Source organism: Planotetraspora phitsanulokensis (assembly GCF_016863295.1).
GTDB lineage: Bacteria > Actinomycetota > Actinomycetes > Streptosporangiales > Streptosporangiaceae > Planotetraspora > Planotetraspora phitsanulokensis.
Genome location: NZ_BOOP01000008.1, coordinates 1 through 57,671, shown reverse-complemented (window position 1 = coordinate 57,671; position 57,671 = coordinate 1). Strand labels below are relative to the sequence as shown.

Below are 57,671 nucleotides of genomic sequence, written 5' to 3'. Positions count from 1 at the left end.
TCCCTGCGGCAGCTGGTCGAGCCGGCCGTCAACGAACTCTGCGTGCTCGCCAACGGCGCCTACCGAAAGACACCTCGCAAGGCCGGGAACGAGCGTTTGGCAGGCCTGGCGATGCCACGCGAGGAACAGATGGTCGCTAATGCGGCGGGAACGGCCGGGTTGGCGCTGCGTGCAGCCGCCATGGTGGCCGGCGAATACGCGGCGCTCACCCGCATCATCGACCAGTTGCGGCTGACTGACCCAGAGTCGGCGCGGCTGCTGGGGCTCCACCGTTAACCGCGTTCAAAACAGGACGTTCGCTGGCTCGACAGCGGCGCGGCACATCTTGTGCAGCGGACAGTCCATGCAGGCCGGCCCTTCGGGCCTGCACAAACTGTTGGCCAGCTCGATCAGGCCACGGTGGGCGTCGCGGGCGTCATCGTCATCCCCGATCATCCGCGCAACCGCGAGGCGACCATCGGTCATCCTGTTCTTGTCCTCCACCGGTTCGCCGGAGAATCGTCCGGCTACACGGAGCACGCCCTTCGTGACAAGCACCGGCTCCTCATTTCCGGGCGCCTCCGCATCTGGCAACTCCTCGCCTTCTGCCGCGAGAGAAGTCTCGGCGGAAAGTGGAGCCGCGAGCACCGCCAGAGCGGCGATGGCGTCAGTCAGGCCGGGGACGTCTCGGAGACGGTCGTCACCGAGGTTTCCAGGGTTGTCCACGAGATGACGCGCAATCCCCAAGATCCGGTCAGCGCGGTCCTCCCGGCCGATCCACCGGGCGACCTCGCGAAACTGCTCCTCATTGCCGAGTATTTTCGAAGGCCCATCCCAGCGGGCGACCAGCGGCCAGATGAGACGCACGGTGTTGGCATGGGCTCGGTCGAGAAGTGTCTCGCCGATGATGACCTGCCAGCGGTTCACACCAGCGAGCCACGGGAACGTTCGACGCTGTCGGGCGACATACCAGTGGGCGAGCGCGCGGGCAACGTCCTGCGTCGCGAACGGTGCCTTCACCGGAGCGTCAAGCGCGGCAATGATGGCCCGCCCCAGTTCCTCACCCAGCATCGGCGGAACGGCGTTGCCGATCTGCCGGAATGCCGCCGAGGGCGGACCTGCAAACCTGTACGTGTCCGGAAACGTCTGGAGACGTGCCGCCTCACGGACCGTCAGAGTACGGTTCTGATAGGGGTGAATGTACCAGTAGCCGTCCTTGGCGATGTGCGCCGTGATCGTGCGAGACAGCCCATCGGCGTCGAGTCGCTTGTACTTGTCGTCGAAGATGTCGTCCCGATAGCGCTTCACCTCGGCTGGCAGCTCCGAGTAACGGGTGTTGGAGCTCATCAACTCGAAGGCCGCCAAGTCGTCCTCTCGGACCGGTCGAGTGACATGGTCGAACACCTTGTGGCGGTCGGCCAAGTTCACCCTGGCCCGCATCCTCTGCTGGAACGACGTCAATGGCCTCTCATAATCGGCCCAGCCATCCGCACCGCCTTCCGGACGCCACCCACCCTCCACCGAAGGCAGATCGCCGATGGCGTTCATGACGGTTGTCCGTTCCGGCACCTCCCCCGGCCAGTGAAAGGCGGTGCGGTTGCGCAACGCCACAAGGATGAGCCGCTGCCGCCATTGCGGAACTCCGTACCGGTAGGTGTCCACAGCCCGTTCCTCTACGGCATAGCCCATGAGCTCCAGCTCGTGGACCATGGTGCGCAAAATGAACATCTCCCGGTCGAGCACCATGTCCGGCACGTTCTCCATGAGGACCGCAGCGGGCCGAGCCAGCCGGATGATCTCCAAGTACGATTGCCACAGGTTCCGACGCCGGTCACGCGCATCACGCAAACCATGTCTGACCTGATAGCGGATCTTGGAGCGGCCGGCCTTGGAAAACGGCTGGCATGGCGGTCCGCCCGCCAAGAGCTCGATCCCTGCCATTCTGATCAGATCGGCGACCTGCTGGATGATCGCCGGGTCACCAAGATCCCAGTCAACGGTCAGCCCGCCGTGGTGATGACGGTGGGTCTCGGTCGCCTCCCGATCGTGGTCAACCGCCAGCACCACCTTGTAGCCGCTGTCCTCCAAACCGAGACTGAGGCCGCCAGCGCCACAGAACAGGTCCGCGGCCAGGCGAGCACCGCTCCTCCGTAGAGTCGCCGCATACGAAAGAAATGAGGCGGTGTCGGGGGTCGACTCTGGATGCGGCACAAGCCGGACAAAAGGACCTCGCACGAGCTTCACACCATAGGTTTTCTTGCGGTGCGGTCGTGGATTTGTCTCGTCATGAGCTGGCACGGTAACGGACCATACTCGCTCGGTCCGTCATAACCGAGTCCCGTCGCCAAATGATCGCGGGACAGGGCTCGCCAGCGGAATGACTTCACCGGTCTTGCACTCTTGGCGACCGGCGCAGGGCCGGACTCGAGGACCCTGCCTCCGCTGCTCGCGCGAACACAACACGGAACCATGCATCGGTGGTGATTCACGCAGGCGTCTGCGGCATACACGCGGCCACTCGGTCTCGCACCACGGGAACGCCTAGCTCCGGTAGCCGGAATGGCCGATTGTCACGCGTCCACGTCGTATGTTCTCGCCTCGCCGCGCTCACGATCGCTGCCAACAAGCCCGCCAGACCGCTGGTGATCTGCGGAATCGGACAACCCTTGCGTGTCATGCGCAGACTCGAAACGGTGTCGATACGCCTCTTGCACAAGCCTTGCCGCTTCCCCCGGATCCTCGTGTTCCCAGATGCGCAGAACGCCCCAACCAGCCTCTTGGAGAAGACGATTGGTCTTTTGGTCGTTCTCGCGATTGATCCGAAGCTTGCGGGCCCAGAAGTCAGAGTTGGTCTTAGCCACCGTATGGTGCGTCGGACAACCGTGCCAGAAGCATCCATCCAGGAAGACCGCCAGCCGAGCTCTGGTAAAGACGAGGTCCGCTGTACCCACCCCAGGAAGCGGTCGCGTGCAGACCCTGTATCGCAGGCCCAATGCGTGGACTGCTCGCCGCAGAGCCAACTCTGGTCGGGTGTCGCGTCCCTTGTTGGACTGCATGGCTCGTCGCACACCTGCGCTGGATGCCCAGGAGACGGATCGACGTGAACCTTCCACCACAGCAGCTCACCCCTGCCTTCCCAGCCTCGGATAGTACCCGAGCCGAGCATTCTGTTCCGGGCAAAGATTGTCGATGCTCGTCGGGATCATCAAGAACGAGCTGCCACAAGGGGCACACTCACGCCTGTCCTCCCACCGGGCCGGGCTCAGGGACACTCTCGAACGGCGAGGCTTGCGGTTCACGATGCCGCAACGGCAGGCCCAGTTCCGTGTAAACGTGGCCATACCCACCGGAGCGACTACGATCCGTACCGAGCTCCGACTGTCGTCAGACCATCGGTCGGAAGCACGACGACCTCAATGACTCCCGTTGATCGGAACGGAGCGTGCCGTGCTGGACGGTGTCACGTTGGCCGATCGGTATCGCCTGGACGAGAAGCTTGGCTCAGGGGCGATGGGCGAGGTCTGGAAGGGCTTCGACCTGCGGCTGAACCGCGAGGTGGCGGTCAAGATCTTTCCCGATCATCTCGATCCGGACCCGCATCGGGTTGAGCGTTTCCGAGCGGAGGCGCAGATCTGTGGAGTGCTTCAGCACGCCGGGATTGTAGTGATCCACGACGCGGACGAAGACCAGGGCCAGCTGTTCTTCGTCATGGAGTTGCTGCCCGGTGAGGACCTGGCAAAGGTCATGTCCAGGGCTCGGAACGGCCTGCCGATCGAGCGCGTGATAACCATCGGAGCGCGCCTGGCGGACGCGCTGGCCGCCGCGCATTCCAAGAGAGTCATCCACCGGGACATCAAGCCCGCCAACATCATGCTTCTGCCCGGCGATCGACCGAAGCTCTGCGACTTCGGGATTGCCAGGGTCCTCGAGCCCGACCAGAGCAAGGCGACCGCACAGGTGGGCACTGCCGCTTACATGGCTCCGGAGCAGTTCGACGGCCAACCGGACGAGCGGAGCGACCTCTACTCTCTGGGCTGCGTCCTGTACGAGATGCTGACCGGTGATCGCCCCTTCCTCGGCCACGGTTGGCAACTGATCTTCCAGCACAACTCCAAAACTCCGGAGGCACCGAGCGCGACCCGCGCCGAAGTCCCGGCCGAGTTGGACGAACTGGTCCTCCAGATGCTGGCCAAGAAACCGGAGAACCGCCCGGAGACGGCGGCGGAGGTCGCCGCCCGGTTGAAGGCCATGCGGACTCGCTCGACGCCCAGACCCAAGCCGTCCGCCGGCGCCAGAACGGTCCGACAGCCTCCGTCCGAAAGACTTCTGAAGTCTGGCGTTCCGGAGCGGAAACACACCGACGTCGACGACGCCGCGGCGAAGAAGATCGAGACCGTTCTACGGAAGACAAGCGTCGACGCCAAGCTGGCTGGATACACCCGCGTCCCCGGTCTTACTCGGTTCGAGATCAGGCTGGGACCGACAACGCCCGCCGGTGAGGTGCTCGCATTGGCAGCCGCCTTTGCCGCTGCCCTGAACAACACCGCAGTTCGACTTGTCGAACTGGAACATTCGAGTTCGCCTCTACCGGGTGTCGCTGCCGTGATCGTCGAGGTGCCACACAGCACGCCCGACCTGATCAGCCTCGGCGATCTGCTGCGCGAAACGCCCACGGGAGACGCGCTGATCATTGGGCGCGACCGAGATGGCAATCCAGCCATCCTGGACCTGACGCAATCACCGCATGTATTGATCGGTGGTGACGCCGAGGACATTGATCCACTCCGCACTCTCATCGCCTCGGCTCTGATGCGACAGAGCCCACGTCACCTCCGCTTGGTGCTACTCGACTCCCGGAGGGGCGGCCTGAACCCCTTCACAGAGCTGCCGCACGTAGTGCAACAGGAGGATCCGCTGACGTGGGCGGTCGCCGAGGTTGAACGACGCTATGCAGATCTGTCCGCGATGCGCTGCCGTACTGCCGACGACTTCAACCGGGAGGTGCGCGAAGGGCGGACGCCTGTCCCGCTCGAGGCCCTGGGCGATGCCGAGCAGGTCCATCCGCACGTGCTTGTGGTCGTCGACGAGCTGGCCGAAACCATGCGGCTGCCCTCCGCAGAAAAGGCCATCAGGGAGCTGACCAGGGAAGGCCGCGCGGTCGGCGTTCATGTCATTGTTCGGACGACCTCCTCAGACGAACGTGTGATCACCGGTCAGGTCAAGGCCTACATCACGGCCCGGCTGGCCCTGAAGGTGCCGACGGCGGAACAGAGCATGCGAGTGCTCGACCAGGTGGGTGCCGAGTCGCTGCGCCCCGGGGAGGGGTTGCTCATTACTGGCCGGAAGAGCATGCCGTACCCGCTGAGACTTGCCGCGATCTCCAACGAGGAGATCGCGGCGATCGTCAACCACTGGCGAGGTTGAGAAACGGGCTTGGTTCACCGTGCCATGACACCTGCAGGCGTTCCCGCGCCCGGGTACAGGCGACGAAGAGAAGGCATCGTTCCCGCTGCAGGTCGTTCGAGTGGGTCGGGGCGTCCTGTTCCACTGGTGTGATCGAACCTGCGGCGGGCACCTGGTTCCCTCCCACCCCGATCACCGCCACGCAGCGGAACTCTAGGCCCTTCATCCGGTGCATGGTGGTGGCCCGCACGTGCCCCTCGGCGCCATCTTTGTCGCGCGTCAGGTGGCTGGCAGGGATGTTGGCACGCGTGAGCGCGGCTGCCGCGTCCTGGGCCAGGGGGCCCGAACGTGCGGCGATACCGATCTCCTCAGGCTGGACTCCCGCGTCCAGCCAGGACTGCACGGTCTCCACCAGGTGAGCGAGCTCCGCACTCTTGGTCGAGCCCCCGAACAACTCGGGTCTGGCACCGTGGACCTCGGAGCGGCAGCCGCTCAGGCTGACCCGCTGCCCATCAAGGTCGTCAATCTTGTCGGCGGCCAGCATGGCGCAGCTCCACGCGAGGATCTCCGCGGTGGTGCGGTAGTTGATCTTCAACCGCGTGGACCGACCGGCCAGGTGGATACCGACCGAACCGAGGCTGACCCGATTGTCGTAGATCCGCTGGTGTGTGTCGCTGGCGATGAACAGGTCGTCGGGCCCCTCGGCCACCGCTGCCCGCAGCACCCGCCAGCGGACCGGATGCAGATCCTGCGCCTCGTCCACGATCACGTGGTCGTACGCATTGCCGTCCCGTTCGGTCAACAGACGGGCCGCCTCTACGCAGACCGTCTCGAACGTGCGGAAGTTGCGGTCGTTCAACTCCTGGTCGAACTCTGCGATCGCGCGCCAGATCTGCGCCCGCTGCAGGGGGCCGAGTCGACGGCCGCGCCCGATCCGATGGGCCGAAAGGTACCCGTCGGAGGTGGTGATCTGCTGGGAAAGAACCACCTGCCGCCACTCCTCGCGGAGGAACGTCTCGCCGAAGTCCAGGTCACGGCGACGGATGATCCGCCGCCAGATTTCCATCTCCTCATCGTCGCGAAGCAGCGCGAACTTCCCGGAGTCCCCATCCACCACTCGGCGGGCGACCTGGTCCACGGTGAGCACGTCGATTCGAGAAAGGATCTCATCGTCGGTCTCCAGCAGCCGAAGCGACTCTGCCAACGATCGGGTGAGCGTCGCGGTGAACGTGGTGAGCAGCACCCGACCACCCCCTCGAGCGAGGTGTCGGGCACGGTGCAGGGCTGCCACGGTCTTGCCCGTGCCGGGACCACCGGTCACCTGGGCCGCACCCGAGTAGGACCGAAACGCCGCCTCCCGCTGCAGAGGATGCAGGTAGACGCGCCACCGCGCGAACGGCTTGTCGAACAGCTCCATGAGCTCGTCAGGCCCCCGAACCAGCGCCACCTTGTCAGGCATGCGCCGGGTGGCGGCAGCGAGGTCCTCCGGGTCGATTCTCTCCGGTGCGGCAGAGCCGACCACGTCGTTCCAGACCTCCTCGGGGGACATCCCGGCGGCCAGTCCGAAGAGCACGTCGTACTGGATCTGGGGAAGTCTGCCCTCCAGTGCCTCCAGCATGGCCGCATCGGTCAACATCCGCGCGAACTTGCGGATCTGGTCGTCGATACCCAGCCGGCTCAGGTCGGCATCGGAGATGTGCTCGAACAGAGGCCTCACTCGCTCCGTGGGGACCTGCGTCAGTGCCTCAATCGTCGTGTCGATGATTGCTTCGTCACGAATCTCCATGTGGCCGGTGGCCACGTTGACCGACACCCGGCGGTTCTGAGCCCACGCATAGGCCTCATCATGAGTGTCGACGCGAAGCAGGGTGAGCTGATCGCCCTTGTCGGGGACCAGGACGATGCCCCGGTATTTCCGGTCAATCCGGATGCTTTTCAGCCGCTCGTCACGGATGTTGTTGAGCTTCTCCAGGTGCGCTCCGGCATGAGCGGTCTGTTCGAACTTGAGAATGGTGTCGACGACCTTCTGCTGGACTGGGCGCTCCAAGCGGATCAGATCCTGCAGGAAGTCCTGGTGGATGCCCAGACGTGCCATGTCGTCTCCTCCCTAGCCGCGTCAGGCCCGACCTGCCGTGATCGGGCCTGAAGATCACGCTACTCACATGCCCTTGTAGAAGAAACCGGTCGACTGGTCCTCCGGGGTACCGATCAGCATGGCCCGGTCCAGGAAGACGTTGTTGGTCTCGCAGCTGGTCTCGGGCAGAAGCACGCAGGCATAGCAGGCAGCCAGGTTGAGGCTGTCGATGCCGCTGGCCTCGGACTCCATGCAGGGAGGGTCCTGGGAGCACCATTCGGTGCGCGCGAGAGCTGATTCCAGCGTCTCGTGGAGCTTGCGGTGCTCCCCTTGGGCCACGACGCCGCCCAGGCTGCCGGCCGAATCGCTTGTGGCCGTGTAAATGAGCACGCCGGCCATCTTGTCGGAGATGTACAGCCGCTCGCGAAGCGCCGCTGCGGGATAGCCACAGTCCAGGCTCCACTCATTGATGAGAACGTGCGCCAGCGTGTGCAAAAGCACATAGCGAGGCGTCACCGGAGATGTGATGTCGCCGGGTGGCTTCGTGCTTCCCGTTCGCTCAGCCCGCTCGCGCAGGATCGCGGTGTGGTTGCCCCAGATCTGGTGCGCCCGTCGCATCGGTCCCGGCCGCTGCTCCCACTCCCGAAGAAGCTGTTCGTCGATGGCGAGGAAAACGCCTTCGCCGCTGACCTCGACCGCCGGCAGCCAGTCCACCGGCCCCTTTGCCAGCGAAGCCTTCCGCGTGTCCCCCCCGGTCGGATCCGGCATGGCGACCCTGGTGAACGACTGGAGGGCTCGGACCTCGCGGAGCCGCTTCACCAGCATGGAGCGCTTGAGGCCGTAGGGCAGCGCTCTGCCGTCGCCGGGCGCCTGTACGCACTCGAAATTCTCGTCGCGGCCAACGCCTCCGGTGCCGTCGTAGAGCTGGTTGTACTCCTCCTCACGCAGCTCGTTCGCGGATTCGAACATGACCGTCTCGTCGGAATCCGGCAGGGCACTTGCCTCCAGCTCCCGACGCCGACGGACAGCCGACAAAACCTCCTCCGCGGTGAACCGGCCGTCATCCATGATGTCGGTCTTTTTGATCGTCTCGAGGATGACCGTATCCGGCAGGTCGTTATCCAGCAGAACGCCGAACATCGCGTAGTGCGGGTTCAGCCGTTGCTGCAGCGTCTCCGACCATGGAGGGATCGACAGCGCCGATCTGTTGATCGGGAACCAGGCCGCAGAGGCGCCTCGTTGCAACGTTCGCGGCGCGGCGGTGCACCCGGGTTGCTTGGCATCGCGCCCGAGCCAGGGCCGCTGCCCGGTGCACTTGATCCCCAAGGCGGACATGGCGCCGCCGCCAAAGGCTCCTTCGAGCGATGCCGGTCGCACTCCGCACGAGCACTTGATCACGACGGAGCGGAGCGAGGCTGTCTGACCGGTGCTTTCCAGCGTGAGTTCATGCTTGGTCTGCCCGCTCTCCCCGCGGGTCTGGTCGCTCTTCTTGTGCACCCACTCGAAGTACGGGAAGTCGTCCAGATGCCCGTTCTCACAGGCAACGACGAACCGTGACGGCGTTAGCGGCTTCTCGCAGGCCCCGCAGACGCTCTTACCTGGCGGCGAACCGAACCGGCGGAACTCCTGGAGCTTCATGCACGAGGCGCAGGAGTACATCTCCGGGAACAGGCGAACCCTGATCCCATCCCCGGAGGGGGGCTCATCCGCGGGAGGAAGCTGAAACTTTGCGACCCGAAGCCAGTGCTGAAGCCGCGGCTCATAGATCATGTCAGACGGCCACACACGCCAGCTGTCGAGCCCGCTGACGATGTACGACTGATCCTCGATGGCGAGGATCGCTCCCACACCGTACGTGGTGATGGCCTGGGCGCGCCGCACCGCGCCGAGCGGCTTTCGGGTGACGTCGCCATCGCCGTTCTGGCCGGCCTGTCGCGTTCGGCCGTTACGCAGTGCCATCTCATCGCTCCAGGTAAAGGTCGGACTCGGCGTCCACGTCACGGAGGCTCCACAGCGTGGGAGTCGCCTTCGTGAGATCGGTGTCTGTGTGGCTGCGCAGCAGCGCCTCGTCGGGATTGCGCCGCTCGCTTGGCTTGTGCCGGGGCTTGGCCTCATAAACCAGGTCTGGATTATCGTCGGCGAGCTGCAGCCATTTGGCGATGAGATCGTTGAGGTCCTTCTCGACCCCACTCAGCTCCTCCTCATCGACCGCCTTGACCCTGGCGAGAATCAGATCCTGCAGCTCCTCGACTCGGTTCATGTGCTTGTGTACGGCCGCCGCCGCCCCGTTCAGCCTGAGCTCGGGGTAGATGAGCCGAGCCATGCCCACCAGGACGGCATGCAGCGCCCGGTCACGAGCTCGGGGCGAGAACGGCGTGACGCTGGTGGACTCCACCTGCCGGTATAGCGCCGAGTGATAGGGCACGAAGCTCTCGTAGTGTGAGCGGTCCCGCGATCGGTTGGCGTTGTACAGCGTGACGACCAGGCCGGGGTGCTGACGTCCGACACGGCTGCTCGACTGGATGTATTCGGCGGTGGTCTGCGGCTGGCCTGTGATGGCCATGAGGCCCAGCCGGTCGACGTCCACACCGACCGAGATCATGTTCGTTGCGAGCACCGTGTCGAAAACGTTCTCGTCTGGAAGCATGCGCTCCAGGTCCTTGAGCCGCTTCGGGATCTCACTTGACTTCACCCGACTGGTCAGCTCGGTGAGCTGGTCCGCGCGTCGGGCTTGGGTTTCATGCCGCTCGGCCAGCAACTTGAGCCGATCCTGGACGTCATCCAGAACCTGGAGTTCGGCCGCGGCGAGGATGCGCAAGCTGCCGAAGTAGCCCACCAAGGTCCAGTAGGCATCCCGAACCGAGTCGCGACCCTCGATCTGGGCCGCGTGATGCAACAACGCCGCGTACGAGCGGACCAGGAGGGTCGCCTGACTGGTGTTGGGCGCGAGTAACCCGACATAGAGCCGTGACGCCTTGTCCGCAGCCGGCGTTTCCACTGCGAACCAGGAGTCGCGGGCGTCCAGGCCGGCGGGCGGAAACTGTGCCACCTCCCGGCTGAACAGCTGATTGACCTGCTTCTTCGCGCGGCGGATGGTGGCAGTCGAGGCGATCACCTTGGGCTGCTCGGCGGCAACGTCGATCGCGGTCTCATAGAGGCCGGTTAGGCTGCCCAGCGGCCCGGAGATCAGATGCAGCTCGTCCTGAACGATCAGCTCCGGTGGAGCCGTGCCCTCGCGATCCCGATTGAAGAGTGCCGCAACCTCGGGCCGCCAGGTGATCTGCGCGAACTTGTCCACAGTGGCGATGATCAGTGTCGGGCGAATCGCATAGATCTTCTCGTCCACCACGTGGACTGGAAGGGCGTCGTGGAAGTCACATTCCTCGGAGGCACAGAAGATGCGCATGTTGGAGCTGGTGAGGTCGACTTCATACTCGTCCGGTCCCATGGGGGTGCCGCACCATGGGCAGAAGCGGAGCTGAACCGGATTCTCCTTGTGCAGCTCGCCACCGTCTCGCAGCTTCTTGAGGCTTTCGGCGGCGTCCTTCAGCTTGTTCGGCGTGGCTGCTGCGCCGACCCACATGCCGATGGAGATGGTCTCGTTGCCCAGCTCGTTCGACAGTGCGCTCCGGATGTTCTCCATGGCGCAGATGAGGGTGGCGGCGCGCTCGAACTGCTGCAGAGTGAGCAGTCTGAGCGTGTACCGCATGATCGCGGTGACGCCTCCGCCGGCCGCCCCCCTGCTCAGCCGGCGTAGGAAGACGGTGAAGGCGATGATGCCCAGGTATGCCTCGGTCTTACCACCGCCGGTGGGAAACCAGAGGAGGTCGGCGCGCCGCCGGTCGAGGTGATCGGGGTCTACGATGCCGTCGAGGCACAGCAGCAGGAAGGCGATCTGGAACGGGCGCCACTTGCCCAGTTCCAGCTGCACCTCGCTCCTCTTCTGGCCCTTGATCCAGCTCGTGCGGGCCCGTTGAACGGCCATTGCCTCATTGGCGTACCGGAAGGCGGCCATGACTTGGGGGTCGCGCTGGAGCGTCTCAATGCCCGAGACCATTCGGTCGCAGGCGGCTTCGCACAGTCTGATCTGGTCTCGTGCGGCCTGCCCGTACTCCGTGGTACCCAGCAGGCGGGACTCCTCAGCGCGTTCCGCGATCCAGGCGCGGTATCCCTCCACCAGCCCGCGCACGGCCGAGAAGATCTCCTCATCGGGCTTCCGAGCCAGATCGATCATGCGGAGCGCCGAGTCGTCGATCTCCGGATTGGAGTCGGTGAGCAGCACTTCCTTGGTCGGGACAAACTCAGTCCAGATCTCAGCAACCGCAGCCGCGGCGCCCTTCAACATCGCCTCATCACGGGGGGCGGAAGGCGTCCAGTCCCAGTCGGCCGCGCAGCCGTGGCCGACCGCGAAGTTCGGCGCGTACCGGTAGAGCAGTCTGTTCGTCTTGATCTCGTCCTCGTCTGCGCCGACGGGCACGGGGCGCTCTACGAACGGCTTCGTCCCCTCCGCACCGGACACATTGATCCTGGGCTGGAAAAGGCAGTAGGCGTCGCGGATGCCGAACTGCTCGACCTCGTGCACGTTGAGCAGGGCCACCGTGATGGAGACGGCGCCCTCCTTCGGCTTCCGTACCCGGACTCGCAGCTCGACACCTGCAGCAAGAGTCTGGGTGAGCTGGCCAACGATGTTCGCATCAACGAGTACCGGGTCGATCTCCAACTGGCGACGACGCCAGCGCAGCTCCTGCTCCTCCGTGGTCCGACGCTCGGCGCGCTGGGCCTTCACCGGGCGACCGCTGCTGTCCACCGACTCATAAATCGCTGCCGTCACGGTCACCGTGATGATCGACGAAATCGTCGGGTCTACCCCGAAGGTCAGCCCCATGGAAGAGGGTGCCTGATCGTTCGCCAGGGAGACACCGGTATCCGGCGCATCGTCCTTGACCCGCGTCTCGGGCGAGAGATCGACATCGCGCTCCCCCATCTCCGCCTGGACCTCTTCGCGATCGCGCCGCTGAGGGTAAAGCACACCGGCCGCGTAGGTCGTCACCGGTGAGTCCGTGAGAATCTCGTCGTCCCCGCCCACCGGGCCGATCGTGTCAAGCCGTAAGCGTTTGACCAGATCTCTCCGGAAGGCGTAGTGCTCACTGTGCCTGGACATCGGGTTCCGTTTCCTGGGTCTTCTTATCCCATGTGAAGGTGGATAGGCCGACGAGGCGTGGCGCCAGCCAGATCCCGTGGTGGTTGAGTCCGGCGCGGATGGCAGCCGCCTCGTTGCCAGCGACCGTCTCCACCGCATCGATGCGGACATTAGAGACCGCTGCCGGAAAGTTCTGCGGGGTGTAGGTCCTGCTGGTCTTCAAGTACTGACACAGATCGCCGCGGAACCGCTCGGAGACCGTTCCAATCGGACGCCCCCGGTGCTTGATGACGTACGGCGGACTCTCCGCGATCGCGATCGGGTTCGGATACAGACGCTCCAGCTCCACGGCGTCGCCTGGTTGTACGGCCGTGGCCAGGTAGTGCTGCACCTCGGTCGCGTCGGCGTCGAAGTCCACGGTTCCGGCGGGGTAGTCGGTGACCACGTCGCCGCCTCCAAGCTCCAGTCCGTCACGACGCCAGTACTGGTAGAAATAGCGCCCCCATCGGCCGGTTCGATCGTCGACACGGATGTTGAGGTTCTCCATGGGCGCGAGCCGGTAGAGCTCCTCTCGCGGCCTGGTCATGGCCACGTAGAGCAGCCGGGCCTCATCCGCCGCATCCTTCTCGATGCTCCTGCGCCTCTTGGCCTGGGCGATCTGCAGCGGGCCGGGATCCACGACGAGGACCCGATCGAACTCAAGCCCCTTGGCTCGGTGGAAGGAAGAGACCACCAACCGTGCGGGCGGTTGCGCGGTCAACTCGTCGGGCAGCCATCCGGATGCGAGTGTCGTCCGCAATCGGGAAAGATCGAGAATTCGATCCGATCCGCGCCCCGAACCGGTGCGTTGCAGCGACCGCCATAGAAGGTCAATGTCTGAGCCGTCCGGCAGCGGAAGGTCGACAATCAGCTCGTCGAACTTCTCCCGGCTCAGTGACAGCGACCCGCTCCGAGCCATCAGCAGACCGATCCAGGCGGGAACGGCCCGGTCGCGGGCCGACCGCTGGAGGCGATGCGGCACGCCGACGGAGTGGAGCCGCTCGGAGACGATCAGCGCCTGGCCGTTGGTCCGGCAGAGAATCGCGGTGGTTCCGCCGTAACTGGTCAACGCATCGCCGGCAAGCTCGTCGAAGCCGCCGAAGTCCATGACGCCGGTGAGGGCAACGCGAAGGTCTGCGTAGTGTGGCTCGCCATCCACGTTGCCCGACTCCGAGAGGAGTCGGAGCGTGGGGCCAAAACCGAGTGCCACCTTGGCCTCTCCGGTCCTGGCCCGAAAATTCTTCGTCAGGCTGAGCTCCGTCAGATCCTCACCGAACGTGATCCGAAGCCACTCGAAGAACCGATTGGTCTCGAGCTTGCGCTCCTCGGGATCCTTGACGGTGAAGCCGTAGATCGACTGAGCCGGATCACCCACCACGGTGAATCCACAGTCGAACCGGTCCAGCAGAGCCTCCACCAGATCCCGCCGAACCCCGACCAGGTCCTGAACCTCGTCAATGACGACGTGGTGGAGGTCATGCTCGTACAGCTCGTCGGCTAGGCCCTCGTCGATCGCCTTACGCGCGCCTTCGATTCGGGCGTCGAACGACCTGCCGGCCCAGTCGCCCTGGGCGTCAACCTGCGTGAGAAGGCTGAGGGCCCAGGAGTCAAAGGTCTGCGCCCGCACGTGTCGGGCGGCTTCGCCGTGCCCCGACAGGCGGCTCCTGAGCTCGCGAACGGCGGCGCGGGAGAAGGTGAGCACCAGGATCTCCCCGGCGCTCAGGTCTTCCTCGGCAACCAGCCGGTCGAGCCGACGCACGAGAGTGTGCGTCTTGCCTGCACCCGCCTGGGCGGTCACAAGGGTCAGGGCGTCAGCGGGCTGCTCGACGACGGCCCGCTGCTCGGCGGTGAGCGCGGGGGTGGCGCTGTAGGCGCCGTTCACTTGTTGCCCCAGAGGTGCTCGAACTGGGTGAAGGCCAGCTGACGGTCGTAGTTGATGATGTTGTCGGCCACGTCGAGGATCAGGCAGGTCTCCTTGCCGCCGTTCTTGGGGCCACGGAGACCACGCCCGATCATCTGCTGGTAGACGTTCGGACTGTAGGTCGGCCGGGCGACGATCACCACCTCGGTGGCCGGGGCGTCGAAGCCCTGGGCGAGTACGCCGTAGTTGGCCAGCACGCGGATCTGCCTTCGCCGGAACTTCTCGATCAGGGTGCGTCGATCGGCGTCCGGAGTGCCGGAGTCGATCGCCGCGGACCTGATGCCCAGGTCGTTGAGCTGCGCGGCCATGAGCTTGGCATGGTTGACCGAAGCGGCGAAGAGCAGGACCGGGCTGTCCTCAGGCAGCGCCCTGATCTCCCTAATGAGCATCTGGTTGCGCTCAATGTCGCGCCCGAGCTTCTCCTCCACAGAAGCGGGCAGCCTCGCGCCTTCGAAGGCGGTCGCCTGCCTCAGGTCCTCCTCCGAGAGGGCCAGCGTCATGCCCTCGAGCTGCTGGTGGTCCACCCGCGCGAGCACGCCCAACTCCTGCAGTTCGGCGTAGGGATCTCCACTCGCGAAGATGCCGTCGTCAAGGCGATTCCCCCCATAACGATCGACCAGACGATTGGTCTCGGTCTCGTTGAAGCCGCGGAACGGCGTGGCCGTCAGACCAAGCAAGGGACGAGACGTCTCCCTGAACGTCAAGCCCATCGACGTCAGGATGCGGGTGTACCGCGGCGTGATTGAGGCGTGCGCCTCGTCAATGATCACCAGCGCGGGGTCGCGAAGCCAGGCGTACTCGGGCGTGGACAGGCAAACATCGAGCTTGGCGTCGGTGGCGACCACCAGCTGAGCCGTGTCGTTGCTGGGAGCGGCTTCGCGGGTGGACCAGAGCCGGTTGATGACGAGTTGCTCGGCCGGCCCGACCTTGGACCAGACGAACGACCAGCTCTGGACCGCCTGCTCGCAGAGTTCCTCACTCTGGGCGATCCAGAGCACTGGGCGGCCACCCAACCCGCGTTCCTTGATCACCCGAATGACGGCTTCGGCCGCCACACGGGTCTTACCGGCGCCGGTCGGCAGGCACAGCATGGCGCGCGGCGCATCATACTTGGCCAGCAGCTCGACCGCCTTTTGCGCCAGCCTCTCCTGGTAGTCGTGGAGTCGCGGAAAGGCGGTCGGCCCGGACACCTTCTCCAGCGGCGGCAGCGTCTCTCCCCTGGTTCCCGCATATTCACCAGGGAAGCGAAGGTCGTTGACGATGCGCACCGACGTGGCGTCGCCACGGAAGCTCGCGGAGAGCTGGGGGAACGCCACCTCGATGTCCTTGCGGTAGATCCGCAGAACTTCGGTCCCATACGCGTTGTGGGCCAGCTCGGCGACACGCCGCTCGCCCTGGGCAACACCCTTTTCGGCCTGGTCGCTCTCCACCAAGCCCTCTGGGAGCCCCTTCCTCAAGGCCTCAGCCCCCACGAGTAGCAGCAGCTTCTCGACCAGGCTCTCGGTCTTGCGTATCCGCTGGATTCGCTCGTTGTTGCGTTCCGCCTCACGCCGGTCGAGAACGCTCTTGCAGTGCGCCGGACCGAGCGAAAGCTTCAGGACCCGGTCCACCGCGTTGAGCACCTGCAGATCGTCTGCAGGCATCCGGACGAGAACCTTGCGTTCCTGTGGCATCACAGCCGCGGGGATCGGCTGAGTCCGCATGCCGTTAGGAGTCCGGATGATCTCTTCCAGTTCGTCGCACCGAACCGTGGACCATCCCTCAACCTGCGAACGTCGAAGCGTCTTCAGGTACGGGAACTCCTCCATGAGCAGTACGGCGTCCGCCTGACCGACATACCTGATCTCCTTCTGGATCGCGTCCGAGGGGGCGAGCATGCCCCACTCTTCCCGCATCGTCTCCGCGAGCGAGTCGGTCGGGACCAGCAGGGCCGGCACCCTCTCACGTATCAGTGCCTCGTATTCGGAACGAACCGCGGTCACCGCGATGTCTTTGTCCTCGACGTCGCTACGCCACCCGTCGCCCACGCGACACCGCTTCGTGGCTCCCTCGGGGAAGCTCACAACGACCTCAAACAGCAGGGCGTAGACCTTGCCGGGGAAGGTGTCATCGGTCGACGAGGACGCCTCCTCGACCAGTTCCGCCCACAGCGACTCCCGTAGATCGCCCAGCGTGTGCGGCAACGCCAACATCGAGGCGACGCTGGCGGACACGTCAGCAACCGGAAGGACGTCCTTGTGAGCGATCAGCTCGGGGCCGACGCAACGCGCGATCGTACGCAGTCCCCGCGTTGTCTGCAGATAGCCATACCTACGTGCCAGCCACCGCATCGGGGATGGGATCGACCTTCGACTCGACACACCCTTGTTGCCTGGCTGCATGGTCCAGTTCGCCACCGCCGCACCCGATGGGATCGCCTTGAGGAAAGCCGCACGTCCCTCATGCGACAGCGACATGAACAGATGCAGCGGCCCCGCGGGCTTGGTCCCCTCGAACTGCATCTTGGCCAGGGTGGGCCGAGGCTCATTGGCCGGAAGCTTGGCCACATACTGCTTCCAGTAGACCTCCTTGTAGTCCTCGAACCAGTCCTCCCCGTCGGGCTCCACGTTGGCGATGGGGCCGTCGAGCAGACCGAGTTGGGGGAGGAATGCTCGATCCTCCCGGTGGAACGTCATGTCCACCGTGACCTGACTGTCGCGGGAACCGTCGCCGGGAACCACGCGGCCGGGGAGCAGACTGTCCCTGATCCTTCGGAAGTCACCCATCAGGGTCTTGACCTTGAGTTCCTTCGCGGTGTCGATGTCACGGCCGTCGAACGCGGCCCGTACGCCGGCGGGACCCGCCAGCCGCGCCAGCTCCCAGAACGCGACCCAGTCGCGGTCGACGTAGCCGTAGAAACCGCGCTCCACCACGGAGGCGAATCGACCGACGTGGTCGGCCTCGTGAATGCCGAGCGAGTCCAGTGCCCGCGCGATTACCTCGTCGCCCCCGTAGACGCGCTCGTCCACGTAAACCGTGTTGTCGGCCAGACCGTCCGCGGCGGATCGACGAAAGACCCGGGTGGACGGGGCGACCATGCCAAGCGTCTCGGTGAGAACGATCTTTGCCCGCAAGGCGTCATCAGCCTGCGGATGCGTGTGCCGCTTCATGTCCGCGGCGATGAGCACCGCCCGTGCCGACGCTTCAGCCGAGCCGTCGGCGACGAGTGCCTCCAGCCACTCCTTGACGGTGGCGACCGGGGTGGCCGTGTGGGACAGAATCCGGTTGGCGCTGTCTCGGCGGTGCTTGTTCTTGGCCTTCTCAACGGAGTGGTGGACCCAGTTCACCGGCCGGCCGCTGTATTCACCCCACCACTGCAGCCACTCCGGCCGCAGGTCATCGGGATGCAGGCGCACGTCGGCCGGGGTACCGAACTTGCCGCTCTGGTCCGGGAAAACAGGCCGGTTGGCGGCAATCTCCCAGGTCTTCGCGACAAGTGCCTTGGCTGCCCACTGCGGTTCCTCGAAACCACGGGCCGGCACGAAATCCAGGTACGCCCCGGGGTCGTCAGTGCGCGCCAACAGCGGGAAGGACGAGACCACCAGGTCGGCGACCTCGGCGATCAACTCTTCATTGAACTGGTTGCCCGCGTACAGGTTCTGGCGGTCCTCGCTCGTCTTCCACGGCGCATTGACGATGCCGCGGAGCGTCGTGGTGTAGTTCGTCGGAAAGTAGGCCCAGAACTGTCCGCGCCCGGCGGCACGGCCCTCCACATCGGGAACCGCCCACGCGACGTCGATCTCGGGACGGTCGTGAAGCTCACCGGCCTCCTCCAGAGCCTTGGAGGAGGGACGGTAGACGCGAGTGAAGACCCGCCACTCGTCGGTCTCCTCCCGCTCTTCCCTTCCTCCGACGGACAGGAGCTTCTGCAGGGCGCGGCGGTCGCCGTTGGTCTGCTGGAAGATCTGTCGCTTGGAGACCTGCCCGGACAGCCGCTTCTCCAAGGTGACCGTCCCGACGTGCGGAGAGAACAGGGAGAACTCCGCAGGAAAGTCGTCAATGTCCTTGGCCAACCGAGCCACGGCGGCGGGCTTCAGAGGCAACCGCACGACCGTCGTCGCCCAAGAAAGCAGTTCCTTGAGGATCGCGTCAGTGGCAGCAGCCCGATTCCTATCGAGTGGGCGGGCGATCCGGAGTACGGGCGTCTCCGGGGCTGCAGGCTGGATCTGCCTGATCTCCAGCTCGGCCCACTCCCTGTCAAATCCGAAGCTCTTGTCGTCCTCTCTGCTGAAAAATTCGGGGACGTCCGTCACACTCAGCACGGACTTCACGCCAACACCGAACCGGCCGATCTGGCCGCCTCGCTTGCGCGAAACTCCCATGCGCAGAATGGTGTCCGCGCCCTCGGGAGTCATGGCGGTTCCCTGGTTCGCGCAGTACAAGTGAGTGCCGGTGAGGACCACGGCAATTTCGCCGCCTGGATCGTTCCTAAGCTCGTCGGCGCCATTCTGGACAAGCTCATAGATCTGCCGATCGCCGTAGCCGCCCTCCTTGATACGACGCTCGCCGTTAGCGTGTTCTTGGATCAGGCCGGGATCGATTTTGTAGGTCTCAAGCACGCGCACGGTCTGTTGGAGGATGACCGCGAGAACGGAGGGTTCTTCGCTGCTCACAGCAGTTGTCTCCCAACGCTGGAATGCCAATTGAGGGGGTTGGGCAAGAGCGAGAGACCAAATCGGGCACGCCGACGAAGGCCTCGGCGGCGCATTGATGCCGCTCTATTCGGGCACACTCAGATACGGCTCGATGCCGGTGAGAAAGCGAGAGGGACGGTCGGACGGATTCGAATAGACTTTACCCCTTGGAAGAGCCTTCGTCCGACTCCTCCTGAGAGTGGGCCCATCTTTACATGAGTGACACTTTGCTCGCAAGAGAAGAAAACAGATGGGCTTTTCACCTGAAATGCCGCCCATTTGGCCGAATTGTCCTTTTCGGATCCTCGAAGCATCGGACTCCTCATAGAGCCAACGGCAGCCAGGTGGTGTCAAGTTTGGTTTGACGCTAGCATGGGCTGTCAATCGAACCCCCGTCTCACCTGGAGAAACCTCGCGATGACGCAGGACGGTGAAGACATCGCCCGGGACCCGGAGGCCTTCGGGGCTTGGCTGGGCAGACAGTTACGCCGCAAGGGCATGAGCCAGTCGGAACTTGCCACCGCCCTGGACGTGACCCGCGCGGCGGTCTCCGCCTGGATCACCGGCCGCGCCACGCCCCGGATCGACAAGGTTCAAGCGATTGAAGAGATCCTCGACCTGGCCGCCGGCTCCTCGACTACACGGGACGAGGTTCCTGAGTCCAGTGGCTACGTCAGTTGGCATCACCGTCTGGCCCACTCCGATGGTGGCCGAGAGCTGGGAAACGCGGCGGCCTTCGCCTTCGACTCTTCGCTAGCGATCACCGCCAGGGAGGCGACGCAAAACAGCCTGGACGAGCGGCATGACGAGCAGCGTCCCGTCCGAATGCGCTTCACCCTGCACGAGATCACCGGCGAGCGTCTGCGCCGGCTGCAGGAGGCCATCCGCTGGGACGACCTCGTTCCCCACGTCGAGGCAGCCGGCGACTCGAAGCAGAAGGTCGGCCGCATGCTGGCCGACGGTCTCCACGAACTACGGGAAACCGGCAAGCTGCTTCTCCTCCGCATCGACGACTACAACGCCAACGGCCTGACCGGTCCGGAGTATGACGACGGGCGATTCGCCGCAGTCGTACGCAGGCAACTCGACAGCCACAAGAAGGGCCCCGCCGGCGGCTCATTCGGTCTGGGCAAGGCCACGATCTGGGGCGCCAGCCGATTCGGCCTGGTAATTGTCAACAGCACGCTCTCTGATCCTCACGAGAACCTGCGCGAGCGGCGAATGATCGGCCGCATTGATCTCCCCTGGCACGAGCTGAACGGCGTCCAATACGCAGGACCGGCCTGGCTCGGCAGCAGCGACCCCACGCGAGAGTCTGCCGCCCGCTCCTGGTGGGCCGGTGAGCGCACGGTCGAAGAGCTGTATCTCACCCGGGGCAGTTCCGACCCGGGTACAAGCTTCCTGATCGTCGGCGCGCACGATCCTTCCGGCGAGGCAATCACTCTCGAAGAGATGCACACAGTCCTGGTCCATGGCCTGGCCACGGACTTCTGGGCATCCATGATCGCCGGTCGCGGCCAGGCACCCATGTTGGAGGCCTCGGTGGCGGCGCTGCGCGACGGCCAGGTCGTCGTGGCCGAGGAGCGAGTGGACCCATACCGCTACGAGCCCGCCCGAGCGCGTGCCGTACGGGCGTTCCTGGATCGGACCACGGCGCCACGACTCACCAAGTCCGATGATGTTGTCGAGCTGTCCGTGCCTTTGACCGTGCCGCCGCGTAAGACCGAGACCGGCGCCGTTCCGATCGAACACCGCGCGGTGCTGCTGGTGACCCCGGCGGCCGAGGACGACCAGAAACCCAATCGGCTGGTCGGCATGCGCGGCACCCGGATGACCGTGTTGGATCGACCCGTCACCGGTACGCCCCTCGGCTCGACCCGGTTCCAGGCAGTGCTGCTTGCCGGGATCGCAACGAAGGCCGAGCTGCCGGCCGACGAGGCTGCCGAGGCATTTCTGCGGGCCGCCGAACCGCCCGAGCACAACGACTGGAAGCCCACCGAGGACCTGACCTCGACCTACGCGCGGGGCGCCACAACCAGGCTGAAGGAGTTTCGGAAGGCGATCCTCGCCATGGTTCGAGGTGCCGTGAAACCCGCCGAACCCGTCGAGCAGGAGGGCGCTCCCTCCGTCCTGCGAGATTTGACCAGCCTCGAACCCCTACCGTTGCCTCGCACCAAGGGGTATCCGACCGTCAAGAGCGCAACCGGCGAAGTCGACGAAATGGGCGCGTGGCGGATTAGGGTCGAGATCAAGCTTCCGGAGCGTGAAGATGCCTGGGTGCTCCGACCGTTGCTCCGATTCGCCACCCGTTCGGGCCCCAAGCCCGAAGCACGGTGGGCCGAGCTCTCCGCCGAGTCGAACTGCGAGGTTAGTGGCGACGTGCTGCTCTGTGCCGCCCGGGAGCGGTCCGCGGTCTTCACGGGCGTGAGCGATGTGGCCAGCCACCCCGTGGCCGGTCGAATGGCGATCGCCGAGGTCGACCTGGTCCAAGCCAAGGACACCGGCCGATGAAGCAGATCATGCCCTACCCGGTATTGGCGGGCGAGGTCACCATGAGCGTGCGCGAGGTTCGGCTCGACGATGTGGCGTTGCCGTACGGAATGATCTCGGAACCGGACCACACGGTTGCGCTGCATCTCCTTGAGCGCGAGGACTGGAATGTCGTACGACTGATGCTCCAGGTGAGCGCACCGCGACACGAACTGGACACGGGTCCCTGGTTCAGCCTCGCCTTTCTGGTCACGGCGTCCGAACGGCGGACCAACACACATTCGGCCGTGAAGCTCATGATGAGGCAGCCCGGCGAGTGGACCGGCGAGGTGGAACTCCATCGCGACGACCACTTCGGCCGGGTCCAGATCGCCGGACAACTCGTGGCTACGGTGGCTGATGTGCCCGGTCGCGTGATCGCGACCGTCGCACAGCCGTGGACTGTGGATCTCCGGGCTCGTGTGGCAACACAGCGGGAGTCAATCCAGACACGCTGGATCAACTTCGCCGAGGATCCGGAACTGATTTGGTGCAAGAGCGACCCCTGGGCGGTGACCACCACAGACGAGGCGGCCGTGCTCAATCTGAACAGCGGATTTGACGGCCTGCGCGCCGTACTGGAAAGCCCCAGGGCCGCGGAGCGGCCGATGCGCGATGCCCTGGCGGCACAGATCGCGGTGGACATGTGGACCGCGCTCTTCAATGAAGCGGCTCACCAAGTCGACAACCATGAGTGGCCGAAAGGTTGGCGTGGTCTGGTGCTTCAACGCATGCTGCCCGATCTCTTCCCTGACCATTCGCCGGACGATGCGCTCCGGGAGATCGTCAACCGGGGTGTGGGTCGGATCCAGACGCGGGTGCTACATGCAGCGGCCAAACAGGCGCGCATGCCGCGTAGCCTGGGCGGCTTCATTCGATCCCTGGAGAAGACCTTGCCGGAGGACGAGTGAACACGACGGTGCGCCTGCTGCCTGACGAGGCCGCCGCAAGGCTCCTCACCACCGGCGTGCTGGAGAACAGCGAGCCGCTGCCACTCGCCGCAATCGATCAGATGTCGGAGCCGACCGCTTGGGAGGCTGAGCCGCTACGACAGCTTTTCGACGAGGCGATGAAGCGATTCACGCCGTCCGAGCGGACCTCGGCCGATGCCTGGTTGGCTCCGGTACTACACGCGACGTTGCGATTGACCCGCCGTCAGGCTTCGGGCTCCCGGATCTGGAACTATGTGGCCCTACGGTTGGCACCCGATTATGTCTACTGGCGGCACTTAAGTCGTGGGAATCCTCCAAGCGTGTCCCGTGCGCGGTTTTCTGGGCCGTTCCATTCCCAGGCGTTCGCCCGATTGTGGTGGGCTGCCGAACTGTTCCGGGATGGACCGGATTATGGGCCGGTCGTGGTGGCCTGCAGTAACCAGGATGTCTTAAACACTGTGTTAAGGCTCGACGTCATCCTCCACCGGCCGACCGCCCAGGCAATCATCAAACTGCTCACCACTGACGTGATCCGTACCGGGCGGCAGGTCAACGCCCTTGCACAAGCGGTGAATACCGCTGGAAGCACACTGTCCTATGAGGCGCATGCGCCCGACGGCCTAAGAGACGTGGACGCCTTCCGCGACTGGATCGAGGAGTTGACGGGCGTATTGGTGCCTTATGACTCGCTGCCGATCGGTCCTTCCGATGGGCGGACACGCTCCAGCTCGGTGGACATCCTCGCCACCCTCTTCACGCAACTCTTTGCCGATAGTCCCAGTGTCAGAGAAATGTCCGAGTAGTTCTGGGACGCTTGATAGACGGGATCACATATTCTCGGCGAGCTGGATCAAGGAGGAGTACGCATGGGCGGGCGGTTCACCAGCCTGGAGATCGGCGCCGGGACCGGTGGACAAGCGCTCGGCCTGGAGCGGGCGGGGTTCAATCCAGTTGTCGTGATCGACAATGATCCGCACGCCTGTCGAACGCTGCGCGCCAACCGGCCGCATTGGAACGTCTTGGAGATGGACTTCAAGGACTTCGTCGGAGCCGACCATGGGATCTCAACCGTCGACCTCTTATCCGGCGGCGTGCCGTCCACTCCTTATTCCATTGCCGGCAAGCAGGAGGGCACCAACGACAAGCGGGACCTGCTGGCCGCGGCGGTCTACCTCGCGATCGAGTTGCAGCCTCGCACGATCCTGCTGGAGACGACGCCGTCGCTGCTGTCCCCGAAGTTCGCACAGGTCCGCAAGGAGGTCGAGGCAGAGCTGAAGCACCTCGGCTATTGCTGGGAATGGAACGTCCTGGATGCCCAACACTTCGGCGTGCCGCAGACCAGGCGCAGCTGTCTGCTGGTCGCCATGCACCCGGACGACTTCGCCCGCTTCACATGGCCTCCGACGACTCATCAAGCCAGCGCAACGGTCGGCGAGGCGCTCCGAGACTCGATGGCCAGCAGGGGCTGGCCCTTCGCGGACGCCTGGGCGATGCTGGCCGACCGTGTCGCACCGACGATCGTCGGCGGATCGAAGAACCACGGCGGCGCCGACCTCGGCCCCACCCGAACCAAGCGGCAGTGGATGGACCTGGCCGTGAACGCCCACAGCCTCGGCAACGACGCACCCGACGACGACTTCGGCTTCGACCCGGAGCTCGGCCGGGACGGAGTGCCCAAGTTGACCGTCGATCAGGTGATGAAGCTGCAGGGATTGCCTGACGATTGGATCGTCACCGGGGGCAAGACCGCACGCTACAAACAGGTCGCTCAGGTGTTCCCACCCCCGCTCGCCGAGGCCGTAGGCCACCACATCGCGGCAGCACTGGCCCCTTGCCCTCGATAAGGTGACGCCCATGACCGCCCCCGCCACCAACCCCATAAACATCGTCGACCTCTTCGCGGGGTGTGGGGGTCTGACCCAGGGATTCCACACGTTCAAGCCCGGCGCCTTCCGCACCGTAGGTGCGGTTGAGTGGGACATCGCGGCGGCTTCGACCTATGCCGCGAACTTCGCCGAGGAGGCCGGTGGAACCGACCACATTCACGCCGGCGACATTGCCAAGTGGGACCCCAAGGACGTGGCCTCCACCGTGGACGTGATCCTCGGCGGCCCACCCTGCCAGGGCTTCTCCGGACTGGGCAAGGAGGACCCGAACGACCCCCGGAACAAGCTCTGGAAGGAGTACGTCCGTGTGGTCCTCACCCTCAAGCCCAAGATATTCGTCATCGAGAACGTGGACCGGTTCCTGCGGTCGCGCGAGTTCGAGTTGCTCACCGCCTCCACCCGCCCTGACGGCGAACTAAGCGACTACGTCTTGCAGACGAAGCTCCTCAACGCGGCTGACTATGGCGTCCCCCAAACCCGCAGGCGCGTAATCGTCCTGGCCACTCACCGGGATCTCGTCGCCTCCCATCCATCACGCAAGCCTCTTGAGCACCCTCACCCCACCCATCGGAAGCCGGACAAGAAGGGCAGCGAGGGCACACTCTTCACACCTCTCGAGGACTGGATCCCATCCAGCGTGGTCTTCAGCACGACCCCCCCAGAGACTGAGACCACCCAACTCCCCGAACGGAGCTGTGATCTGCTCGGAGCAACGCTGCCAGGAACATTCCTGACCACCGACCTTCACATCGGCCGCAACCCAACAGAACTCTCGCTCAGGCGCTACCGAGCGATCCCTGAGGGCGGAAACCGCCACTCCCTGCCGGAAGAGCTGTCCACCGAGAACTGGATCAACCACCGGAACGGCTCCGGCGACGTGATGGGCCGCCTCTGGTGGGATCGCCCCTCGGTGACGATCCGCACCGAGTTCTACAAGCCCGAGAAGGGGCGATACCTCCACCCCAAGGCCGACCGCCCGATCACCCACCTGGAAGCCGCCCTCCTTCAAGGCTTCCCACCCAACTACAAGTGGGTCGGCAGCAAGATCCAGATCGCCCGCCAAATCGGCAACGCCGTCCCCGCCGGCCTCGCCCAGGCGATCGCTCGCGAGTTGTATCGCTATCTGTGTGCCACCGCTCCGCGGTAGATGTTGGCTCACTTCTCTGTAGACCAAGACGCCCGGCGGCCGGCAGTTTCGGTCTTCATATGAATTGAATGGCCGCCGCGGGTCCTCGCCCAAAGATGGGCCAAGCGCGTCGATGAACAGCTCTCAGAATTGGCCCAGTTACGACCGGGCCCAGTCGTGATGGCGATACCCATCCCCCACAGCTGCGCACCGTTCCGTCCGACGCCATGGTCGACATCGCGACCACCCGGCGCACCGTTTGCCGCCGCGGATGCGGCGCACCGACCGTCTGACGCAACCTGCTGACCCCTCATGGACTGCGAAGAAGGACATTGTCTGGGATCTGCGCCACGATCGGAGGCTCAGCAGAACCGCGGTACATCAGATGTAGCCGCTCGCGGGCACGGGTGGCGAGGACGTACATCTGCATGCGCGTGGCGTGGTCGGTCGCGTCCGTCGAGTACGTCTCAAGGTCAGTGACGAACACCGCGTCGAATTCGAGTCCCTTCATGGACCTAGCCGTGAGGATCTTGGTGCCCCGCTTACCGAAGTCGATATCTCTGCGGATGGTGCCGCGACGAACATAGATCTGCGCCGACGACACCCGCTGCCTGTCCAGCTCTGTCCACAGGCTGAGGATGGTTTGTTGGTGCTGCGCGGTGATCGCCACTTCGTGGCCAGGGTTCTCCTTGGTGTACCGGACGATCCGATCGATGACTTCCCTCATCCTTGAATACCAGTGCAGCTCAGGAGGCTGTCCCCGCCGCGTGGGCACAGGAAGGGCTTCATCTGCAAACAGGCCGGCGAATCGCGCGATCTCGACGGTGTTCCGCGCATTCAGACCAACGGCGCGGTGGAGGGTACCTGGGCCGAGAAAGGATCTGATCTCTTCAAGGGTGCTCTGGGTGTCCGTGATCCGCTGGTTCTCGTCAGCGAACACCGTAACGTTCTCGGCGATCAGTGTTGAGACCAGATAGAACTCACGCGGGAGATCCTGCCCTTCGTCAACGACGAGGTCCTCGATCTCGATCTCGGTGCGGTCCGCCTGCCCCAGTCGAAGAAGGATCGCATTCCAGTTGAAGCTGTACCTGTCATCCTGGACTGGTGGATTTTGGTTGAATCTCCTCTTCCAGTAGTTCGAAAACCACTCGTGGAATGTCATCACCGTTGATTCAAGACCAAGGCGTCGTGCGGCTTGTGCGCAGTAACCTTTCAGCGGGCGTGAATATGTCATGAGAACAGGCCTTCGCCCTTGCATGACCAGGGACCATGTGCGGTAGAGGGCCATGATGGTCTTTCCGGAACCAGCCGGGCCGCTGATCAGAAATCTCCCGACGGCGGGCAGGTTCGTTACGAACTCCTGCTCCTCGGATAGGTCCAGAATCGAGGGCAGTCTCAACTGCCTGCCTCCGTTGCTGAATCGGCGCGTGCAGCGTTGAGAACTGGTTCGAAGAATCCTTGAACGATCCCGTTGCCAGTGACAAGAGTCCTGTCCAACAGCGCGTTGCCAGCCTCGCAGCTCGTTTCTGGCAGGAGGGCGCAGGCGTGGCAGGCGGCTCGGTTGAGGTTCCCAAGTCCCTGACCGGAGTTCTCCGAACAGAGCGGATCGTTCGAGCACCAGGCACTGGCTTCGAGGGCACGGACGAGCGTCTCGGTCAGGAAGGAAGGTGTTCCCTGACGGACGAGGCCGCCCAGCGTACCCTCCGCGTCTCCGGCTGCGGTGTAGATGAGAATTCCGCCCATTGGCGCGGCCGTCACTCCCATGGGAACACGTGCGTAGACGCGTTCTCGGAGAGAGGCGGTGTTGTAGCCCGACTCGAAGGACAACTGCCTGATCAGCAGGTGGGCGAAGGTATGGAGAAGGGGATACCTCGGCAGCATGGGCGTACCTGATCGATCGCGAAGTAGGTCCTGCTGAAAGGACCTGGAAAGATCCGCCTCATGCGCCTCTACGTGGTTTTTCACCTGGTATGACGCTTCCCACTCACTGAGTTGCTGCTCGTCGAAGGCTAGGAAGATCCCTTCGCCGAAAGTCTCGACACCCGGGAACCATTTGGGCCGGGTGGACTTCATGTGGGCCGGGATGACGTTGATACCAGGGGAGTGGCGGGAGAAGCCAGTCAGTGCTCGGACTTCTCGGATCCGGTCAGCGAGGACGATGCCCGTAATTCTCGAACTCAGGCCGAAGGAGCCGACTGCCTGAGAAATTCCCGCGGACAGTGTGGTGTCTCGTGTGACAAAGTTCTTGGTCGTCGGTCGCTCGTCGGCGGGCGTGGTAAAGACTCGCCATTCGTCGAAATCGAGATCGATGCTCTGGGCGACCGCGGATTCGGAGCCGGCCTCATCTGCATCTCCCGGGAAGGTAGCCAGGTGCTCTACGAACTCCTCGGGGACTCCACAGTCTACGGAAATGATCTGTCTGAACAGGTGCCTGGTCGCGGCTGGTGCAGTAAGGAAGAGCGTCCAAGTGTTGTGTGACTTGACCCGAACAGACTCCTCACCCTCTTCCACGTCAGAAGGTACGGCCAAGGCAGGAATGTCAATTGCGCCGTAGATCACGGGGAAGTAGACGTTCGCAGCCCCTCGCTGAACGATCTGGGGCTGTTCCTGACACTCGTCAGCCTCACTGATGGGCTGCCAGGGCTGGCGACCACGACAGGTCAGTCCCAGCTTCTTGACGATCTCGTCGCCGCCAACTCCGTGCAGACTCCGGCTTGCTGGACAGTTGATGCACGACACCCGGAGAGAATCGAGCCCGCTCGTCTCCTTTGAGGTGGTGAACTTGAGCCGCATATTGTCAGGACACTGGTCGCGATCATCGACCGACAGGGTGGAATGCGCCCACCACGACCAGTCAACATCCGACATGTGACTGCGAGAGCAGATCTGGATGAATCGCATCGGAACCAGCTTCGAGACCGGAGCACAGCGCGGGCAGATCGGCGCTTGGTCCTGCTCTTCCTTCTCAGGACTCCATCGGTACATGCGGCGGCAGTGATCGCAAAAGAGCCATGCGGGGAACCGGAAGTAGGGCACCCTCGGCCAGTCGCTCGGCGGATCAGCGCGGCCGGAAGGTGCTACCGGGGCCCCGCGGAAATGATCTACGTTGAGCTTCTTCGCGAGCCTCGGAAAAAGGATCTTCTTGGCTTGCTGAGGCCAGTGTCGGATGTCGACAGCGGTGAACGACTCACCTCGCTGGTCGAAGATCCCGCCAACTCCAAACGGGAAGATTGTCTGGGACTGCCGGACCCGTCGACGAAGGGCCATCACTCTTCTCCTCTGACCTTGACCAGCGCCTCGTTGTCCACATTTCTCATGGAATTGAGCGTTTCCCAGAGGCCGTCGCCCCTTCCGAACTGCTTGATCAAGTTCTTCTGAGCCCTGCCTTGGAACGTGTATCTAAGTTTTTTGTTCGATCTCTCAGCGATCTGAGCCAAGTCGATCCACTCAGTGATCAGCCGATTCAGGTCGCGCTCGGTGGCCGCCAGCTCATGAGGATCTGCGGTTCCCACGTGGGCAAGGAGTTGCTTCTTGATCCTTTCGAGGTCGTCGCTGCGATGCAGGACCTCCCCAGCCTGGTCGTCGGCGGACAGGCCAAGGCCGTGCCTGAACAGGATCACGAGGCAGCCGTGGAGGGCCCGTTGTCTGGATGCCAGCGACCAGGGCGTGACACTGGTCGGCTCGACGTGCCGGTACAGCGACTGGTGGTATACGCCGAAGGCCTCGTAGTGCGACCGGTCCCTGGGCTTGGTGGGACGGAGCATCGTCACCACGAGCCCGGGAACCCTGTGACGGCCGACGCGGCTTGTGGCCTGGATGTATTCGGAGGTGGTCTTCGGCTGACCCATCATCAGCATCAACGAGAGCCGCCTCACATCGATGCCCACGGACAACATGTTCGTCGAGGCCAGGAACGAGACCGCCCCTTCCTCCGGATGTGAAATCTCCAGGCGTTCGAGAAGTCGGGGTTGTTCAGCACGGGACAAGTTGGCAGTAAGCTCCTCCACCTTCTCCTCGCTCCAGGAACGCACCTTGTCATTGAGCGCGCCCAGGTACTTCAGGCGGGCACCGACGTCGTCACGAGCAAGTGTTACGGTCCGGCCCAGCTCACGGAGGCTGTGGTGGTAGGCGACCAGGGTCCAGTAGGCATCCTGAAACAGGGGGTCGTCGGAGGTCTCGACGGGGGCCTGCGCCATCGCTGCCGTGGTGTGAACTATGGCGGTGGAGTTGGTGTGTCCCTGAGCCATGACCCCGAGATACAGGCGTCCGGCTCGAGTTGGATCAGGTTCCGAGAAATAGGAATACCTCGCGTCTAGGCCGGCAGGCGGGAAGAGCTGAACCGGCCGCCCGTACAGACCGCGAACCTGATCGCCGGCCCGTCGGATGGTGGCGGTAGAAGCAATGATCTTCGGCCGGATGCCGTCCCATGCGCAAAGTTCCGATATGGCAGCTTCGTAGAGACCGACTGTGGTACCTAGCGGGCCCGAGAGCAGATGCAACTCGTCCTGGATAATCAACGAGGGTCGGCGTCGTCCATTACTGCTGAACAACGCTCCGGCTCGGCGCTCCCAGGCAAGGCGGGCAAACTTGTCGACGGTTCCGAGCAAGAAGGTTGGCGGGAACTCGTACAGGTGGTCGTCGACGACCGAGACTGGAAGTACCTCCGAGAACGCGCAGCCATCATTCGTACAGTGGAACCTGAACGATGACGATGTCGCCTTGATGCCGTAGTCGCTCCTCTGGGACTTGCTGCGCGGCACAATTTCGGTTCCGCACCATGGGCAGCGTTCCAGCAGGAAACGGTCATCGGGTTTGCTCATGCCGAGAAGCTGCTGGAGGGCTTCCTCGGCGCCCGAGTCGCCCGAGTACTTGTTCGGAGTCGTAGCCTCACCGACCCACAGACCTATCGTGATCGGTTCTTCGCCGAGCGCAGGTGAGAAGGCGGTATCCAAGCCGCGGCGCAGGTACTCCAAGGCGCAGATGATGCTGGCCGCCCGCTGGAACTGCTGAGTGGTCAGGAGGCTCAGCGTGTACCTACTGATGACGGTGGTCCCACCACCTGCTTCACCATGGCTGAGCCGTCGCAGGATGATCTCGAAAGCAGCCACGAACAGGTACGCCTCAGTTTTGCCGCCGCCGGTCGGAAACCAGATGAGATCGACTACCTCACGGTCAGGATGGTCCTCTCTCACCAGGCCTTCCACGACCATGAGGAAGTAGGCGAGCTGAAACGGACGCCATCTGTAGTCGCGAAGATTCGGCTCGGCCACCTGCGCCACCGCTTCACCCCGCCTGCGCCTTGCACCACCGAGGTCGGCTTCGGATCTGCGCATCTGGAGAGCCATTGCACGGTTGGCCAAGCGGAAGGCTTCGAAGGCCTTCGACTCCTGGTCATCGACGAGGCAAACGATGCCCCTCTCCATGCGCCGAATCGCCCGGTCGATACGTTCCAAAATCCGCTGCGCGGGAGCTCGCCCCCAGGATTCCAGTCCGGCTGCCGCGGCAACCTGGCCTTCGAACCAGGAACGATAACCCCGCACGAAGTCACTGAGCGAGTCCGCCAACTCCGTCGGCCCGAGCGCGGGGTCGGAGAGCTTGGCGAGAGACAGAACTGCAAGATCTTGTGGTCCTGAAGCTCGTACTGAAGCCACGGATTCCTCGGGCATCACCTCAGTCGCGATCGCGGTGACGCTACCGCTCTCGTCCCCCGAGACAATCTTTGTGGCGCAGCCGTGCCCGATCGAGTACGTCTTCGCGTGCCTGTACTGGAGACGTAGCTCCTGCTCCTCCTCGTCCTGGCTGCTCAGACGAACACTCGGGTACTCGAGAACCTGCCCGTCCTCAGCGCGGACCTCCAAGCCAACCTGGAACAACATGTGGGCCCAGTCCCGACTGTTATTCGACGAAACATGTGAGTTGACCAAGGCGACGGTGATGAGGTGACCACGCCCGTATGGACGTCGCCGAACGCGGACCTCGCCACGACCGGAGAACACGGACAAGGAATCGTCCGGGAGCCTGTGCTCCTCCACTCTGAGCGGGTCGCGCGTCCACTGACGCCGATCGTTTAGCCTGGCCATGCTGTAAGTGCCGCCCCAACAGCGGATCCTGATGTCCGTAGCGTCGGTGAAGAACGACAGCCCGAGGGATGAAGGCAGCCAAGCGCCGGCATCCGACACCGGATCCTGCGCGGCCTGTCCCTCATCTCCGCCGTCGTCAGAGTCGGTCTGTTCGTCCGGGGACTCGCCGTCCAAAGTGGCGACATCCTGGAAGGCCGCTTCGCGTGGATAGAGCGTTCCCATCAGATAGCGCCGGTCGGGTGGGTCGGTGAGCACCTCACGATCTCCACCTACGGGACCGACCAGTTGCTGCCTCAGGTAATCGACGAACGACGCCCGTAGAGCCGTCGGGTCGCCGGCTGCCCCCACCGTCATTGCTCTCACGCTCAATCCAGGTCGAAGGCGGCGCAGTCGCGCCCGGAATCGCCAGATATACCAGAGATGGCAGCGATCGCAACGTATTCCACATTTGGCAATGTCGGCTAGTGATTCTGTCGGTGCAGAGTGACAAAGTACGTTCCATGTTCATCCCGTCCTTTGATGCGACCGACGCTGACTCTGTTGCACCCCTGCGCAGCACCGGCAACATGCGCGTCGACGGCGCTTTGCGTCTTGCACTGCGATTCGCACACGGTGCGGTAATGAGCGAGGCCGGGTGGAAGCGGGTCATTGACGCGGCCCAACTGAGCGAGCCCGAGGCCAGGCTACTTCTGGAATTCGCTCCTTCGTTCGGATTGGCGATACCTGGCGGACTTGAATCGGAGCGGCGGCATGAGCCGAGTGCCGGCAACGCCCGGGTGGCCAACCATCGGCCGACCACCGCGGGTACGCGGGCGGCGACCGCCAGGCAGGAGGGTGCCCCGAAGGCAACTGATCGTCTTGAGGGCAAAGCTCGGACCGTCACCTCAGTTGAGCTCTCCGACGCCGTCGCCGCCGCCGTCAGAGTGATCGAGGATGATCGGTACACGGATCGGCCGTGGAAGCGGATCTTAACCGCGGAAGAAGAATTGGGACTTGCTCATCTGATCAGGGACGGGCGAGCACTCGATGTGGATCTGCCGGAGGACTTTCCGAACACGCTGGAACCTGGATCGCCATCCAAAATGGCCTGGGAGTGCATGGTTGTTCACAATCTCGGCTTGGTTCACAGCATAGCTACCAAGCTGCCGCTCCCCGAAGGGATGGAATATGAGGACCTCGTTCAGTACGGGGTTCTGGGGATCATGCGTGCAGTCCGAAAGTTCGACGCGTCGAAGGGTTACAAGTTCTCCACCTATGCCACATGGTGGGTGAGGCAGTCCCTATCCAGAAGCATCGCAGATTTCGGTTCACTGATCAGAATTCCTGTGCATATGCACGAAACCTGCAACAGCGTGAGGCAGGCGCAACGGTCGCTTTTCGAGCGCGGACTTCCCTCTGGCCCTGCAGAGATAGCGCTCGTTTTGGACCTGTCCCCGTCGAAGGTGATGGAGGCGCTGAAGCTCAGTAAGGTGACCGCTTCCCTCGACGTAATTGTGGGAGAGGATGCATCGCTTGGTGATTTTCTTGCGCCGACCGACCATCTTCCCCCCTTCGAGGACCAGGTGCACAGGGAGATGGACGCGCGTGAGCTTTATCGGCTACTCAAGCTGCTTCCAGAGAAAAGATCAATTGAGGTCTTGGCTCTCCGCTTCGGGCTGCTCGACGGTGAAGAGTGGACCTTGGAGCAGATCGGCAATCGCGTCGGCGTCACGAGAGAGCGGATCCGTCAGCTCGAGGGAAAGGCCTTGACTCAACTCCGCCAGATTGCTGGTCGGCAAGCTGCCCGGAGGACGCCGCAACCTGAGGCAACGCCAAAGGTGAAACCCCTAGGCAAGCCTACGGCGAGAAAGAAGATGGTCGCATCCAAGGCAAGAGTCGCGCGGACCAATTCCTCTATCCCGACTACCACCGACGGCAAGCTCGTCCGAGGGAGTGGCCGACAGCAGGAAGCTCGCTCGTATCTACAGGCGCTGGCGGCTGCTCTCACTAGGCGCGGCGTTTCAACATCCTTAACGTCCAGCATTGACGAACCGGCCTTGACAGTCAGCAAACCCTCTAAGGCCATCATTGCGACCGCAGGTCGGATCGAGGCTTCGGTCGCGAACGGCCGCTTCGTATGGGGCGCAGGTCGATTCCGTTCCACTCATCCCATCAAGGACACCGAAGGAGCCGCCTATGCGATAGCTCGATCAGGCCGTGGGTCTAACCCTGTCCAGCCTCGTGGGGTCCATCGATCTTCTACGCCCACGACCCCTGCCGGCAGTGCCACTTCCCGACACGTGCATACAGACAGTGAAGCCCTCGCTCGCCTGGTCGAACTGGCCGGCGCACTCAGTCAACTGGGCATCGATGTAGCTCTGGAACCCGAGAACCTGGTTCTGGCTGTCAATGGACCGGCAGCCGTCGTCGAGCGCACAGCTGGTCAGGTAAGAGTATTGACCAGCAGCGCCAGATACGTGTGGGGCGTTCGTATCTCACGGGACTCGCACCCCGTTGCAGACCACTACGGCGCAGCCAAGAAGATCAGCGAGGAAAGCCTCATCTCTCTTCGCAGCGAATCCGAACGACTCCTTCCAAAGGAAGCTACAAGGACTGACGCTGCGGCATCACGCGCTACCGCACAAGACGATAGAGCTACCCAAAAGACGGCTCCAGACAGTGGCGCAAACTCACTGTCCCGGAACACTGGGCAAGCGACCCCCAATGAATCCGCACAGACCACTCGCGCGGATCCTACACTCGGCCTGCGCGTGCACGAAAGACAAGCGTCTACTCCCGAACCGCCGCGAATCGCCATAAGCACTGATGGGTGGATAGAAGCCTCGATCAACAGCAGCATGTCCGCCTGGGACGGCGGTGACACGCATACGATCAAAGACCCTGAAGGCGGGGCATTCAGGAGAAGTAACGACAACTCCTCTGAGTCAGGTCATTATGCGACGAACGGCACGGCGGCCGTTTCTCATTCATCCGGAAATCATAAAAAGGACTCCCGGGGCGTCTGCCCCATCCCCCTGGGTCGCGCGATCGCCACTTACACCGATAACGAACTCATTGCTTTAGCCCTGTGGATCAAAAGCGACGGACGGAGACGGTCGGAGAACGATCTCGTCAGGGACATAACCAGTGAATTAAAGCTTTCTGCACACGCATCCACATGGGCCATACACCGTGTCAAGGACATCGTGCGAGCAGCACAGCAGCGTGACGGTGGCTCCACAGACCTGCCGTCCAACACTGGAACACATGGCAGGCGTACCTCGGATGACAGGGCTCGTTCTTACCTCAGGAGTCTTGCTGACGCGCTTGCACGACGCGGTGTTCGGGCAAGTCTGGCTTCTGACGAAGCAACGCTCATGGTCGAAGCTCCCGGGGACGTGGTTTCCCGGACCGCTGGACGCGTTGATGTATCGATGGCCGATCTCCAGTTCGCCTGGGGCTCCAACGTCTTTCGCATGACGCACTCGATTCAAGATCATGATGGCGCGGCACGGATGATCTCGGGGCGAGGAATTCGCAGCTCTCCCCAAGGAGACGCACGGCGGGAATTGCCAACAGCGAAGGCCAGCCCCACGAAGAAGCCTGAGCGCCCACTTTTCCTCCGATCGGGTAGCCGGCCGATCACCGCATATGAGTCAGATGAGCTCATGGCGGTGATCCGCTGGCTTTGGGGAGACGGACGCGCCTTGACGTACGACGACCTCATCGACAACGTCCTGAGCGAGCTAGGCCTCCCGGGCAGGACACGGAGGCGGGTACAGCTCATCGAGGAAGCAGCGACTTTAGCGGGATGGAGGGCGTCGGCCACGGACGCCGCAGATGGCTCCTTCCGATCCGGCGGTCCTCAGTACAAGGATGTTGTGCAGTGGGCACGCAAGCAACGGTACGAGTTCGGACCTGGCAAGGCGATCCCTGAGCACGTGGTGTATCAATACAACCTCGCCCATCCTGCTCAGCCGTACACACCAAGGCAGCAGAGCTCTCGGTAGGTCGCGTCCCACTGAGTGGTGTAACTCCAGCCGATCATGTGGGGTCGGCGAGTGTTGTCACTATGACGAGGCCGGGGCGGTCGGCGCCAAGGCTTCGGCCAGCTGGTCTGTCGTGGTGGCGAGTGGGGTCATGGAGCCCTCCGGCAGTAGCGGCCGTCGCTGACTTGCCATTCGCCGTAGCGTTGGCCAACACAGCCGCCGGCCATGACTGGACCGTCTCTTCACGCACAGCGGAGCCGGGATGCGGCAGCCGTGACAAACATGTCCAGAGCCTCCTGTGCACGATCGAGCGCTTCCCGGGTCGTCGCTCAACAGGCGCAGATATACCGGATTTCCATCAAGCCCTCAAAGCTATGGTTGCGAAGATGACGACCGAGCTGGATCAGCTAGCCATGCGGCTGCAAGGCTTCGCACGTGCCCGTGACTGGGAACAGTTCCATACGCCCAAGAACCTGGCGATGGCCCTCGCCGGCGAGGTCGGCGAACTAGTGGCAGAGTTCCAGTGGCTGACGCCGGAAGAGTCCCGCACTCTGGACGCAGAAACCTTGGGGGGCGTACGGGCCGAGCTTGCGATACCACTCGTATAGCGCTGCGGCGACGGGGTGAGTAGCCATGCCGGGAATCCCGGCATGCAGGGTCAGCACTCGGGCGATCCGTATCAGTTCACACATGGCGCTTACCGACCTTCAGGCCGACTGGCCAAACTCCAACGCTGTTTGGACTTCTTAGCGGTGTGACGAGGCACGGTCAACGTTCGACTCAATGCGCACTTCGTCGGTAGCGATCGAGTAGATCGATAAGTTCTTGCTTGAGATTGCCCACGAAACTCTGCGAAGGCATGGTTCTAAATTCACTCTCCTGCACCCAGATCAGCGAGGAGTGATTCGATGAGTAAGGAGAGTTATCTCCGACTTTCTTACACAGAAACCGAATCCCAGGTATTATGGGTGAACCCGGTTCTCTGATCTCATATAGACAATGAAGATCTTCGAGTACCTCCACATCTATGTTCATTTCCGATCTAAAATGCCGCTTGAGGCCGTCAGCGAACGTTTCGGAATAGCGTAGCTGTCCGCCGCAGCCTTCGAGCTTCCCTGGGAATAGCTCACGATCCAAGGATCGCCTAGCCAATAGCAGCCTAATTTTTTGATCTTTGTCTTCCGTAAAACAAGTCCCCGCGATATGAACTTCGGGGGTCTCTCGAAGCCTCTCCCGCGGCACGAATTGCGAGGCTATTTCGGCGGTAACCCAGACCGGAGTATCTCCGATTCCCCGAAGCTTCCTCACCTGTTCAACTAAACCGCGCGCATCTCGCGGAAGTTCAGGGAAGTCATCGCGATCAATGACTATCCCGAAGGGCCTGGCCTCGCCGCAAAGGCGCGAGCACTTGTTTAGATTATGCCCCGCCCAATCATCGCCCACGCGCAGAACCTTTCCTCTCACGATGCCCCAGCCAAGCCGCAATTCAGAGGAATGTCCAACACGATTGGCAAAGTCGGTACAGTGTCTGTTGAATTCTTTTTCCACGCGAGCTATTGTCAGAAGGATCCTCGCCAAGAGGGCGGTCATCTCTCGATTGCTCTGAGCTACCGGGAGCTCTCGAAGCAATAGAGCACCGTCACCCAATGGCTTTAAGTGATACGACTCTTCGGCGAACCGGCGTCTCAATATCCCGAGGAATCCGCCGATGAAGTTATCGAGGTTTATGAAGACCTCATTCGCCTCTGCCCACTTGGTGAAACCTCTAACATCCACAAATATGACGACAGCGCTCGCGTCCTCCGCCATCTGATACTCATCTCCAAAATCGTACATTTGCTTGCAATCCCCCCGACGCGGCACTGTTGACCTATCATGAGATACCCAAATGCGCGGCCTCTCGTCAAGGGGATTGCCCTACTATTTATCAGGGGAGGCTGGCGATACCCAGCAGTAGTAGCAGCGCGGCAATTAGCCACCATATGAATGCCACTCTGAGTCGACGAAACTTAATCTCGGCAATCGACGCTAGTGTATGTGCTGTTTTCCACGCTTCCTCCCGATCTGTATCAGTCCCACGCGACACGAGTTGCGATATAGTGGATTTAGATACAGAAGGCCATGAATAGCGACTGAACTCATCCTGCCTGATCTTTGGTCGCACCGCCAAAATAAGATGCATGCTCGCAGCAATGATGCAGATCGCCGAACCTGTCAATGCAGTTAACGGCAGCCATGCCGCCACATTCCTTGGTGGCAACAGCGCGGTTATGGCAATCTTTTGACCGAGAAGCCCGTTGATCAATATGGCGAGTGCGGCTGCGAGTACGCCTGCTTTTGTGTCGGCGTTCATTATCCATGCACTGAATTGCGAAATTGCGAAGTGGGCGTCAGCGCTGTCGGGTTCTGGGACTTTCTTTCGCTCCAGCCACATACTCAAAGCCGTCTCGCCAGCAACATCGGGAAGTTCAGGACATGATCGAGTATGACATCACTGTGCAGAATGTCTATACCAATGGCAGCGAAGAGGTATCGGGGCATGCCTTGGATCTTGATCGCTCGGTATCGGACCTCAGCGCTCACTGGGTTCGGTCAGTGAGCCAGCATGGTGTCTGCAGCATCGTGCATGAATCGCATGACTCTGGCCGGCCTGTCACTTGTCACTGACCATGGCCGTCCATAGGTCCACGGAGACTACAGCCGTCGTCAGGCTTGGGTCCTCGCCGATCGGTTCACCACCACTGGTGTGTTTTATCCAGAGCCTGACATCGAGGGTTAGGAAGATCCTCTATTTTGTCCAGCGATCTGATCAGGGCATCGTGAGGCAGGTTCGCAACGCCATCGGTTGGTTATGCCAGGTCGAGGGCGATTCATCCAAACTGGAAGCAATCGCCTTCTGGCCTCAAGCAGTTATTGGCCTGCCTTGGTAAGGGCTGGATCGTTGACGATGCCTAGTGGACATGATGCGGCGATCTCCACCGGGACAGACGAAGAGTCCCGATGCCCCGAACCTCTTTCGAGGTACGTCAGATTACGCGGAGAACGCGCCGCTGATTCCGGGAAGTCGGCGATCCTGGAGTGTGCGCGGCCAGCGTGCGAGTCCATCACCGTGTCGGCAACTGGAAAACGAGAGGAGTAGCGGCCATGATCGAGTTCGTCGCTACCGGCGCCGGTGACCGCTATCACGTGAGAGAGGACTGCTCGGGGCTTCGTGCGGGCCGGCTCAGCGGAGAGGTACAAGGCTACGAACAACACGACGTTCACCGGTTCGCAACAGCCGAGCTCGCCGAAGCAGCTGGCTGGACACCTTGCGGAGTCTGCGTCACGGGAGGCCCGCCCGATGAATGACCTCAATGCGTTCCTGCGCGCCCGCTAAACGTGATTTTGGCGGAGGGGGAGCTAGGGATATGGCGGACAGACCTGCTCTTCCGGGTGGGCCAAAGCCAGGGCCGGGCGCCGTCCGGGTAGCGCTCGGCTGCCATCCGAGTCTCCTGCAGAGCTTCTCCCGGCTGGTTGAGGTTTAGTGCAGCGTGACGAAGTGGTCGACCATACAAACACGGGGCATATGCGGGATCATCACGTAGCGAACGCAAGCAGAATCCGATGTCTGCGCAGGTCAGACCATGTGAGGGGTCGACACAACGACCGCTCTCCTACTGCGTGAGGGTGCAGCGGACCAGGTGGCCGAGTCGAGACGCTGCCTGGTGCCCAAAGCAGTACGGTTACAGAGGTGACGACCGACCTGAATCAGCTGGCCGTACGGCTGCAGGACTTCGCGAGTGCTCGGAATTGGGGACAGTTCCATACGCCGAAGAACCTGGTGATGGCCCTTGCCGGCGAAGTCGGCGAGCTGGTGGCTGAGTTTCAGTGGCTGACGCCAGAACAGTCAAAGCATCTGGAGCCTGCAACCTTCGACCGCGTACGGTCCGAGCTTGCCGACGTGAGCCTCTACCTCGTCCGCCTTGCCGATCTGCTTGACGTGGACCTCATCGAGGCCGCCAACGCCAAACTGGACGAGAACGAGCGTCGTTACGATCCTGATCTCTATCGCGGTTCAGCTAGGAAAGCGCCTCCACTAACCTCATGATGACCATGTGATGCGGCCCGACGGGCTTCCGCGCTTGTACGGCTAACGCCGGAGCGGATACGCCCCCACCCGCACGAGTTACCTCGTGCTGCCTGGGGGAAGCCTGTGACGGCATTACGGCTGTCCGTGGAGAGCCTCATTGCCTCGCCCAACGAAGCGGCGCTTGCCGAGCAAATCAGCGAGCACCTGCGGATGACAACTGGCCGCGGCCCCTCCCCCTCCGAAGCCAAGTCATGGGAACGGAGCCTTCCCGCACTCGCCAGAGACCTGGCCGATGCGGGGCTCAGCAAAGTCGAGATGCTGGTCGAGTACAAGCTTCCATTGACCAGCAAGCGCGCCGACGTGGTGCTAGCAGGCGTGCACCCGCGTACCGGCGAGGACTCCTACGTCGTCGTAGAGCTTAAGCAGTGGAGCCGCGCAGAGCCGTCCGACCAAGGCGAGCACCTGGTAATCGTGGACGGCATGCCGGGTGGAGAGATGCTCAACCCTGCCGAGCAGGTCCGGCGCTACTGCGAGTACATGTGTGACTTCCTCGGCGTGCTCAAGGATCGGCCGCAAGCCGTCCACGGCGCCGCTTACTTGCACAATGCCATGGACCTCGACGTAGACGGTCTTCACGACCAGGTCCAGGACGAACGGAGCAGGCTGTTCACCAAGCAGCGGCGCGGTGACTTCCACAAGTACCTACGCGAGCGACTGGCCGACAAGCCGGGCGCCGAAGTCGCCGACCGGCTCCTAAGCAGCCCGGTAGCGCCGAGCAAGCAGCTCATGGAGTACGCCGCCAATGAGATTCGCGACCGGGAGCAGTTCACCCTCCTCGACGAACAGCAGGTCGCCTACGAACTGGTCATGCGCGCCGTCGACAAGGCACGCCGAGCCGACTTCAAACAGGTCGTCATCGTCACCGGCGGCCCCGGAAGCGGCAAGAGCGTAATCGCCCTCTCCCTACTGGGTGAGCTCTACCGACAGGGGAGGACAGCACTGCACGCGACCGGCTCGCAGTCGTTCACCCAAACCATGCGACGCTATCCCGGCCGGGGCAGCACGCGAATCAAGAACCTCTTCATGTACTTCAACAGCTTCACCGACGCCGAGCAAAACAGCCTGGACGTCTTGATTTGCGATGAAGCGCACCGCATCCGTGAAACCTCGACCAACCGCTTCACGCCGGCGGCGAAACGCATCGGCCGCCCACAACTCGACGAGTTGATGGCCGCCGCCAGGGTGCCGGTCTTCCTGCTCGACGAGCACCAGGTCGTACGGCCTGGTGAGATCGGCGCCGTGCAAACCATCGAGGAGTACGCGCAGTCGCGGGGCTACACGGTCAACCGTGTCTCCCTGGACGAACAATTCCGCTGCGGCGGCAGCCGCAAGTACGAGCAATGGGTCCTGCGCCTGCTCGGCCTGAACAGCGGAGACCCTGTGGCATGGGACGGCGACGAGGACTTCGAGGTACGAATTGCGCACTCCCCGCAGGAACTCGAGGCCGCCCTCCACGCCAAGCCCGGCACCGCGCGCATGACCGCGGGGTTCTGCTGGCCGTGGAGCGACCCGCGTACTGACGACTCCCTTGTGGACGACGTCGTCATCGGCGACTGGTCACGACCGTGGAACGTCAAGAGGGACCGAGCCGTCGGCGACGCCCCGCCCAGCATGCTGTGGGCAACCGAACCAAGCGGCTTCGGACAGGTCGGATGCATCTACACCGCCCAAGGTTTCGAGTACGACTGGTCCGGCGTCATCATCGGCCCCGACCTCGTAGCCCGGAACGGTTCCCTCGTCACGGTTCGCTCTGAGAACAAGGATCCCGCCTTCAGGAGTAAGAAGGCGGTACCGGATGTCGATTTCGACAAGCTCGCTCGCAACGTCTACAAAGTGCTACTCACTCGCGGGATGCGCGGCACGATTATTTACGCGGTCGACCCGGCTACCCGCAACTTCCTAACACATTTGATCCCTGCAATCGAGACCTGATCGGCCCATCGATGGGCCGATCAGCTGATCAATCCGGCCAGCAGATACGCCAATGAAGGCGATCTTGCGCGATTACAGCGGCGGAGACCGACAAGTGCCGGCCGCGATGGCTAATGTTGCCACGACTTGCGCTCACTGCATGCCTGGACGACCGCAGACGCGCAGACATTCGGGAGGCCGTTCTTCAACGTGGCAACCTCATACTGGGCACAATGCCACTTCGACATCGGGCCATAGATCATCCACTGAATCATTGATCAGCGTGAAAACCATCTCCATTTGAACCCTTGAGGGGCCGCACCGACTTCGGACATATACCCGTCCGTACCATCGGCTGATGGAGGATTCATAAGCTTTGCGAGCTCCGGTGCGCAGACATCCCACGTAACCTCTCGGGTCTCGAACGGAGGAATTCCCACGTTCTGAGTCAGAGTCTTGATCGGGCCGTTCTTGCTGTCAGGATATTGCCCGGCTCGATGCTTGGGTGTGTAGTCAGTCAGGAAAGTCTGAGCGATCATCTTAATTGCCGTATTTGAACGATTTTCATAGAACGTCTGAACTTTGACACACTTGCTATCGGCAACTTGATCGTGCCATTCCACCAACTCAACTGTGCCCTCAGGGCGAGGCTTGGGCTTCCTTACCGGGGAAGCCTTTGACGCGGGTGTCGGTGTTGCCGACATAGCGTCAGACGGTAGAAATTTGGCCGGCTCATGAGATGTCGTGACAGTAACCGTCACGGATGGTGTCGGTAGACCTGAGGAACTCCTGCTTAACCATATTTGGGCACCTACAAGGCTCACGGCGATGGGCAGGGAAATAAAAATCCCAAGCACCGCGAACTTCGCAAGATCATTCTTGTGTGAGGCGTTCACTATCAGCCCTTTGGTAAGTCCCCGCAGCCCGTCCCTGAATGGGATAGATCGTAGGTCTGCCTCATCACAATCCCGTCACATTGTCCCGCATCAGCAAAGATGGTGACTTAGCGGCGAAGCGTGGCAGGTGGGCACCCAGCGGACGACCGCATGATGCCGTGCGCGCGGTGCAGCCGCAGCTCGCTTCCTCATCCGGCATCCCGTGACCTGCTGGCCCAGGATCTACCAGATCACGGCATTCCATCTAGTGACTGTTCAGACCGATAGGACGTACAGCGCGTGCTACCGAACATTGATCTAGGTCTGCCACCGCCTGGGCCGCTGCCTCTGTCCATGTCTCGCTGTTGTCAACTGAATTGGCCCTGAGAACGCGGGTCCGCGACCGGCCGCGGCTGGCCGGCCGGATCGCGATCATTAGGCCCGCCCTTCCGCGCTAGAGGTGTTGACGTCCCGCGGACCCGCAGGAGACAAAGATCAAGGTTGGCCGCTTTGGGTCAATTTTGAGGAAGCGGTTGATCGATGAGCGATCTCGGTGGATCCTGAAAGGCTTGCTACTCACAAGGGGGACACTCCATGCCGACATCCGAGGTCAGAACCGCGACCGACCCGTCGGTGCTCCGGGCCACTGTCGGATTGGTTGCCTACCTCCAAGACTTGGTGCGCGCTGGTCGCCGTTCGATCCGTAACTGCGACAAGTACAAGGAAAGGGAGGGGGTCTGGTGGCTAGCCGACCTTCCAGAAGGGATTGAGCGACCAGGCGAACGCCAGGATGGAACCGTGCTCGTGCTCGATTACGAGCCTCGGATGCCACCTCCGCAGGTCCCCGATCTGCTGACGCGTTTTGTAGATATCGATCAAGTATCTGACCCTTACGGCGATCCCAGGCTGCTTTCCCAGGAAGAGCCTTCTGCGGAAGCCGCGAGCGGATCCCTGGTCCCGGCCACCGAGCCAATGGAAGACGAACGGCGTGTCACCTCGGTGTTTCAGAAGTGGCTCAGCAATTGGCGTAGCTGGGCGGAAGCAGAACAGGCAGCAGAGCCTCGCAGGAAGTTGCATCGCGAGATCGCTAATGTCATCGGTCGTTTGAGTCAGCACGACGACACGCTCGAAGTCGTCCTTGGGGTGGGACTGCTCAGTTTGGACTCGCGCAGAGGTGACCAGGTGCAGCGCCACCTGGTCACCGTGCGTCTTGACTTGTCTGTGGATAAGCAGACGGCCGGGATCATCGTCCGGATCCCCGACGATGCTCCCCTTCATCTCGAAGACCGGCAATTTCTCGAGGTGGAGGACGGATTCGTAGCCGAGCGCGTGGACGCACTCCGACAGCAATTCCAGGAGAACCCCTTCGGTCCCTTGTCGGTCGAGGTCCGCGGCCTCCTGCAGAAATGGCATTCCCTCGCACTAGATCATGCTGTCCGGTTCTCTGAAGGTTGGGATCGTCCCGACTCCGTGGACGGAGTCGCAGTGATGACGCTTTCGCCCGCTCTAATCGTTCGTGAGCGGGACAGCAATGTTCTTGTGGATCTTTACCAACGGGTTCTGGACTCTCTCGAGGCGCCCGGGGCGACCGCGCCCCTCGGATTGGCGCAACTCGTGGTCGATCTGGAACAGGACGAGCGTCTCGCCTGGCGGACTCGGTCTGGTCACTCCGCCGACCCTCTGCTCGGTGCAGATCCGCTCTTCCCGTTGCCGGCGAACGCGGCACAGCAATCGGTACTCGAGCGGCTGCAGAGTGACACTGCCGTCGTGGTCCAAGGCCCGCCCGGTACCGGAAAGACACACACGATTGCGAACCTTCTCGCTGCCCTGCTCGCACGCGGTAAGCGTGTGCTAGTGACCAGCGCTAAAGACCAGGCACTCTCTGTTGTCAGGGACATGCTTCCTCGGCCCCTCCAGGAGTTGTGCGTCCGCCTTGCGTCCCAGGGTGGCCGCGGAGTCGAGGAGCTGGAACGTACCATAACCGCACTCTCCGATCGCGTGACGAGTGCCGATACCTATGAGTTAGCGGGTGCCATAGCGCTCCTACGGAAACAGCATGCGGAGGCCCTGAGAGCTCGCGCCGCTCTCCGCAACGACATCTTCGAACTGCGAGAAAGCGAGACAGTCCAGCGTGAGGTTGCCAAGGGTTACTCGGGTACACGAGCCGATGTGATCGAAGCCGTGCAGGCTGTCGCACCGCGATACGACTGGGTCGGGCCTTTTCCGAATGAGATAACGCAGACCCCACCTCTGACAAAGCCGGAGGCGCTGGAGCTTGGTCACCTCCTTCTAGGGATGACACCAGAGCGGGTGGCACTCGTCCATCAGTTCCTCCCTGACGCGCGGGACGTGCCCAGCCCAGAAGCTTTCAAAGAGCTCGTGAAGGCGGCTGCCGTACAGGACAGGGCGGCGCCGAGCATCCTTGGGGAGCTGCTCAGCCAGCTACCCAAGCCGCAACTCGATTCGGTGGAACAGCTTCTGCAACGTGGATTGGATGCGTTGCACCGTCTTGGGGCATCGCAGCGGGCAACCTCATGGGACCGAGCTGAATGGCGTGGCCGAGCACTGCTTGACAGTCTCGCCGGCCGAGACCAGGGGCGATGGCAGCATCTGCATGACATTTCCAGCGGGGTTACGCAGCACCAAAGGGCGCTTACCGCGCTGAGCCTGCGTCAGGTGCATATTCCGCAGGTTGACGCCAAAGAGGCTGCGGCCATGGTGCGGATCAGTATGGCGCTGCGCCGGCACTTGGCCGACGGGAAGAAGCTGGGCGGCCTCATAAAACCACGCGCCGTCCGGGAGGCGGAGCCGATCTTGTCCCGGTGCTCCGTGGACGGGCTTCCGCCCGAAAGAGCGGAGGATGTGGACGCGATCCTCGTGTATCTCCGTGCGCAGGAGGTCGTCACAGCTCTCGCTGAGCATTGGCAGTCGGCGGGGGCGAAGTCCCTGACTGGAACTTTGGCCGCTCGACTGTCGGCGCTTCGTGATCGAGCCGACGATCTGGAGCAGATCCGGTCGTTCGGCGAAGTCTGCAAAGAGATCGATGCGATTCTGCTCGCCTCGGGCCTCCGTCATCCTGTCCGTACGCCCGACGGCTGGGATGAGTTGTTCGAGAATATCCAGTGGGGCCGCGACCAAGCAGCCGCGCAAAGTGCCGTCGTAGTCCTTGACGCGCTCCAGGGCGAGCTCACACCTCTCTTGGTGGAGCCTTCACCCCACGCGTGGCACCTCGGTCAGGCAGCACGACAGCGTGATGCTTCAGCGTACGAGCACGGTCTCCACTCGTTAGCAACTGCCCTGCGGCTGCGGCGTGACCAGCAGCGGTGTGACGAGCTCATCGAGCGCTTGCGCGCCGCCCATCCCGCGTTAGCCGCACGCATGGTCGATTCATCGGACAAGCCGGAGTGGGCTGAGCGGCTGGCCGACTTAGAAGCCGTTTGGTCATGGGGGCATGCTGCGGCATACTGCCGCCGCCTCAGCGACCCGCTCCGCGACCAGAAACTCGCACAAGAATCGGAGACAGCCGAGCAAAGGCTGGGCGACATCACAGCCGAGCTCGCCGCCGCAGAGGCATGGCTGCATTGCTTGACGAGGATGACGCAGCTGGAGCGTCAGGCACTTCAGGCATACAAGAACCGGATGACCAATCTCGGCAAGGGCACCAGCAAGCGGTACGCCCAGCGTTATCGCCATGCCGCACGAGACGCGATGTCCCTCGCGCAGGGGGCCGTGCCCGCGTGGATCATGCCGCTACCGCTCGTTGCGGAGACGATTCAGCCACAGCCGGACTCCTTCGATGTCGTAATCGTGGATGAAGCAAGCCAGGTGCGCATTGACGCCGCATTCCTGCTGTGGCTCGCGCCGCACGTGATCGTTGTTGGCGATGACCAGCAGTGTGCACCGTCCGCCATGGGGTTCGGAGAACTAAAACCGATCCATGACCGACTCGACACATATCTCCCGGACATGCGTCCGGCATTCCGGGACGACTTCGCTCCGACAGCAAACCTCTACACTCTGCTGTCAGCCCGCTTCCCCAAGGTCATTCGGCTGAATGACCACTTCCGTTGCATGCCAGAGATCATCGGCTGGTCATCTCGACAGTTCTACGACGGCCGCCTCGTGCCTTTACGCCAGTTCGGTGCCGATCGGCTGGACCCGTTGCGCGTCGAGTACGTCGCAAATGCCTTCACCGAGGGCAGAGACTCCAAGATACGCAACGAAACCGAGGCACAGCAGATCGTCGAAAAGCTAGGCGAACTATTCGCTGATCCGGCTTACACAAGCAAGACATTCGGCGTCGTCGTGCTTCAAGGATTGGGCCAGATCCACGTACTGGAACGCCTGATCAGCAAGGAGATCGGGGTGCCAGAGCAGGAGCGCCGGAAGTTGCGCGTGGGTGCACCGGCTGACTTCCAGGGTGACCAACGTGATGTGATCATCCTCTCAATGGTCGTCACAGATCCGCCTAGAATCGCCGGTGCGCAGAAAGAGGAGCGCCGGCGGTTCAATGTGGCTGCCAGCCGTGCACGCGATCAAATGTGGCTCTTCACCTCAGTTCCGGCGCATCGCCTTAAAACCAATGATCTTCGTCATTCGCTCCTCACGTGGATGAGCGAGCCGATCACCGGCGAGTTGACCCCCACCGAACTCGTGGACATACGACCCGACGTGCCACACCGGCCCTTCGACTCCCTATTCGAACAGCGTGTCTTCCTACGTATCCGCGAGCGCGGGTACCACGTGATTCCTCAGGTTCCCGCAGGCGGAGGGAAAAGGATCGATCTAGTCGTCACCGGTGGACACGGCAAGCTGGCTGTCGAATGCGACGGACGCGAATGGCACTCGACGCCCGAGCGGGTACGCGCAGATATTATCCGCGAACAGGAGCTACGACGCGCGGGCTGGGAGTTTTGGCGGCTGCGTGAGGGCGACTTCTTCCTCGATCCGGATACGGCGCTGCAACCACTCTGGCGGGAACTGGAATTACGAGGCATATCGCCCGGTATAGCCACCGATGGATCGCCCATTGCTTCTACCTGGAGGCCCGTAGATCTTCAGGAAACGGGAGATAGAAATTCAAACGACACCGGCGAGGAGACCCATGGAACGTCTTGATGACAAAACCCTACAAGAGCTGGCCCGCCTCATCTGCGGCGACGATGGGCCTCTCCGCCGCCAAGGATGGGAACTGCCGGGGTTCCTCCTAGGCGCGGGATGGACCGATGTCCCGGATTACGACGGAGGGCCGCGCAGAGAATGGACGACGGATCGCCTGCTGGAACGGCGCAAGGCTCCCGACGACATCGAAAAGGTGATACTCCGTCTCTGCGACCAGAGAGAGTATCTAGGAGAGCCCGCAGACACGGCGGCACGGGTCACCAAGATGCTCAACGACTTTCTGATCCACGAGGGATACAAGGTCGAGAGGCCCACAGGTCGTCCACGAGTGATCGAATGCGATCCCACACTTGCCACACCCGGATCCCTCGCGCCCGTCACGCTCAAGGTCACGATGAGTCAGGTAGTCAAAGACGCCCAGCTAGCCAAGGTGCTGCAAGGTCGACTCGATGAAGCACGCACCTGCAGCGACAACGGATGCCACGTGGCGGCGATCATCATGTTGGGAAGCCTTCTCGAAGGAGTCCTCCTCGATGCCGCACGAGATCGGCTATCTATACCCGAGAGCTCGCTCGGAAAAAAGAATCTCCACGACCTAATCGAGCTCGCTCACCACAACGGCTTCATAGCGGTAGACGTCCTTCGCCTCTGTCACGCGCTCAGGGACTTTCGCAACCTGGTCCACCCGCATCTCCAAGTGCGAATGAGTCACACTCCTGACAGAGACACGGTGGAGATGTGCTGGCCAGTCGTCAACGCCACCTTGAACGACCTGGCAGAGAGTCTGCCGTCATAGCCCTGGCCCGCCGCCCCCGCACCGCGTTCTTGGTCTCGCTTTCGATATCCACAGCCATGTCGCTGTGCCTCGACGAGGCAAAACAGACTTCACAAAACAGCGGAAAGCGCCTCAACGAGCGATGGGATCAGGCATGCCCCCAACTCACCACGAACGTAAGGAGATTCACAGGTGGGCAACAGAACTGCTGCCGACCATCGACCCATTGGAGGGACATAGCCATACTCTGGTCGCCAGCTGCGCTAAGCATCTGCGAATTGCACTCCGTGACCGGGAACACGCCAGCGTGACCAAACGGTTGCGAGAGTTGCCGGTCACCGACATGATCTACGAGGCCCCTCGAATATCCACCGCTGCTCTTCACAATGGCGGCTTGCACACAGCCGCCGACGTCCAGCGACAGCAGGCCAGGCTCGGGAGCATCCCCGGGATCGGCCCAGCGGGGGTCCGCAAGCTGCACGAAGGGTTGAAAAACGCCCGGCGTCTCACGGCTTCGGACCTACGGCCTCCTGCGAGTTCTGAGGAATGGCGGGAGGAGGATGAAGAACTGGTACGTGCACTTCACGCCTACGCCGAGACCAGGTTCCTCGCTCAATCTCCACAATGGGACGTCCTGCGACCGCTCGCGAGTGATCTCAATTCGGTCCAGCGGGCGACCAAATGGTGGCCGTGGACGTTCAGCACAAAGCGGAGCAGGCAGCAAACCCGTGACCTGTACGACGCAGCTCGCCGGCGCGCGAGGTCGCCCTTGACGGGCAAGGCGTTGGAAAAAATGGCACGCGAGATCGATCACGTTCATCGCCTTAGCAGCGAACCGCAGAGCGGCGCAGACCTGCGAGCGACCTGGCAACGATCCAGTGCAAGCCTGCTATCCCTGCTAGAGCGATTCACCCTTGAGGAAGGCGATCCTCAGGAGAAAGCAAGCGTTCTTCATGGGCTCACACAGCCGCTGTTTCCACCTGACCTGGCGGCGCGGATCGAAGCCCAGCCCTTGGATCTGACACTGGTGCGAAGAGATCTACGGCTCTACCAGCAATTCGGCGCCAAGTTCGCCCTCGTCGTAGAACAAGCTCTGCTGGGTGACGAGATGGGCCTAGGCAAGACGATCGAAGCGCTGGCGGCCATCGCCCATGCGATAGAACACGACAGCCAGCACCATCACCTGGTTATCTGTCCCGCATCTCTTATCGACAACTGGCTTCAGGAGATCGACGAGACCCTGCACAAGGTGGCTGGTCACGCGTACCGCGGTCCCGACGCGGCGGACACGCTACGACGTTGGAACATCGACCGAGGCATCCTCGTGGTCTCCTTCAACCAGGCGAACAAACTTGCCGACGAGGTGCTGCCACAGCTCGGGTTCGTCGTTGTCGATGAGGCTCACTACGTGAAGAACCCCGAGACCAGCCGGACACAGACAGCGGCGACCTTGATGCGACGCGGGCGCAGGGCTCTTGTGATGGGGGGCACCCCAATGGAGAACAAGGCCAAGGAGTTCATCGACCTGGCCGCGCTTGTCAGTCCCGCAAAGGGACAGAGGCTTCGGGAGATCTTTGGTGACGGCACGACCGCTCATATTCAGGACGACAAGTTCCGTCGAGAGATCGCACACGTCTATCTCCGTCGAAATCAAAAGGAGGTATTGGAGGAGCTGCCAACGCTCATCTGGCATGACGAGCTGATCCAGGTGGGGAAAACAGAATCCAAGGCGTACAACACGGCCATCGCCGACCACAATCTGATGGACGCACGCCGAAAATTATCCACGGCCAATGGTCCGAATTCCGCGAAAATGAAATACCTGTCCGAGATCGCTCGAGAGTGCAAGGATGGTGGGCGAAAGCTCCTGGTCTTTAGCTTCTTCAGTGATGTCGTTTCCACAGCCAAGAGCATGTTCGGTGATGAGTGTGGCGAGATAAGCGGTGCGGTTCCCCAATCCAGACGCGATCATTTGATCGATGAGTTCACTGCGCGCGAGGGCTTCGCTGTCTTGGCTCTACAGATCGAAATCGGCGGCACCGGGCTAAATATCCAAGCTGCATCCGTAGTTGTGATCATGGAGCCGCAATACAAGCCCACGACCGAATGGCAAGCCGTCGGCCGGGCCTACCGGATGGGCCAGACCGAACGGGTCATGGTGCACCGCCTGATCGCGAAGAACACCGTGGAGACAGGCCTGGTCGCACGCACCAACTTCAAGGCGGACGTCTTCAACAGGATCGCCCGCCCGAGCGACCTCGCCAAGGACATTGACGCGCTGCTTGAGGCACAGCCGGTCGATGAGCAGCAGTACCTGGACGAGGAATGGCGCCGTATCCAAGACCACGGCAGGGCTATTTGAGATGACCTATCCAATGAGCCATTTCCATCGTGATGATGCTGGTCACAGTGGACGTACGAGGCTGGGGTTGGGATGAGATGAGGCTCCCAGTAAAGACAGCGGTCGACCAAGGTCCAATGCCGCAGCCCGGGAGCCTCGTTGCTGTCTTACCCTGCCGCGATTCCTCTGTCGCACCGAACGCTAGCCCGCCTGACGATCTCATCCGCGCTCAGCGCACCCAACGTCGATGCAGGTGGCGGCGCTTAGATCCGCGACGGCACCGGCCCAGCACGGCTGCTCGACATGGTCGAGGGCCGCTCAAAGCAGGTGTTCAAGGCCTGGCTTGCTGCTCGCCCAGAGGCGTGGCGCGACGGGATCGAGGTGGTCACGATGGACGGGTTCAGCGGGTTCAAGACCGCCACGAGCGAGGAGCTGCCTGACGCAGTCGCGGTGATGGATCCCTTCCACGTGGTCCGCCTGGCCAGCGACGCGCTCGATCGGTGCCGGCGCCGGGTCCAGCAGGCCATCCACGAACACCGCGGCCACAAGGGCGACCCGCTCTACTCCGCGCGCCGGACGCTGCATACCGGGGCCGGGCTGCTCACCGACAAGCAGATCCACCGGCTGCGTGCTCTGTTCGCCGTCGAGGAGCATGTCGAGGTCGAGGCGACCTGGGGCATCTACCAGCGGATGATCGCCGCCTACCGCCACGAAGACCGCCGCCGTGGCCGGGACCTGATGACCGCACTGATCGACTCAGTCAGCCATGGTGTCCCGGCCGCTCTTGTCGAGGTCGTCACGCTCGGTCGGACACTGAAGAAGCGTGCCGACGACGTGCTCGCCTACTTCGACTGGCCTGGCACCAGCAACGGGCCCACGGAGGCGATCAACGGACGCCTCGAACACCTCCGCGGCTCAGCACTCGGGTTCCGCAACCTTACCAACCACATCGCCAGAAGCCTGCTCGAGACCGGCGGGTTCAGACCACGACTACACCCTCAACCGTGAAGAGCCGAATTAAGTGGCTGGTTACTGCCGCTATCGATGCGATCCGAAGTCTCACTGAAGGGCATATCGAAGGGATCCTGATCACTATTTGAACGCCGTACTCTCGCAAGGAGATCATCAAGAAAAGGCGGATCACTGATGGGCCATCCACCATCGAACCCCCCGACCTCCGGTCGGAGAGATGCGACTTCGACCTTCGGCCACCAACGGTCAGCTTTTTGTGACGAAATTGGGGGGACACCATTTCGCGTTCTCGCGGAGCCCGAAGGTAACGGGCAACTCAGCACGTGATCAAGCTGCTCGAGCCGGTAGGGCGCCTCTAAGCCGTATATCCGAGTCTCGGCGCCTACCACAGGACTTCCAGCCAGCGGTAGCGCCGGCTGGCGACATGTCGGACCCGGCCACCATTGTGGCACAGCGACAACGTCACCGGAAGTTTGTGAGAATACATACGAATTCGAGTGACATTGATCAGAGACTCTGTCCCAGAATGGAAGGCGGAACGACAAGAGTCGCCGATCATACGGGCGCCAAGAATCCACGAGTCTGGCTGTGGCCCGCTCCAATAGCTCCTGTACGTCGTGACGCACAAATCCGAACGTGCTGGAAATCACATCATCAATGATGCGTTCCCAATAGTAGTTTCGAACCAGACGGCACGACTCGATTGACGTCTGGGATCTATCGGTTCGACCAAGGTCGACGATCAGGACTTCCATCGGATGGTTCTTCAGTAACATCCAGAACCGAACCCGAAGATCGTTTACGACGCGAGAGGCCCAGGCGCGTTCGTACGCCTCCTCACTGCGACAACGCCACCATCCTCGCCCCGCACCAGGCGAAAAGCACCGATCCACTCGTGATAGCCATTGCAGATCGGCGCCGCAATCCCGTCGATCCGGTACGAGAAGATCGCCGCCCAGGCTCGGAAGCACACTCATGGCGGATAGAAGATTGGACTTTCCCTGGTGCACGGTACCCACTAAGGCGGGGAGCACTATGGGTGTGCACGTCGGATCCTGCATTACAGGAGTAAGACTCGCGACTCTCTCCCGCGGTAGCAGATTCCGTAACGTCTGCCTACTGCCGGATGACGGATGTTTCACGACGTGAGGGCTGCCACCAACCGCGGACTGCTGCTTGTTGAGCAGGAACGAAGGACCCTTCGCTTCTACACTGGGTCCAACTCGATCCGTGCCACCGGTGTCATACGCCTGCCACGGCCGAGAACGTGGAGTCAGGTCTTCCCAGCATGGAGGCTCTTCGAGTGCGGCAGCCTTGGAATCGGTGAAGTCTTGAACCATGTTCTGGGATATCAAACTGTTTTCCACGGCCGCCGTGCAGGCGCGCACCACAACCGGCGAAGAAGCGCTGATGCTTGAAAGCGTAGTCGAAGCAATGGCGATAGCAACGTCTTGGCCCACGTCATCGACCACGTCCTGGTCGATGATGTATTGGAGGGCACGGGCTGGCCCACCAGGCCGTGCTAAGAGTCGCTGAACCAGACGCATCGCCGCCCATGACGCCTCTACGGGGAAGGCGACGTCACCGCTTCGGCCAGGTTCTTGGTGTTCTATAACTCGACTAAGTACCACTTCTAGCGATGAGTATGGCGACACCAATCGGAACTGGTTCGTGGATTGATCCTCAGGAGAGGCGTCTACATTCTCTTTCATCAGCTCCGACGACCGAGGACAGAATCGGTCATCGATCTTTATGCGGTTGCACATTTCGACCAGAGCCTGCACTGCGTCATCGACGTCGGCCCCAGGAAGATGGGCGGAAGCAAAAGAGGTGTGAAGTCGGCCGTTCAACCGACGCAGGTCGTCCGGCGATGTCAGACTCCGAATCCGTCGGGCGGCCGGACTGCCTAGCGACGACCCCTCCAGCAAGTCATCGAACGCGTCACCGCCGGCGGCATCGTGCCGGGCAGATTCTATGTCGACTAGTTCGACTGTGCTGTGAGCTTCGTGCTCGTTCATGATCATCACCTCTCCGCGCCGTCAGAGTCTGCGTGGGTCCCCGGAGCTGTGTTCTCCCTGGCGAGTTGTTTGCGTAACCGAGCCAGCCGGCCTTCAGCGGCTTTCTCGCTCAATCCGCTTCTCTCAGCGGCTTCTCGCTGGGTGTACCCCTGCGCGCGATAGACCAGGACGTCACGCATCTGAAGATCTGGGATCTTGGCCAATACACGATCCACCTGATCTCTCAGGATCACCTGCGCCTCAGGGCCACGCCCGGATCTCGTCAGGGCAAAAGGTTCGATCACCGCCAGGTCATCACTCGAACCTGCCCTGACCACAGCCCGATGCAGAGCTCGCTCCGTGCGGCGCTGACGGTAAACCTTGTCGAATCCGACCAAACAGGCTCCGACAAAATACGTCTTCAACGAGGCCCCTCGGCTGGGGTCCCACTGGCCTGCCTGAACCGTCCGCCGAAATCTTTCGACGCCCTCAACGAGGAGGTCGAAGACCAGATCTTTCTCTTTCCCGAGCCAACCCCAGTCAGCGTCACTACGACGTATCAGCGGCAGGGGGCCCCGGCCGCTTCGCGCCCGAGTCTGATTTGCACGCTCACGAATCTCATTAACCTTGGCGAAAATCTCGCCGCTGCTCAACCAACGGCGAAGAATTGGCAAGGCGTACTGCGCCAACGGGTCGACCGCACGCTTAAAAAGGTCGCGACCCCCAGCCGCCAAATCCGCCTGTATCGCTAGGACAATCTTGTGATCATTGGCCAGCCGGGCCCTGCGCTGCGCTTCGTCCTCCACCTCGGCTTCGGATGCGTACTCCTGCTCCACGCGGTCAATGTCAACTTCAGTGATGGCCTCGACCAGTAGGAGCTGTGCCCCTTCCTCGCTCTCGGCAAGGTCCTCAATATCGCCATCGACCGATACGCCGCCCTGGCCTGGCCCATCCACCTCACTGTCAAGCGCGGTCCGATCTGGGCTGGGCTGGGCGAGATGCGCCATCGACATACTCGCTCCCTCGGGGGTTGGGAGGGACCGTGGAGGACATCACGGCCCGGGAGATGAAAGTTCTGAACACCTTGCTCTATGCAGCCGCAGCGAGCTTCCCCTCGGGGAACCTCAAAATTTTTCTTGGCGGCCATAGCGAGGGGAAAGCGGGCGACACCACCTAAACCCTCAGTGACATCAACCTCGCAGGCAATCCATGCCACTGAAGGAACTATGGCGCACACCGACCACACCCAAGATTCACACATCTCGACTGCCGGGATCGCCAGCCAGGGCGCTCCCATCAAGCCAGGCCAACGGCACCCGACACACCCCGAGCCCGGTAGCCACCAAGACATCACCACTCGTCAACACACGAAGACCACCAACGAGGAGATCACCGTGCTTTCTGAACGCGCCCTGATGGCACTCACCAGCTCAGGCCTTGCCGCGACGGTGATGACATCGTTGATGCTGGCGGATGGCGCTTCGTGGCCCCATTCCCTCATCGTTGGATTGGGAGCAGGAGGAGGGGTCCTGGTGGGCATTGTCACCATCCTGGGCCGAGGAGATCAGCGATGACGCTGGCCTGTGGATCAAGGCTTTGTGTCATACCCAGCCCCGCATGTAGGGCGACGTATCGTACTTCAGAGTGGACGTGGATTCGGCAACCAGCGGGCAGCTTTGAATGCGGGACATACACGGGATGATCTTGTTATTGGTACTCGTCGTGCAGGGCGTTGGTACAGCTCAGACCAGGCGCCGTAGCTGTATGGCCGCCACTCTCCTAAAGCGGGTGCCGCAGGTTCGAATCCTGCCGGGGGCACTTTTTTGACCTTGCGATATCACCCCTGACCTGCGAGTTCTCTCTTGTGACTCACCCTGGCGTAGGCAGCTGAGAGCAGCCATATGCAGCCTTAGGTCAATGATCGCGAACCATATGCGAACCAGTCCGGGTGATGTTCACCCACGTCACAGCCGCTTTCTCGACGTGGAAGCTCCCGGACGTTCCCGCGGTACGCAGCCTCATGGACCCTCCCTAGGCTGAGGCTCGTGCAGCGCCTGGCCCTTTTCGACCTTGATAACACCCTCATCGATCTCGACGCCGCATTCGTGTCGTGGGCCGAGGAGTTCGCTGAGGATCACGGCCTGGGCCAGGACGGCGTCGGCTGGCTGCTCAGCCTGGACCGCAACGGCCTCCCACATCGGGAACTCTTCTTCCGTGCCGTGCGCGACCAGTTCCGCTTGTCCCATCCGGTCGAAGACCTGTGGGCTGCCTACCGCAGGCGTATGCCGTACCTCGTCGAGTGCCGTCCCGAGGTTCTGGCCGGTCTCTCGGAGCTACGGGCGGAAGGGTGGCGGGTTGGGATCGTCACCAACGGAATGGCTGACAACCAGCTGGGCAAGATCCAGCGGACCGGACTGGCCGATGTGGTCCATGGCTACGCGTTGTCGGGCGCCGAAGGCATACGCAAGCCCGACATTGGCCTGTTCGAGATCGCGGCTCAGCGTTGCGGTGCGACCCTCTCCATGGGCGGATGGATGGTGGGCGACCACTTCATCAAGGACATCGCTGGAGGACGCACCGCCAGCCTACGCACCGTATGGATCAACCGGACTCCGCACCGAGCCAAGAGCATCAAGCTGATCACATAGTCACGAACAGCACGGAAAGCATGAGGATAATCAGCATCAGTGGCGATCCATGAAGCGAAGTAGAATATTTGGCACCCCGCGAACATTATCACTGTAGTCAAACTACCGGCGTCGCGAGCGCTACACCCCCCAAAAAAAGGGCGCCATGCGCGCTGGCTTGCCATGGATTAAGAAACGATAAGCAATCGCCGCATAAACTAATCTAGGACTGGGCCATACGGTTACCCGACCATCTAACTTGACACGCTACTCTGAGGATCTCTGCGGAAGATTTCGCAGCTGCCGCACGTCACGCAGCGCAAATCCCATGCGCGTTACCAGTGTGCCGTAGTCCTCAGTTAGCCTCAGGTTCGGAAACATTACCTTCATGCTAGGGGAAGACTTTGAGACGGCATAGTTGTAGTGCGCGAGCACATCCTCAGCCCATTTCCGAGTGGCACCAATTAAGCCCTGATCGTCCAATCTCGCCGAAAACATGAGCACGTCGCCGTAGCCTGCAAGCACTTTAGCAGCGTCTTCACGCGCTTGAGATTTAACGTCCACCGAGCACGCCATATGCCATAGAGCGTTAACCGCCTCCTGAGCTTTTATCAGCGACTCGACCTGAAGCTCACGCCATGCTTCAAGATCTTTATGCATGCTCTCCTTGCGGGCGCCGAACCGCTGAATGGCTAGAGTTAACGCCGCGCCCAAAACTGCAAGAATCACAGCCGATGCCAGCTGGGTCCACCATGAGATCTCTTGATTCATGGGAAGAACGATAATGCCCCTCAGGGACATACCGGTCTAGTGCGCCACCTAGAGCCAGAGGCCATATGCTGGACCCAGCGAAGCCGATACTTCGCAAAGGCCCGCGTTTCCGCAGGCCAGAGTGTCGATGTCGTAGAGACTATTGGCATCCCGGTCCGATTTGAGTCTGCGCATCCCGCTTCGCAGCAGGCGAGGACGTTACTCATCCGAAACCCGGGTTAATCGTTGAGGGCCTCGTTGATCTTCCCGTTGATGCGCTCTTGTTGCCCATCCATACACTTGGCATAGACACGGAGAAGAACGTCAACACTGTGGCCGGCGCGCTTGGCCACTTCGGCAGGAGGAACTGGCAATCCCCTGAAAGCGTGGAGACGTTTCTATGCGGCGATGGCCTCGTGAGCT

General features: G+C 62.3%; 31 protein-coding genes and 2 pseudogenes (1 of these 33 running past the window's edge). 19 read left to right on the top strand and 14 right to left on the bottom strand.

All coding sequences use genetic code 11. The features are described 5' to 3' along the window. Positions 1–276, top strand: partial view of an ATP-binding protein gene (locus Pph01_RS10095; RefSeq protein ID WP_204072758.1) — the 3' portion only. 1,023 nt of this gene lie to the left of the window's left edge; 276 of the gene's 1,299 nt are visible here — the last part of the coding sequence; the start codon falls outside the window, past its left edge; the stop codon is at positions 274–276. Positions 277–282: 6 nt separating this feature from the next. Here the strand turns inward: Pph01_RS10095 and Pph01_RS10090 are convergent, their stop codons facing one another. Together Pph01_RS10090 and Pph01_RS10085 are read right to left on the bottom strand one after the other, a co-directional pair. Further along, a complete protein-coding gene (locus Pph01_RS10090) occupies positions 283–2,190 on the bottom strand; it encodes a DNA cytosine methyltransferase (protein WP_275412821.1) in 1,908 nt (635 codons plus the stop codon). Between the two features lie 359 nt (positions 2,191–2,549). Further along, the gene (locus tag Pph01_RS10085) at positions 2,550–3,035 is read right to left on the bottom strand and encodes a very short patch repair endonuclease (protein WP_204072756.1); all 486 of its coding nucleotides are present in this window, start codon (positions 3,033–3,035) and stop codon (positions 2,550–2,552) included. Between the two features lie 391 nt (positions 3,036–3,426). Between Pph01_RS10085 and Pph01_RS10080 the strand changes: the two genes are divergently transcribed. After that, on the top strand, positions 3,427–5,403 hold the full coding sequence (locus Pph01_RS10080) for a DNA translocase FtsK (protein WP_204072755.1): 1,977 nt from the start codon (positions 3,427–3,429) through the stop codon (positions 5,401–5,403). On the opposite strand, the gene Pph01_RS10075 is transcribed toward Pph01_RS10080, so the two are convergent. The 5 genes from Pph01_RS10075 to Pph01_RS10055 form a co-directional block, all read right to left on the bottom strand. Beyond that, positions 5,384–7,477 carry a UvrD-helicase domain-containing protein gene (locus Pph01_RS10075; RefSeq protein ID WP_204072754.1) on the bottom strand — a complete coding sequence of 698 codons (2,094 nt, stop codon included), beginning with the start codon at positions 7,475–7,477 and terminating at the stop codon, positions 5,384–5,386. The genes Pph01_RS10080 and Pph01_RS10075 overlap by 20 nt on opposite strands. A gap of 63 nt (positions 7,478–7,540) precedes the next feature. Further along, the gene (gene drmB, locus Pph01_RS10070; RefSeq protein WP_204072753.1) at positions 7,541–9,415 is read right to left on the bottom strand and encodes an MrfA Zn-binding domain-containing protein; all 1,875 of its coding nucleotides are present in this window, start codon (positions 9,413–9,415) and stop codon (positions 7,541–7,543) included. 1 nt (position 9,416) lies between these two features. Continuing rightward, positions 9,417–12,542: a helicase-related protein gene (locus Pph01_RS10065; RefSeq protein ID WP_239116565.1), complete on the bottom strand. Its 3,126-nt coding sequence runs from the start codon at positions 12,540–12,542 to the stop codon at positions 9,417–9,419. Positions 12,543–12,600: 58 nt separating this feature from the next. Beyond that, positions 12,601–14,517, bottom strand: coding sequence for an ATP-dependent helicase (locus Pph01_RS10060; protein WP_204072751.1), 1,917 nt, complete (start codon positions 14,515–14,517; stop codon positions 12,601–12,603). Further along, complete coding sequence (locus Pph01_RS10055; RefSeq protein WP_239116564.1) at positions 14,514–19,208, bottom strand: DEAD/DEAH box helicase; 4,695 nt, start codon at positions 19,206–19,208, stop codon at positions 14,514–14,516. The genes Pph01_RS10060 and Pph01_RS10055 overlap by 4 nt, the downstream gene beginning before the upstream one ends. A 438-nt stretch (positions 19,209–19,646) precedes the next feature. Between Pph01_RS10055 and Pph01_RS10050 the strand changes: the two genes are divergently transcribed. The 5 genes from Pph01_RS10050 (at position 19,647) to Pph01_RS10030 (ending at position 25,723) form a co-directional block, all read left to right on the top strand. Continuing rightward, the gene (locus tag Pph01_RS10050; RefSeq protein ID WP_204072750.1) at positions 19,647–21,740 is read left to right on the top strand and encodes a helix-turn-helix domain-containing protein; all 2,094 of its coding nucleotides are present in this window, start codon (positions 19,647–19,649) and stop codon (positions 21,738–21,740) included. Further along, positions 21,737–22,669 (top strand): hypothetical protein, encoded by a 933-nt coding sequence (locus tag Pph01_RS10045; protein WP_204072749.1) that lies wholly within the window; start codon positions 21,737–21,739, stop codon positions 22,667–22,669. Before Pph01_RS10050 ends, Pph01_RS10045 begins: the two co-directional genes overlap by 4 nt. Then, entirely contained in the window at positions 22,666–23,493 is an 828-nt protein-coding gene (locus tag Pph01_RS10040; protein ID WP_204072748.1) for a DUF6339 family protein, read from the top strand. Before Pph01_RS10045 ends, Pph01_RS10040 begins: the two co-directional genes overlap by 4 nt. Positions 23,494–23,556: 63 nt before the next feature. Further along, positions 23,557–24,534 (top strand): DNA cytosine methyltransferase, encoded by a 978-nt coding sequence (locus Pph01_RS10035; protein WP_239116563.1) that lies wholly within the window; start codon positions 23,557–23,559, stop codon positions 24,532–24,534. Between the two features lie 10 nt (positions 24,535–24,544). Further along, a complete protein-coding gene (locus tag Pph01_RS10030; protein WP_204072747.1) occupies positions 24,545–25,723 on the top strand; it encodes a DNA cytosine methyltransferase in 1,179 nt (392 codons plus the stop codon). A gap of 289 nt (positions 25,724–26,012) precedes the next feature. On the opposite strand, the gene Pph01_RS10025 is transcribed toward Pph01_RS10030, so the two are convergent. From Pph01_RS10025 to Pph01_RS10015, 3 genes are read right to left on the bottom strand one after another with little or no spacing between them, the layout of a single operon-like run. Then, entirely contained in the window at positions 26,013–27,101 is a 1,089-nt protein-coding gene (locus Pph01_RS10025) for an ATP-binding domain-containing protein (RefSeq protein WP_204072746.1), read from the bottom strand. Then, positions 27,098–28,969 (bottom strand): MrfA Zn-binding domain-containing protein, encoded by a 1,872-nt coding sequence (gene drmB / locus Pph01_RS10020; protein ID WP_204072745.1) that lies wholly within the window; start codon positions 28,967–28,969, stop codon positions 27,098–27,100. Before drmB (Pph01_RS10020) ends, Pph01_RS10025 begins: the two co-directional genes overlap by 4 nt. Next, entirely contained in the window at positions 28,969–32,136 is a 3,168-nt protein-coding gene (locus Pph01_RS10015; RefSeq protein ID WP_204072744.1) for a helicase-related protein, read from the bottom strand. Before Pph01_RS10015 ends, drmB (Pph01_RS10020) begins: the two co-directional genes overlap by 1 nt. 146 nt (positions 32,137–32,282) lie before the next feature. Here Pph01_RS10015 and Pph01_RS10010 point away from each other — a divergent pair, with 146 nt between their 5' ends. Beyond that, the gene (locus Pph01_RS10010; RefSeq protein WP_204072743.1) at positions 32,283–35,771 is read left to right on the top strand and encodes a sigma-70 family RNA polymerase sigma factor; all 3,489 of its coding nucleotides are present in this window, start codon (positions 32,283–32,285) and stop codon (positions 35,769–35,771) included. A gap of 365 nt (positions 35,772–36,136) precedes the next feature. Further along, positions 36,137–36,343: pseudogene (locus Pph01_RS10005) on the top strand (nucleoside triphosphate pyrophosphohydrolase family protein); the annotation flags it as partial. 187 nt (positions 36,344–36,530) lie between these two features. Here the strand turns inward: Pph01_RS10005 and Pph01_RS10000 are convergent. Both Pph01_RS10000 and Pph01_RS09995 read right to left on the bottom strand, forming a co-directional pair. After that, positions 36,531–37,559, bottom strand: a complete 1,029-nt coding sequence (locus Pph01_RS10000; RefSeq protein ID WP_204072742.1) for an NUDIX domain-containing protein — start codon at positions 37,557–37,559, stop codon at positions 36,531–36,533. A gap of 118 nt (positions 37,560–37,677) precedes the next feature. Next, the gene (locus Pph01_RS09995) at positions 37,678–38,184 is read right to left on the bottom strand and encodes a Pycsar system effector family protein (protein ID WP_204072741.1); all 507 of its coding nucleotides are present in this window, start codon (positions 38,182–38,184) and stop codon (positions 37,678–37,680) included. Between the two features lie 710 nt (positions 38,185–38,894). Here Pph01_RS09995 and Pph01_RS09990 point away from each other — a divergent pair. The 7 genes and pseudogenes from Pph01_RS09990 to Pph01_RS09960 form a co-directional block, all read left to right on the top strand. Beyond that, a complete protein-coding gene (locus Pph01_RS09990) occupies positions 38,895–39,098 on the top strand; it encodes a hypothetical protein (RefSeq protein ID WP_204072740.1) in 204 nt (67 codons plus the stop codon). Between the two features lie 382 nt (positions 39,099–39,480). After that, positions 39,481–39,837, top strand: a complete 357-nt coding sequence (locus tag Pph01_RS09985) for a nucleotide pyrophosphohydrolase (RefSeq protein ID WP_204072739.1) — start codon at positions 39,481–39,483, stop codon at positions 39,835–39,837. A 126-nt stretch (positions 39,838–39,963) separates the two neighbouring features. Beyond that, positions 39,964–41,811, top strand: a complete 1,848-nt coding sequence (locus Pph01_RS09980; protein WP_239116562.1) for a DNA/RNA helicase domain-containing protein — start codon at positions 39,964–39,966, stop codon at positions 41,809–41,811. Positions 41,812–43,259: 1,448 nt separating this feature from the next. Then, complete coding sequence (locus Pph01_RS09975; RefSeq protein ID WP_204072738.1) at positions 43,260–47,783, top strand: PDDEXK-like endonuclease domain-containing protein; 4,524 nt, start codon at positions 43,260–43,262, stop codon at positions 47,781–47,783. Next, positions 47,770–48,582 (top strand): DUF4145 domain-containing protein, encoded by an 813-nt coding sequence (locus Pph01_RS09970; RefSeq protein ID WP_204072737.1) that lies wholly within the window; start codon positions 47,770–47,772, stop codon positions 48,580–48,582. The genes Pph01_RS09975 and Pph01_RS09970 overlap by 14 nt, the downstream gene beginning before the upstream one ends. A 286-nt stretch (positions 48,583–48,868) precedes the next feature. Continuing rightward, positions 48,869–50,923: a DEAD/DEAH box helicase gene (locus tag Pph01_RS09965; RefSeq protein WP_204072736.1), complete on the top strand. Its 2,055-nt coding sequence runs from the start codon at positions 48,869–48,871 to the stop codon at positions 50,921–50,923. Between the two features lie 246 nt (positions 50,924–51,169). Next, positions 51,170–51,910, top strand: a pseudogene (locus Pph01_RS09960) (ISL3 family transposase); the annotation flags it as partial. 1,987 nt (positions 51,911–53,897) lie between these two features. On the opposite strand, the gene Pph01_RS09955 reads toward Pph01_RS09960, so the two are convergent. Next, complete coding sequence (locus tag Pph01_RS09955) at positions 53,898–54,884, bottom strand: RNA polymerase sigma factor (protein ID WP_204072735.1); 987 nt, start codon at positions 54,882–54,884, stop codon at positions 53,898–53,900. A gap of 29 nt (positions 54,885–54,913) precedes the next feature. Here Pph01_RS09955 and Pph01_RS43290 point away from each other — a divergent pair, with 29 nt between their 5' ends. The 3 genes from Pph01_RS43290 to Pph01_RS09945 all read left to right on the top strand — a co-directional run bounded on the left by Pph01_RS43290 (position 54,914) and on the right by Pph01_RS09945 (position 56,519). Continuing rightward, the gene (locus Pph01_RS43290; protein WP_275412814.1) at positions 54,914–55,048 is read left to right on the top strand and encodes a hypothetical protein; all 135 of its coding nucleotides are present in this window, start codon (positions 54,914–54,916) and stop codon (positions 55,046–55,048) included. A 49-nt stretch (positions 55,049–55,097) separates the two neighbouring features. Continuing rightward, complete coding sequence (locus Pph01_RS09950) at positions 55,098–55,445, top strand: hypothetical protein (protein WP_204072734.1); 348 nt, start codon at positions 55,098–55,100, stop codon at positions 55,443–55,445. A gap of 471 nt (positions 55,446–55,916) precedes the next feature. Continuing rightward, complete coding sequence (locus Pph01_RS09945) at positions 55,917–56,519, top strand: HAD family hydrolase (protein WP_239116561.1); 603 nt, start codon at positions 55,917–55,919, stop codon at positions 56,517–56,519. Positions 56,520–56,765: 246 nt separating this feature from the next. On the opposite strand, the gene Pph01_RS09940 is transcribed toward Pph01_RS09945, so the two are convergent. Then, entirely contained in the window at positions 56,766–57,269 is a 504-nt protein-coding gene (locus Pph01_RS09940; RefSeq protein ID WP_204072733.1) for a hypothetical protein, read from the bottom strand. Positions 57,270–57,671 lie beyond the last annotated feature (402 nt).

Bases quoted from the DNA above. Each gene is read 5' to 3' on its own strand.
- Pph01_RS10085 (WP_204072756.1), bottom strand. From the start codon at position 3,035: ATGCAGTCCAACAAGGGACGCGACACCCGACCAGAGTTGGCTCTGCGG.
- Pph01_RS10075 (WP_204072754.1), bottom strand. From the start codon at position 7,477: ATGGCACGTCTGGGCATCCACCAGGACTTCCTGCAGGATCTGATCCGC.
- drmB (WP_204072753.1), bottom strand. From the start codon at position 9,415: ATGGCACTGCGTAACGGCCGAACGCGACAGGCCGGCCAGAACGGCGAT.
- Pph01_RS10050 (WP_204072750.1), top strand. From the start codon at position 19,647: ATGACGCAGGACGGTGAAGACATCGCCCGGGACCCGGAGGCCTTCGGG.
- Pph01_RS10045 (WP_204072749.1), top strand. From the start codon at position 21,737: ATGAAGCAGATCATGCCCTACCCGGTATTGGCGGGCGAGGTCACCATG.
- Pph01_RS10035 (WP_239116563.1), top strand. From the start codon at position 23,557: ATGGGCGGGCGGTTCACCAGCCTGGAGATCGGCGCCGGGACCGGTGGA.
- Pph01_RS10030 (WP_204072747.1), top strand. From the start codon at position 24,545: ATGACCGCCCCCGCCACCAACCCCATAAACATCGTCGACCTCTTCGCG.
- drmB (WP_204072745.1), bottom strand. From the start codon at position 28,969: ATGGCCCTTCGTCGACGGGTCCGGCAGTCCCAGACAATCTTCCCGTTT.
- Pph01_RS10015 (WP_204072744.1), bottom strand. From the start codon at position 32,136: ATGACGGTGGGGGCAGCCGGCGACCCGACGGCTCTACGGGCGTCGTTC.
- Pph01_RS10010 (WP_204072743.1), top strand. From the start codon at position 32,283: ATGTTCATCCCGTCCTTTGATGCGACCGACGCTGACTCTGTTGCACCC.
- Pph01_RS10000 (WP_204072742.1), bottom strand. From the start codon at position 37,559: ATGGCGGAGGACGCGAGCGCTGTCGTCATATTTGTGGATGTTAGAGGT.
- Pph01_RS09995 (WP_204072741.1), bottom strand. From the start codon at position 38,184: ATGTGGCTGGAGCGAAAGAAAGTCCCAGAACCCGACAGCGCTGACGCC.
- Pph01_RS09990 (WP_204072740.1), top strand. From the start codon at position 38,895: ATGATCGAGTTCGTCGCTACCGGCGCCGGTGACCGCTATCACGTGAGA.
- Pph01_RS09975 (WP_204072738.1), top strand. From the start codon at position 43,260: ATGCCGACATCCGAGGTCAGAACCGCGACCGACCCGTCGGTGCTCCGG.
- Pph01_RS09970 (WP_204072737.1), top strand. From the start codon at position 47,770: ATGGAACGTCTTGATGACAAAACCCTACAAGAGCTGGCCCGCCTCATC.
- Pph01_RS09955 (WP_204072735.1), bottom strand. From the start codon at position 54,884: ATGTCGATGGCGCATCTCGCCCAGCCCAGCCCAGATCGGACCGCGCTT.
- Pph01_RS09950 (WP_204072734.1), top strand. From the start codon at position 55,098: ATGGCGCACACCGACCACACCCAAGATTCACACATCTCGACTGCCGGG.
- Pph01_RS09940 (WP_204072733.1), bottom strand. From the start codon at position 57,269: ATGAATCAAGAGATCTCATGGTGGACCCAGCTGGCATCGGCTGTGATT.